Source organism: Trueperella sp. LYQ143 (assembly GCF_046599595.1).
Taxonomy (GTDB): Bacteria; Actinomycetota; Actinomycetes; order Actinomycetales; family Actinomycetaceae; genus Trueperella.
In genome coordinates this window covers 57672-115342 of record NZ_JBKIWR010000005.1, presented here as the reverse complement: position 1 = coordinate 115342, position 57671 = coordinate 57672, and the positions used below count along the sequence as shown (strand labels likewise).

At 54.9% G+C, this 57671-nt stretch carries 50 protein-coding genes (2 of these 50 cut by a window edge); 31 read left to right on the top strand and 19 right to left on the bottom strand.

The window, feature by feature from the left end; genetic code table 11:
• Positions 1-814, bottom strand: the 5' portion of a protein-coding gene (locus ACLHIL_RS03330; RefSeq protein WP_411296531.1) for a GntP family permease. It extends 554 nt beyond the left edge of the window; the window shows 814 of its 1368 coding nt (coding positions 1-814); its start codon is at positions 812-814; its stop codon lies off the left edge, out of view.
• Between the two features lie 65 nt (positions 815-879).
• Positions 880-1647, bottom strand: coding sequence for an SDR family NAD(P)-dependent oxidoreductase (locus ACLHIL_RS03325; RefSeq protein WP_411296530.1), 768 nt, complete (start codon positions 1645-1647; stop codon positions 880-882).
• Between the two features lie 417 nt (positions 1648-2064).
• Here ACLHIL_RS03325 and ACLHIL_RS03320 point away from each other — a divergent pair, with 417 nt between their 5' ends.
• A complete protein-coding gene (locus ACLHIL_RS03320; protein ID WP_411296529.1) occupies positions 2065-2994 on the top strand; it encodes a sugar phosphate isomerase/epimerase family protein in 930 nt (309 codons plus the stop codon).
• A gap of 583 nt (positions 2995-3577) precedes the next feature.
• Here the strand turns inward: ACLHIL_RS03320 and ACLHIL_RS03315 are convergent.
• The 3 genes from ACLHIL_RS03315 to ACLHIL_RS03305 all read right to left on the bottom strand — a co-directional run bounded on the left by ACLHIL_RS03315 (position 3578) and on the right by ACLHIL_RS03305 (position 7162).
• A complete protein-coding gene (locus ACLHIL_RS03315; protein ID WP_411296528.1) occupies positions 3578-4279 on the bottom strand; it encodes a GntR family transcriptional regulator in 702 nt (233 codons plus the stop codon).
• 536 nt (positions 4280-4815) lie between these two features.
• A complete protein-coding gene (locus tag ACLHIL_RS03310; RefSeq protein ID WP_411296527.1) occupies positions 4816-5607 on the bottom strand; it encodes a FadR/GntR family transcriptional regulator in 792 nt (263 codons plus the stop codon).
• Between the two features lie 130 nt (positions 5608-5737).
• Complete coding sequence (locus tag ACLHIL_RS03305; protein ID WP_411296526.1) at positions 5738-7162, bottom strand: gluconate:H+ symporter; 1425 nt, start codon at positions 7160-7162, stop codon at positions 5738-5740.
• Between the two features lie 349 nt (positions 7163-7511).
• On the opposite strand from ACLHIL_RS03305, the gene ACLHIL_RS03300 reads away from it, so the two are divergent.
• From ACLHIL_RS03300 to ACLHIL_RS03270, 7 genes are all read left to right on the top strand, one after another.
• A complete protein-coding gene (locus ACLHIL_RS03300; protein WP_411296525.1) occupies positions 7512-8339 on the top strand; it encodes a sugar phosphate isomerase/epimerase family protein in 828 nt (275 codons plus the stop codon).
• A 123-nt stretch (positions 8340-8462) separates the two neighbouring features.
• Positions 8463-9320 (top strand): phosphogluconate dehydrogenase C-terminal domain-containing protein, encoded by an 858-nt coding sequence (locus ACLHIL_RS03295; protein ID WP_411296524.1) that lies wholly within the window; start codon positions 8463-8465, stop codon positions 9318-9320.
• A gap of 347 nt (positions 9321-9667) precedes the next feature.
• On the top strand, positions 9668-11380 hold the full coding sequence (locus tag ACLHIL_RS03290) for a dihydroxyacetone kinase family protein (protein WP_411296523.1): 1713 nt from the start codon (positions 9668-9670) through the stop codon (positions 11378-11380).
• Positions 11381-11482: 102 nt separating this feature from the next.
• Positions 11483-11938 (top strand): ribose-5-phosphate isomerase, encoded by a 456-nt coding sequence (locus ACLHIL_RS03285; RefSeq protein ID WP_411296522.1) that lies wholly within the window; start codon positions 11483-11485, stop codon positions 11936-11938.
• Positions 11939-11940: 2 nt separating this feature from the next.
• On the top strand, positions 11941-12681 hold the full coding sequence (locus tag ACLHIL_RS03280; protein WP_411296521.1) for a triose-phosphate isomerase: 741 nt from the start codon (positions 11941-11943) through the stop codon (positions 12679-12681).
• A 240-nt stretch (positions 12682-12921) separates the two neighbouring features.
• Positions 12922-15657, top strand: coding sequence for a pyruvate, phosphate dikinase (gene ppdK / locus ACLHIL_RS03275; RefSeq protein WP_411296520.1), 2736 nt, complete (start codon positions 12922-12924; stop codon positions 15655-15657).
• A gap of 386 nt (positions 15658-16043) precedes the next feature.
• Positions 16044-17966: a hypothetical protein gene (locus tag ACLHIL_RS03270; protein ID WP_411296519.1), complete on the top strand. Its 1923-nt coding sequence runs from the start codon at positions 16044-16046 to the stop codon at positions 17964-17966.
• 244 nt (positions 17967-18210) lie between these two features.
• Here ACLHIL_RS03270 and ACLHIL_RS03265 read toward each other — a convergent pair whose 3' ends face one another.
• Positions 18211-19497: a homoserine O-acetyltransferase gene (locus ACLHIL_RS03265; protein ID WP_411296518.1), complete on the bottom strand. Its 1287-nt coding sequence runs from the start codon at positions 19495-19497 to the stop codon at positions 18211-18213.
• A gap of 687 nt (positions 19498-20184) precedes the next feature.
• Between ACLHIL_RS03265 and ACLHIL_RS03260 the strand changes: the two genes are divergently transcribed.
• Positions 20185-21828 carry an NlpC/P60 family protein gene (locus ACLHIL_RS03260; RefSeq protein WP_411296517.1) on the top strand — a complete coding sequence of 548 codons (1644 nt, stop codon included), beginning with the start codon at positions 20185-20187 and terminating at the stop codon, positions 21826-21828.
• A 506-nt stretch (positions 21829-22334) separates the two neighbouring features.
• On the opposite strand, the gene ACLHIL_RS03255 is transcribed toward ACLHIL_RS03260, so the two are convergent.
• Positions 22335-22850 carry an inorganic diphosphatase gene (locus ACLHIL_RS03255; protein ID WP_411296516.1) on the bottom strand — a complete coding sequence of 172 codons (516 nt, stop codon included), beginning with the start codon at positions 22848-22850 and terminating at the stop codon, positions 22335-22337.
• Positions 22851-23020: 170 nt separating this feature from the next.
• Between ACLHIL_RS03255 and dacB the strand changes: the two genes are divergently transcribed.
• The 11 genes from dacB (at position 23021) to ACLHIL_RS03200 (ending at position 34316) form a co-directional block, all read left to right on the top strand.
• Positions 23021-24376 carry a D-alanyl-D-alanine carboxypeptidase/D-alanyl-D-alanine-endopeptidase gene (dacB, locus tag ACLHIL_RS03250; RefSeq protein ID WP_411296515.1) on the top strand — a complete coding sequence of 452 codons (1356 nt, stop codon included), beginning with the start codon at positions 23021-23023 and terminating at the stop codon, positions 24374-24376.
• 14 nt (positions 24377-24390) lie between these two features.
• Positions 24391-25257: a zinc-dependent metalloprotease gene (locus ACLHIL_RS03245; protein WP_411296514.1), complete on the top strand. Its 867-nt coding sequence runs from the start codon at positions 24391-24393 to the stop codon at positions 25255-25257.
• The gene (gene tilS, locus ACLHIL_RS03240; protein ID WP_411296513.1) at positions 25257-26327 is read left to right on the top strand and encodes a tRNA lysidine(34) synthetase TilS; all 1071 of its coding nucleotides are present in this window, start codon (positions 25257-25259) and stop codon (positions 26325-26327) included. The genes ACLHIL_RS03245 and tilS overlap by 1 nt, the downstream gene beginning before the upstream one ends.
• Complete coding sequence (gene hpt, locus ACLHIL_RS03235) at positions 26317-26871, top strand: hypoxanthine phosphoribosyltransferase (protein WP_411296512.1); 555 nt, start codon at positions 26317-26319, stop codon at positions 26869-26871. The genes tilS and hpt overlap by 11 nt, the downstream gene beginning before the upstream one ends.
• Before the next feature lie 6 nt (positions 26872-26877).
• Entirely contained in the window at positions 26878-28998 is a 2121-nt protein-coding gene (ftsH, locus tag ACLHIL_RS03230) for an ATP-dependent zinc metalloprotease FtsH (RefSeq protein WP_411296511.1), read from the top strand.
• Entirely contained in the window at positions 28995-29573 is a 579-nt protein-coding gene (gene folE, locus ACLHIL_RS03225) for a GTP cyclohydrolase I FolE (protein ID WP_411296510.1), read from the top strand. Before ftsH ends, folE begins: the two co-directional genes overlap by 4 nt.
• A complete protein-coding gene (gene folP, locus ACLHIL_RS03220) occupies positions 29570-30340 on the top strand; it encodes a dihydropteroate synthase (protein WP_411296509.1) in 771 nt (256 codons plus the stop codon). Before folE ends, folP begins: the two co-directional genes overlap by 4 nt.
• Positions 30337-31227: a dihydroneopterin aldolase gene (gene folB, locus ACLHIL_RS03215; RefSeq protein WP_411296508.1), complete on the top strand. Its 891-nt coding sequence runs from the start codon at positions 30337-30339 to the stop codon at positions 31225-31227. The genes folP and folB overlap by 4 nt, the downstream gene beginning before the upstream one ends.
• Positions 31220-31696 carry a DUF3180 domain-containing protein gene (locus ACLHIL_RS03210; RefSeq protein ID WP_411296507.1) on the top strand — a complete coding sequence of 159 codons (477 nt, stop codon included), beginning with the start codon at positions 31220-31222 and terminating at the stop codon, positions 31694-31696. Before folB ends, ACLHIL_RS03210 begins: the two co-directional genes overlap by 8 nt.
• A gap of 449 nt (positions 31697-32145) precedes the next feature.
• Positions 32146-32643, top strand: coding sequence for a PH domain-containing protein (locus ACLHIL_RS03205; RefSeq protein ID WP_411296506.1), 498 nt, complete (start codon positions 32146-32148; stop codon positions 32641-32643).
• A gap of 2 nt (positions 32644-32645) precedes the next feature.
• The gene (locus tag ACLHIL_RS03200; protein ID WP_411296505.1) at positions 32646-34316 is read left to right on the top strand and encodes a PH domain-containing protein; all 1671 of its coding nucleotides are present in this window, start codon (positions 32646-32648) and stop codon (positions 34314-34316) included.
• Between the two features lie 70 nt (positions 34317-34386).
• Here ACLHIL_RS03200 and ACLHIL_RS03195 read toward each other — a convergent pair whose 3' ends face one another.
• From ACLHIL_RS03195 to dhaK, 6 genes are all read right to left on the bottom strand, one after another.
• Entirely contained in the window at positions 34387-34941 is a 555-nt protein-coding gene (locus ACLHIL_RS03195; protein WP_411296504.1) for a DUF6892 domain-containing protein, read from the bottom strand.
• Positions 34942-35173: 232 nt separating this feature from the next.
• Entirely contained in the window at positions 35174-35992 is an 819-nt protein-coding gene (locus ACLHIL_RS03190) for a ribonuclease E inhibitor RraB (RefSeq protein WP_411296503.1), read from the bottom strand.
• Positions 35993-36610: 618 nt separating this feature from the next.
• The gene (locus tag ACLHIL_RS03185; RefSeq protein ID WP_411296502.1) at positions 36611-37618 is read right to left on the bottom strand and encodes a hypothetical protein; all 1008 of its coding nucleotides are present in this window, start codon (positions 37616-37618) and stop codon (positions 36611-36613) included.
• Positions 37619-40069, bottom strand: a complete 2451-nt coding sequence (gene dhaM, locus ACLHIL_RS03180; RefSeq protein ID WP_411296501.1) for a dihydroxyacetone kinase phosphoryl donor subunit DhaM — start codon at positions 40067-40069, stop codon at positions 37619-37621. It lies immediately after the preceding gene.
• Positions 40062-40673, bottom strand: a complete 612-nt coding sequence (gene dhaL / locus ACLHIL_RS03175; protein ID WP_411296500.1) for a dihydroxyacetone kinase subunit DhaL — start codon at positions 40671-40673, stop codon at positions 40062-40064. Before dhaL ends, dhaM begins: the two co-directional genes overlap by 8 nt.
• Positions 40674-41672 carry a dihydroxyacetone kinase subunit DhaK gene (dhaK, locus tag ACLHIL_RS03170; RefSeq protein WP_411296499.1) on the bottom strand — a complete coding sequence of 333 codons (999 nt, stop codon included), beginning with the start codon at positions 41670-41672 and terminating at the stop codon, positions 40674-40676. It lies immediately after the preceding gene.
• A 111-nt stretch (positions 41673-41783) separates the two neighbouring features.
• Between dhaK and ACLHIL_RS03165 the strand changes: the two genes are divergently transcribed.
• The 7 genes from ACLHIL_RS03165 (at position 41784) to ACLHIL_RS03135 (ending at position 47364) form a co-directional block, all read left to right on the top strand.
• Positions 41784-42554 carry a Rossmann-like and DUF2520 domain-containing protein gene (locus ACLHIL_RS03165; RefSeq protein WP_411296498.1) on the top strand — a complete coding sequence of 257 codons (771 nt, stop codon included), beginning with the start codon at positions 41784-41786 and terminating at the stop codon, positions 42552-42554.
• Between the two features lie 155 nt (positions 42555-42709).
• Positions 42710-42898, top strand: coding sequence for a hypothetical protein (locus tag ACLHIL_RS03160; protein ID WP_411296497.1), 189 nt, complete (start codon positions 42710-42712; stop codon positions 42896-42898).
• A 9-nt stretch (positions 42899-42907) separates the two neighbouring features.
• Positions 42908-43744: a pantoate--beta-alanine ligase gene (gene panC, locus ACLHIL_RS03155; protein WP_411296496.1), complete on the top strand. Its 837-nt coding sequence runs from the start codon at positions 42908-42910 to the stop codon at positions 43742-43744.
• Positions 43745-43749: 5 nt separating this feature from the next.
• On the top strand, positions 43750-44181 hold the full coding sequence (panD, locus tag ACLHIL_RS03150) for an aspartate 1-decarboxylase (RefSeq protein ID WP_411296585.1): 432 nt from the start codon (positions 43750-43752) through the stop codon (positions 44179-44181).
• A 1-nt stretch (position 44182) separates the two neighbouring features.
• Positions 44183-45211, top strand: a complete 1029-nt coding sequence (locus tag ACLHIL_RS03145; protein ID WP_411296495.1) for an HAD hydrolase-like protein — start codon at positions 44183-44185, stop codon at positions 45209-45211.
• A gap of 2 nt (positions 45212-45213) precedes the next feature.
• Positions 45214-46773 carry a lysine--tRNA ligase gene (gene lysS, locus ACLHIL_RS03140; protein ID WP_411296494.1) on the top strand — a complete coding sequence of 520 codons (1560 nt, stop codon included), beginning with the start codon at positions 45214-45216 and terminating at the stop codon, positions 46771-46773.
• 261 nt (positions 46774-47034) lie between these two features.
• Positions 47035-47364, top strand: a complete 330-nt coding sequence (locus tag ACLHIL_RS03135; RefSeq protein WP_411296493.1) for a hypothetical protein — start codon at positions 47035-47037, stop codon at positions 47362-47364.
• Between the two features lie 61 nt (positions 47365-47425).
• Here ACLHIL_RS03135 and ACLHIL_RS03130 read toward each other — a convergent pair whose 3' ends face one another.
• Positions 47426-48109, bottom strand: a complete 684-nt coding sequence (locus tag ACLHIL_RS03130) for a uridine kinase (RefSeq protein ID WP_411296492.1) — start codon at positions 48107-48109, stop codon at positions 47426-47428.
• A gap of 295 nt (positions 48110-48404) precedes the next feature.
• On the opposite strand from ACLHIL_RS03130, the gene ACLHIL_RS03125 reads away from it, so the two are divergent.
• Together ACLHIL_RS03125 and ACLHIL_RS03120 are read left to right on the top strand one after the other, a co-directional pair.
• Positions 48405-49541: a sugar-binding transcriptional regulator gene (locus ACLHIL_RS03125; protein WP_411296491.1), complete on the top strand. Its 1137-nt coding sequence runs from the start codon at positions 48405-48407 to the stop codon at positions 49539-49541.
• On the top strand, positions 49538-50050 hold the full coding sequence (locus tag ACLHIL_RS03120) for an amino-acid N-acetyltransferase (protein WP_411296490.1): 513 nt from the start codon (positions 49538-49540) through the stop codon (positions 50048-50050). Before ACLHIL_RS03125 ends, ACLHIL_RS03120 begins: the two co-directional genes overlap by 4 nt.
• Before the next feature lie 374 nt (positions 50051-50424).
• Here ACLHIL_RS03120 and ACLHIL_RS03115 read toward each other — a convergent pair whose 3' ends face one another.
• Positions 50425-50835 (bottom strand): hypothetical protein, encoded by a 411-nt coding sequence (locus tag ACLHIL_RS03115; RefSeq protein WP_411296489.1) that lies wholly within the window; start codon positions 50833-50835, stop codon positions 50425-50427.
• Positions 50836-50842: 7 nt separating this feature from the next.
• Positions 50843-52021: a hypothetical protein gene (locus ACLHIL_RS03110; protein WP_411296488.1), complete on the bottom strand. Its 1179-nt coding sequence runs from the start codon at positions 52019-52021 to the stop codon at positions 50843-50845.
• Between the two features lie 10 nt (positions 52022-52031).
• On the opposite strand from ACLHIL_RS03110, the gene ACLHIL_RS03105 reads away from it, so the two are divergent.
• Positions 52032-53573: a hypothetical protein gene (locus ACLHIL_RS03105; RefSeq protein WP_411296487.1), complete on the top strand. Its 1542-nt coding sequence runs from the start codon at positions 52032-52034 to the stop codon at positions 53571-53573.
• A gap of 246 nt (positions 53574-53819) precedes the next feature.
• On the opposite strand, the gene radA is transcribed toward ACLHIL_RS03105, so the two are convergent.
• The 3 genes from radA to ACLHIL_RS03090 are packed head-to-tail and all read right to left on the bottom strand — an operon-like array spanning position 53820 to position 57267.
• Positions 53820-55196 carry a DNA repair protein RadA gene (radA, locus tag ACLHIL_RS03100; RefSeq protein WP_411296486.1) on the bottom strand — a complete coding sequence of 459 codons (1377 nt, stop codon included), beginning with the start codon at positions 55194-55196 and terminating at the stop codon, positions 53820-53822.
• Between the two features lie 4 nt (positions 55197-55200).
• Positions 55201-55866 carry a potassium channel family protein gene (locus tag ACLHIL_RS03095; protein ID WP_411296485.1) on the bottom strand — a complete coding sequence of 222 codons (666 nt, stop codon included), beginning with the start codon at positions 55864-55866 and terminating at the stop codon, positions 55201-55203.
• 27 nt (positions 55867-55893) lie between these two features.
• Positions 55894-57267 carry a TrkH family potassium uptake protein gene (locus tag ACLHIL_RS03090; RefSeq protein ID WP_411296484.1) on the bottom strand — a complete coding sequence of 458 codons (1374 nt, stop codon included), beginning with the start codon at positions 57265-57267 and terminating at the stop codon, positions 55894-55896.
• Between the two features lie 403 nt (positions 57268-57670).
• Here ACLHIL_RS03090 and ACLHIL_RS03085 point away from each other — a divergent pair, with 403 nt between their 5' ends.
• On the top strand, position 57671 holds a 1-nt sliver of the coding sequence (locus ACLHIL_RS03085) for a helix-turn-helix domain-containing protein (RefSeq protein WP_411296483.1). It continues 215 nt past the right edge of the window; only 1 of the gene's 216 nt is visible here; the start codon is cut by the window's right edge — 1 of its three bases falls inside, at position 57671; its stop codon lies beyond the right edge, outside the window.

The following is a 57671-nucleotide window of genomic DNA, read 5'->3' as shown; positions in this document are numbered from 1 at the left end:
TCGACCATACGGGTTGAGTATCAAACAGGGCTTTGCCCACCGTCCCGACGAGAATACACACGATGGGGACGATGATAGGAACCAGGGCGAGCAGCAGGGATGGGCGCTGCGTTCCCGATTCTAATCCGGCTTCCCGTCGGGCGATCAGCTCAGCTGTGACGTTTGAGGAGTGATTGACGTCTTTCTTCTCGTTCCAGATCTTGAACTTGTCATGGATCCAGATGTAGATGAAATTCGACAAAATCACAGTAATCAACCCGACCACCAGGCCGACACCGAGCATGATTCCGAGATCAAATTTGAATATCTCGGCTGCGGCTAGGGGATTGGGCGTAGGTGGCACGACGCAGTGCGCAGTGGTTGCCCCAATCGTCAGCAGGCCAGTAACGTAGGCCATTTTGACGTTGATTCGGGCTGCGATGGTGATGCCGATGGGAATAAGGATCACGAAAGTGACGTCGAAAAAGACGGGGATTGACAGGATGAAACCCGCCAGCGATACACCCCAGATAGCTCGACGTTCCGGTAGCGCCGCCATAATTTTTTCCGCAATAACGTTTGCGCCGCCCGAATCTGAGAGCAATTGCCCCAATATGATGCCGAATCCGATGGGCAGGCCGATTCCTGCCATCATATTGCCAAATCCTTTACCTACTGCGTCAACGGTTTCCATCAGTGGTAGACCGACGGCGATGCCGAGATAGACGGAGGCAATAACCATAGAGATAGCGGCATTGAGTTTGAGGACGATAATGCCGATCAAAATGATCGCAATTGCCAGTACGAGGTGGACAATCATTAATCCTGGGCTCATCACAGGACCTCCTTATCTGTACTTTCCTGTGGCAATACAGGAAAGCGGTGCAGGTATGAGCTGGATTAGTGCATGTGCTTTCCGCCGTCGGCGTTGATGACGTCGCCGTTAACAAAGGAGGAATCCTCAGAGACGAGGAACGAGCACAGGGCAGCGATTTCTTCGGGCTGGCCAACGCGACCTAGCGGGATATTCGAGGACATAGCGGCTTTGCGCTCGTCGGTGAGCTTTCCGCCCATGATTTCGGTGTCAATTGGCCCAGGGGCGATGACGTTTACCGTCACGCCATGTATGCCAAATTCACGGGCGCCGCCACGGGTGAGGCCGATAATGGCGGCCTTAGCGCCAGCATACGTGGATTTCGAGAAGGTGCCGCCGCCATCGTAAGCGGTGATGGAGGAGAAGTTAACCATTCGCCCTAGGCCGTGTGGCTTCATGAGTTTGTATGCGCCACGCATCATGAGCATGGTGCCGCGGCAATTGACGTTAAAAACGCGATCAAATTCTTCGACGCTGATGTCTTCCATAGCGATGGGGCAGGCGATACCGGCGGGATTGACGAGGGCGACGAGCTGGGGGAGCTCTGCTGCGACTTTTTCGTATGCCTGTGTGACGGATTTTTCGCAGGAGACGTCCAGGTGCAGGCCGATGATTTTCCGCTCGGGGAATTCGGTGCGGATTTCCTCGACGAATGAATCAACGTTATCGAATTGGATGTCGCCCACGGCAACGTCGAATCCGTCTTTCAAAAGCCGACGAGCAATGTGGCGGCCAATTCCTGACGGGGCGCCAACGCCGGTGACAACTGCAGCTTTTTCGGTGGGGTAGGTCATGTCATGCTCCTTGTAACTAGGTCATTGTCTTGTGGCTCTCAGGTAGAGAAGCTCATGGAATGTACGGCAGGTCGTCGGTTATTCATCCAGCTTCTTCGCTTGAGAAGGCGGTTAGCGGGGTAGGGGATCTCGACTTTGAGAGCCTGTAGCCAATCGCCACAGAATAGATCCTATATCATATTTAATAGATGTGGGTTAGAGATTAAAACATTCGTGAAACCGTGCGATTCTCTACCGTAGGCGCTGGATATTTGCCCATGTGTGCCGCTCACGCATCGCAATTGACGAAAATCCTATAGAATGTTTGATGTCGAATGTAGATTCATGACTCGACGAGTGCACGGCGTATGGCGTTGTTCTACTCCTTAGAGCAGGGGAATGTTATCGCGCTGAATTCGAAACTGAAAGGGTACAACGATGTATACCGCTGAGACGTGGCCAATTGCGGCCAAGATGAACTTCCCTGCTCGCGACGCGCAGGGGCGGCACGTTAATGACGCGCCAGTATCCGTATGGGCGGATCAGATTCGCCAGGTGGCAGACATGGGATATAAATACATTGATCCCATTGATGATTGGATCCAGCTTGCCGATATTTCTGATGAGCGCTTCGCAGAGTTTTGTGGGCTGCTGGATGAATTCGACGTGAAAGTGCCGGCTATCTCCTTCGGTCGCCGCTCGCCTATTGATGATAAAAATGGGCAAGCGCATGTGGAATCCATGCATCGGATGTTGGATCGTGGGCGCGAACTGGGTGCGAAGATCGTTAATATCGGCTTTATGCAGGCCTTGACGCCAGAGCAGGAAAAGGCGCTGTGGTTCTGGCATGTTGACGGGCATAAGGATGACCCTGCGAAGCGGGATCTGGCTCTGGAGCGTATCCGTGAGTTGGGCGATCATGCCTTGCGCAACGATATGGAGATTTCCCTGGAAATCTATGAGGATACTTTCTTGGGCAGTGCGCGTGACGCCGTCCAGTTCATTGAGGATTGTGGCCCACAGGGCTTAGGAATCAACCCGGATTTCGGGAATCTGATTCGACTGCATCGGGAGATTGATCCGTGGCAGGAAAGCTTTGATCTGGTTATGCCGTATATCAATTTCTGGCATATTAAGAACTATATGCGGGACTTTGATCCAGCCACGGGAGCCTACTTCTCCTTCCCTGTTCCGCTGGAGGATGGGCTTATTGACTACCGCATGATTATCCGACAAGCAGTTGCTTCCGGCTATCGTGGAGTGTTCCAAACGGAGCATTACGGTGGCGACTGGCTGAGCGTCGGAGCAAAGAATATGGCGTTTATTCGCGGAGTTTTGCGCAATGCGATGTATCTGATTGAGGAGTAGTGAGCAGCTCGACGTCGAGATGTCGGCTATAGCGAATGTGGGGTGTGGGTCGTTGTGTTCCCGCGCCCCACATTGGTATTCGCCATAAATAACGTGCCGCTACCGTAGGTGCATAGGTATGTTCCCGTGCCTCACATGCCTTTCGGTGGCAAGCAGGATGTGCCATAACAGTAAAAGCTGAGGAAAACCGACGGACCTCAGCGTCGGCGAGCGGTCCTGCGCTACCTATCACCTCTTGCACGGCAGTATCTTCTCAATGTTTTGCGGTGGTCAAAGCTAATTCTTTCTGTCATGTATGGTTACTAAGATGTGCTGAGAGCTTGCCGCACTAGAACATAGCCAGGGTTACATTCCGCCCACACATTTTGCCTAATACCCCGAGGTTATGGGTTTAGCTGCGGGTATTACCGCCGCTAGCCTCAGATGGCACGCTTTTAAGAGGGGCGGTGCGTAGCTGTGATGGGGGCTGGGCGCTACTATGCGGCAGGTCGGCGAATACGCCGATGGAACGCAGCTAGGACGCGGCATATTTCTGGATTGCTATCGGCGTTGCTAGATACTGGGCTACTATCGATGCGCGCAATTATTTGCGCGTGCCAGCCTCCGGATGTGCCTTTTCCACGTCAGAAACTGAACGTTCGAGAACTCCGCGTAGGTGGGTGACCAGTGCAGCTTTTGCCTCTTCGAGTGAACCGTTGAGGAAAGCTTCAACGACAGCCTCGTGCTCCCGCACTGCGTCTTCAGCGTCGGTGGTGTTCGTACCGACGGCTTGGCGCATGCGATGCATATTAAATGACAAAGAATTCGTCATATCAGATAGGTATTGATTGTCGCAGTAGTCAAGGAATACCTGATGTAAGCCCCAATCCTCGGCGAAATATGCTTTGTAAGAGGGCAAGGTATCGCCGTCGTGGGCGGCCAGCAGATCTTGGGCGGCGCGCCGGTGCGATTCGAGGGTGGTCAGAAGGCGGTCGCGCATGTCTGCACGGTGTGGGTACGCGCGTTCTAGTGCAGAAACTTCTAGGATGATACGCACATCCACTAACTGACGGATTTGCTCGGCAGTAATGGGCGGTGCGACGCGGTATCCCTTGAGGGCGGCGCGTGTTACTAAGCCGGTGTGTTCTAGCTCGGCCAGAGCTTCTCGGACTGGAGTGGGAGAGACGCCGAAGCGTTTTGCGAGACCCTCAATACTCAGCGAGTCACCTGGACCGAAGTGACCTGAGACGAGGAGATCTAAAATTGCAGAGGAGACGCCGTCGCGTAGGGCTTTGCGTTCTAGCATGTATCCTCCCACCGGATAACCAAATTGAAGATATTGACATTATGCGACTTATCTGTGTGCAGCGCTATGTGCTGCGTGTTAAGTCTATAGAGTTAACACGCACTGTGTGAGCAAACATTCCTGGCAGTATTGCACGTCATACCTGATCTGCTAATGATCGTTGCTCTATATAACTGCCGATCAGAGTCGTTTTCTGTGGATGTTATTCGGGAAAGTGCCGAGGGGTAAAAGCACTTTTCGTAGGTAGGTCAGTTGGAATAGGAAGGGTGAGAACTTAACACTTTGCTTATAGGGTGCTGTGCGGGGGTGGTTAGCTGCTTTGAGGTGGCAATTCGGTTTCGTGGTGATCGGCGGAAATCTGAAGTAGATAAACCGCCCGTATGCTGCTTGGGTGCTGGTGTGTTTGCGTGCGTAATTGAATAATTGAAGCTGCATTGCTCGCGGATGGTCTTGCGGTGTAGCGCTATGGCCGCCAGGAGCAGAGGAGAGCAAGCCAGTATTAGTATCCCAGTATCAGTTCCCAGTATCCGCCGCGGCTAATCTTTGCTGGCGTTTGCGGCAAGGAGACGTTCATTTGCCGAGTTCATATGTTCGCGCATAACCTGTACTGCACTGAGTGGATCAGAAGAACTTAATGCACGGTAGACCCGCAAATGTTCGTCGTATGCCACTTGCATGGCGGCAACGGAATCAACCTGATTTTGAATCCAGATTTGCAGTAGCCGACGCAGGGTGGAAAGTAAATTGTTGAGTGTTGGGTTCTGCGATAGCGTCCCGATTTCAATATGGAATGCGGCGTCGGCGGTGACGAAGTTCGTCATATCCTCGTTGCTCAGGTGTTCCTCTTGCGATTCCAGGCTGTCGCGTAGCCGACGCAAAGAGCGCAAAGGGCGAGGATCCTGTGCGAGGTGCTCGGCTGCCTGTTGGACGGCGAGAATTTCTAGAACGGAGCGAATACGCAGCAGGTTCGGATAGTCGGCGCTGCTGAGGAGTAGCGTCCATTGGAGAGAATCGGAGAACAAGTCGGCGCCACCGGATCGAACGTAGGCGCCAGAGCCTGGCATAATCTCGACGAGGCCAAGAATCTCTAATACGCTCAAGGCTTCGCGCACGTTAGTGCGGCTGGTATGTAGCTCCTCGGCAATGGTTCGCTCGGCAGGGAGGCGATCCCCAGGCAGATACTCCCCGGAGGTGATGCGCACCAAAATGAGCTGCGCGGTTTCTGCTGCCTCTGAGGAAGAGTTCACCGTCAGATTCAACGGGGCAGCAATGCCCTTTTCTCGAGTCAGCCTGCGAATGTAGCCGTTTTCTGCCATGCCATTTAACATAACGCGCTCCGGGCGAATCGGGGGGATTATGTGATGTGAATACCACTACGGCTTTTGGGTTAGATACATAACCGCTGCTCTGCGCGTTGGAATACGCTGGGCAGAGCAGCGGTTATGCTCGTGGATGACGTTAGACGATCAGCCAGAGGATCGAGATGATGATCATGCCGAGCCATCCACCGACGGTGGCGCCCACCGACCAGGTGCGCAATCCGTCGCGAACGGATAGTCCCATGAACTTCGTTGCAATCCAGAAGCCAGAATCGTTGATATGAGATAGTGCAACTGATCCCATACCGATGGCTGCCAGGATGAGGGCAACCTGGATCTGAGAGTATCCGCCTTGAAGAACGGCATCTTGGACTAAGCCAGCCGCCGCCAGGGAGGCCACCGTCCCTGAACCCTGAGCAACCTTAAATACGGTCGCAATCAAGAAGGCGAGGAAGAAAATCGGTAGGCCAGTTGATAGTAGGAGGTCTGATACTGCCTTGCCAACCCCTGATTCAGTGAGAACTTTGGCAAAGACGCCGCCAGCTCCAGTTACCAAGATGACGATAGCAGCCGGCCCAACAGCATCATCCATGAGTTTGGAGATCGTTGCGGTGGAGAATCCGCGTGCTACGCCGAGCAGATAGAACGCCAAAATAGTGGAGAACAGCAAGGCGAATTGCGATGAGCCCAGGAATTGCGTGGTCTTGTAGCCGATGCTGCCTTTGTCGAAGATAAGCGCGCCAATCGTGCCGCAGGTAATCATCGCGATAGGTAGCAAAATAGAGAAGATGACCAGCCCTGCGCTGGGGCGGCGAACGACGGTTCCATCCTCAAGGGTGAGGGTTGCCCGTGGGTGTTCGGGATCGGCCTCAAGGGTTTCTTGATAGCGCAGCTCAACCTCGGGGGTCATGGCGAATTCCTGCTTATTGATCCGCTTAAACAGGAAGTGAACGGCGAAGCCAACCGGAATGCTGAGGATTAATCCCACGATGGTCACCATTCCCAGGCTGCCGTGTAGGAGGGCGGTTGTTCCGACGATGCCAGGGTGTGGCGGAACGCAGTTATGGATAAACACCATAAGGACGGCTACCGGCATGCCGATGATGGCAGGGGAGTGGTATCCGGCTGCTTTAGCGAAGGAGAAGATGATCGGCACCAAAATAATGAAGCCGACGTCGAAGAAGATGGGGATAGCGACGAATGCTGAGGCGACGAGGAGGGCGACACCGATGCGCTCGCGACCAAACTTTCGCGAGAAGGCTTCGGTGATAACCTCAGCGCCACCTGATTTTTCGATAGCGCCGCCTAGCATGGCACCAAGTCCGACGAGAATGGCAACGGAGCCGAGGGTGCCGCCCATGCCGGCAACGGCAGTGCCAATAACTTCTTCGGTGGGGATACCGGCTGCGAGGCCGGTTGCGATGGACACGGCAATCAAGGCAACGAAAGCCGGCCATTTAAATTTCATGACGAGTAATAGCAGTGAGGCGATCGCAATGATGGCTACAGCTATGAGATATGTCGTGCTCAATGTTGTCTCACATTCTTGTTTCGAGCGCTCCATTGCGCTCTACGTGCCGGCTGTGTCGCCCGTGACGTGGCCGGAAGTCCTACGACTTGTGTACCAGTATGACCTGATTACTTAAGTTGGTCAACCGAAATTGAAGAGTTTGTGAAAAAATAGGATATTGGATAAGGCGGAGGGGCGGTAAAATAGCTGAGGGAGAAGTTGTCCTATTCTAAGGCACCCCGCTGTTTTCCCTAGTATTACTAGGATAAATGCGATCTAGAATCGATAGAAAACGCAGCCTTAATGTGATGTGAGTCATATCTGCTAATATTGGTTGACCAATTATTCTGATCGCGCCATACTGGACGAGAACGACGCACAACGATCACCAATGGAGGTGTCAATGCGTATTGGAATTGGAACCTATGCTTTGTTCTGGGAATGTTCTGATCGTGTCCCAAACCCGATCACCTTGCCCGGGATGATTGACCGAACGGCAGAACTCGGCTGCAACGTCTTTCAAATCTGTGACTATCCCGTCATCGAAACCTACACTGCAGAACATTTGGAAGAGCTGCGGGACTACAGTGCTGCTCATGGGGTAGAGCTGGAGTTGGGTACTCGAGGCGCACACCGCGATCACCTCAACACCTATCTCGATATGGCTGCTCAGCTTGACGCGCGGGTATTGCGGTCAATGATCCAAGTCGGGTCAGGGATGCCTACCGCCGATGAAGTTGTTGAGCACGTTCGCTCCGTTCTTCCACGGCTTGAAGAGCTAAAAGTCGATCTAGCGTTTGAAACCTACGAACAACTACCGACGGAGCAACTCGTCGATATTATTCGGCGCATTGACCATCCGCGTGTGGGAATCGCTTTAGATCCGGCGAATTGTGTAGCAGCCTTAGAGCATCCTAAAGATGTGATTGAGCGCTGTGCCCCATACACTCTCAATTTGCACGTCAAAGACTTCGCTTTTTCGCGGCAGGCCGGATGGGTGGGATTCACCTATGCCGGAGCAAAGATGGGCGAAGGATTGCTTGACTATGCGGCTGAATTAGCTGCAGTGCGACCTATTGAGCGTCAGATGAGCCAGATCGTTGAACACTGGCTCGTATGGCAAGGAGATCCCGATACCACGATTGCGCGCGAACGTGAGTGGACGGCTCATGCGGTTGACGTCATTAAGAAACATGCGAAGAACTACGAGGAGTCAAACTGCTCGTCATAACTTTCCACAGGGAAGGTGGATGCGGCGGTAACGAAGATGTTCCCCGCGCTGTTTTCTCTGTGCCGCACGCTACGGTGTGCACCCTTTCCAATTTTACCCATACACATATAAGGAGTAATTAACATGACCACCCAGCTCACAATCGCAGTCATCGGCGCCGGCGGTAAGATGGGCATGCGCGTCTCGCCAAATCTGGCTCGTCATCCGGAATACACGGTCTATTTCTGTGAGGCATCCGAAGCGGCGGCAAAGCGTTCGGAGGAAGCCGGTCGTCCCATCACCCCCACGGAAGAAGCGGTCAAGGATGCTGATGTGGTTGTCTACGCCGTGCCAGATCGCGCGCTAAAGACGATCACTGAGCAGATCGTTCCCCTGCAAAAGCCAGATTCGGTTGTGCTGACGCTTGATCCGGCAGCCGCTTATGCCAATCAGCTCTTCATTCGTGAGGATTTGACGTACATCGTCTGCCATCCGGCGCACCCGTCAGTGTTCTTAGAGCGCAAGACGGACGAAGAGTATGCCGATACCTTCGGTGGTATTGCCGCTCCGCAGCATGTGCTTGCCGCAATGCATACCGAGTCGGAGAAGTGGAAGCCAGTAGGCGAGGAAGTCGTCGCCAATATGTTTGCGCCGGTCATCAAGGTGCATTGGGAGTCAGTTCATGACTTGGCTGTCCTGGAGCCGACGCTGAACGAGACGATTGGTTGCATGATCGGTCAGTTCCTCAAGGACGTCATGGATTACACCGTTGAAGTGACGGATATGAAGCCGGAATCGGTGGAGGCGATGTTCTTTGGGCACGTCTACATTGCTTTGACGAACGCGCTGCGTGGCTCTAATCCGTTCTCTGATGCTTGCTTGTTGGCTATGGAGTATGGCCGCGAGCGAATCATTAAAGAGAATTGGCGCGAAGTCTTTAATGACGACGATCTTGATGTGGTTTTAGCCAAGATGTTGGAGATTGACAAGATCGAACGATAGTAACGATTACTCGTCACCGAAGAGCGAGGCGTGTTGCTGTGCTGCAATGTTTCTCGTGTGGCCATGCGGCAGCACGGCAATGGGCGAGTGCGTGAGTGAAGTGGCTAATGAAGAGCCGCAAGCACAGTTTGATCGCCGCGTGCTTAATCTTTGGTGATTGGGTAGTAAAAGGCGTCTCTAAACGTGTGTCGGGTGGCGAATGGGGAAGATCTATTCGCCACCCGGAGCGTTGCAGATCAGCTCCGGCGAACTACCCAAAGAGCCTAGAACGCGAGTCCTATATGTTATAGGATCTTCTATAGAGTGAGCTGCCGCCATTCTGAATCATGAGCTGCAATGGAGCAACGATGACGTATTTAGTGAATAATCCTGAAGAATTTGCGGCCGATAGCCTGCGAGGCTTTGTGGCTGCATTTCCCGAGTATGTTCAGCCGGTCCACGGCGGAGTGGTGCGAGCTAGCGCAAGCCCACACGGCGAAGTATCCGTCGTAGTTGGCGGAGGCTCGGGCCATTATCCGGCCTTCGCTGGCTGGGTGGGCAGCGGTATTGCCCACGGTTCCGTATGTGGAAATATCTTTGCCTCCCCGTCGGCCTCGCAAGTAACCTCCGTGGTGCGGGCAGCCGATAATGGTGGGGGAACGCTGCTGTTATTCGGCAACTACGCTGGCGATGTTCTGCACTTTGGCAATGGTGCCCAGCAGCTTCGCGCGGAGGGAATGGACGTTCGTATCGTCCCAATCTCCGACGATATTGCCTCGAATACTCCAGATAAGCACGACGATCGTCGAGGTATTGCCGGTGATCTCTTCGTTGTGAAGGTGGCCGGCGCGGCGGCGGCGGCTGGAAAATCCCTTGACGAGGTAGAAGCACTCGCCCGAAAAGCAAATGCCCGGACGCGAACCTTGGGCGTGGCATTCACCGGATGTACCTTGCCGGGTGCGAGTGAACCACTGTTCACGGTGGAATCGGGAACCTTTGGCTTAGGTCTAGGTATTCATGGCGAGCAGGGGATTTCCAGCCATGAGATGGCCTCGGCGCGAGATATTGCCACCATGTTAGTCGATAAGATATTGGCCGAAGAGCCGGCGCGCGACGAGAACTACGCCGGGCGCGTTGGCGTTTTGGTTAACGGTTTGGGCGCGACGAAGTACGAGGAGCTCTTCGTCCTGTACGGCACGGTGGCACAGCTCCTGGAAGAACGCGGTCTGACGCCGGTTGGCCCAATTGTGGATGAACAAGTGACCAGTTTGGATATGGCTGGAGTCTCCTTGACGCTGTGCTTCCTTGATGAGGAGCTAGAAGAATTGTGGCTTGCCGGTTGCGATACTCCGGCCTTGCGCCGTGGGGTCGTTGAGCACAGCCAACAAAAGCGAGTCGTTCGCGCTGAAGAAGACGAAGAAATCCCCGCTGGATCAGCAGATTCCGCAGCTTTTGCGGAGAAGATTGCCGAAATCCTCGATGCCTTTGAACGCAGCGCCCGCGAGGCTGAGCCGATGTTAGGCAAGATCGATGCAATTGCTGGCGATGGTGACCACGGTCAGGGTATGACCTTAGGAACGACGGCAGCGGCCAAAGCAGCTCGCGAATGTGTGGCGGCTAGCGCCGGTGCGCGCACTCTGCTCGCACGAGCCGGAGCAGCATGGTCAGAAGGGGCGGGCGGCACCTCTGGAGCTCTGTGGGGCGGCGCATTAGGCCGGATTGCTTTTGGGCTGAGCGATCAAGAGACTCCGAGCCGAGAAGAGATTATTGCTGCGGTGGTTGCTGGCGCGCGCGCTATTCAGGAGATGGGTGGAGCGCAGATCGGGGATAAGACCATGATTGACGCAGTTATTCCGTTCGCTCAAGGGCTAGAAGAACGTGCTAATTCGAGCGCGTCCTTGGCTGATATTTGGCGTGCCGCAGCCCAAGAAGCCACCGATGCGGCTGAGGCGACCGCTGAGATTTTGGCTCGTAAAGGTCGGGCCCGCACTCATGGAGAAGCATCAATCGGCACTCCAGATCCCGGGGCAATCTCCTTTGCCTTGTTGATGTCAGCAGTACCGGATCTTATTGCGGAATAAATCAGCAGATTACGCGCTAGCAAGCACGTCGCCGCCTATCGCGAGTCACTCCCTCGCGCAGAAGAATGTAGTCGCCTGCGGGCGATAGAAAGGAAAAGAATAATGGGATTTCGAGTAGTCGTCGCCAGCGACAACGCTGGATCAGGATACCGCGCAGCGATCAAAGCAGATCTGGAGGCAGATCCACGCATTGATGAAGTGATTGACGTGGGCGTAGACGCCACCGATCCAGAGGCATACCCGCACGTATCGGTGCGCGGTGCACGGTTGATTGCTGAAGGCAAAGCCGATCGTGGCGTATTCGTCTGTGGTACTGGCATGGGCGTGGCCATGGCTGCGAATAAGGTCAAAGGTATTCGCGCGTCAGTGGCACATGATTCTTTCTCAGTAGAGCGTCTTGTGCTGTCCAATAACGCTCAAGTGCTGTGCCTGGGCGAACGGGTGATCGGCAAAGAACTAGCACGTCGCCTGGCCAAGGAGTTCTTCAACTACGAATTCGATGAGTCCTCCGCCTCGGCTGAAAAAGTTCAGGCCATGTGCTCCTACGAGGAGGATTAAGCATGTACTGGGTGGGTACGTCGTGGAAGATGAACGGCACATTGGCTTTCGCTCGCCAATATGCGCAGGCATTGCGCGATGCCCAGTTAGATTTGCCGAACATTCAGCCTTTCATCATCCCGTCGTTTACCGCAATTAACGCCGTGCACGAGATCCTTGGCGAAGATAGTGCGATCCAGTTAGGAGCGCAGAACGCCCATTGGGAGGACGCTGGCGCCTGGACGGGTGAAGTCTCCATGCTCCAAGCCAAGGATGCCGGTGCTCAGCTCATCGAAATGGGCCATTCAGAGCGGCGCGAATTCTTCGGGGAAACCGATAAGACGGTGAATCTGAAAGTCAAAGCTGCATTGGCGCACGGTCTGCGACCGCTGGTGTGCTTTGGAGAGCCGCTGGAGGTGTTCCAGGGCGGAGGGTCGATTGAGTTCATCACTGCGCAGATCGATGCGGCTCTAGACGGGGTTGCTGATACCTCCCAGATTCTGTTGGCTTACGAGCCAATTTGGGCGATTGGTGAGCATGGCCGCGAGCCAGAACCAGAGGATTTAGCAGCCGCCTTTGCTGCTCTCGACGCGCGTTATGGTCAGCGCGTTGCGGCGATCCTGTATGGCGGTTCGGTAAATCATGCGAATAACCAGTGGCTATTGCAGATTGACGGGGTAGGTGGCTTGTTTATCGGTCGATCTGCGTGGAGCGCCGAGGGCTATCTGAAGAATCTGCAACTGGCTGACGAAGTCCTCAATTAATCATCAACATCGGGCACCAACCCTTTCCGTTAAGGGCTGGTGCTGGGCGATGATGTACTACCTCTGGTGCGAACAGAAACCCCTGTTCGCACCAGAGGTATTTTTTAGTGACATTTCGGGTCTATTTTGCCGTGATGGCGTGCTGGGTCTAAGTGCCTAATGTGGTAGGTTAGGAGACAGTCCTAGCATGGAAAAGATGCTGGAAAGACTATTCCTATCAACGATCCCAACGGAGGGAAGATGACGAAGTACGTATATGACTTCACCGAGGGAAATAAGGACCAAAAGGACCTCCTCGGTGGCAAGGGCGCGAACCTGGCAGAGATGACGAATCTCGGGCTGCCAGTTCCTCCCGGATTCACTATCACCACAGAAGCCTGCCGAGTCTATCTCAATGAGGGTGCTAGCCCCGATGAGCTTGGCGTTCAGGTGACGGCTGCAATCCGCGGTGTGGAAGCCAAGATGGGCAAGCGTCTAGGCGATGCGAAGGATCCGCTGTTGATGTCTGTGCGTTCCGGCGCTAAGTTCTCCATGCCAGGCATGATGGAGACTGTTTTGAACATCGGTCTGAATGACAAGTCCGTCGTGGGCTTGGGCGAGCAGTCCGGTGATGAGCGCTTCGCCTGGGATTCGTACCGTCGTCTGATTCAAATGTTCGGCAAGACGGTCATGGATATTGAAGGTGATCTGTTCTCCGATAAGCTCCACAAGCTCCAGGAAGAGAAGGGATACTCCGGCGATCTGGATATGACGACGGAGGATCTGAAGTACCTCGTTGACGAATTCAAGAAGGTCGTCAAGGAAGAGACGGGTCAGGACTTCCCGCAGGATCCGCGCCAGCAGCTCGATATGGCTGTTGAAGCCGTGTTCAACTCCTGGAACACTGACCGCGCGCGCATCTACCGTCGTCGTGAGCACATCCCGAATGATTTGGGCACGGGAGTCAACGTACAGACGATGGTCTTTGGCAATATGGGTGCTGGTTCTGGTACGGGCGTGTGCTTCACCCGCGATCCCTCCACCGGCCGTTCTGGCGTGTACGGTGATTACCTGGAGAACGCCCAAGGTGAGGACGTTGTCGCCGGTATCCGTAATACTTTGCCGCTGTCAGCGCTAGAAGAACTCGATAAGAAGTCGTATGACGAACTGACGGGCATTATGGATCGTTTGGAAACCCATTACCGCGATCTGTGCGATATTGAATTCACGGTTGAACGCGGCAAGTTGTGGATGTTGCAGACCCGTGTGGGTAAGCGTACTGCAGCGGCTGCATTCCGTATCGCCGACCAGCTAGTCAATGAGCGCTTGATTACCCATGACGAGGCAGTCACTCGCGTGACGGGCGATCAGCTAACCTCGCTGCTGTTCCCGCAGTTCGATCCTAAGGCCGATAAGGTGAAAGTTTCCCGCGGTATGCCGGCGTCGCCGGGCGCTGCGGTCGGTGAGATCGTGATGGATAACGAGACGGCTGTGGCGCGTACCCGTGAAGGTCGCAAGGTGATCCTGGTTCGTCGCGAAACCAATCCGGATGATCTGCAGGGCATGGTGGTAGCTGAGGGTATTCTTACCGCTCGCGGCGGCAAGACCTCCCACGCTGCTGTGGTTGCTCGCGGTATGGGGCGTTGCTGCGTAGTCGGTGCTGACGATTTAGTGATTGACGATGTTGCCGGCACGATGAAAGTCAAGTCCACCGGCAAGGAATATGCCGTCGGTGATGTGATCGCTATTGATGGTACGACGGGCGAAATCTTTGAAGGCGATGTTCCGGTGACGGATTCGCCGGTGACGACTTTCCTCGCTGAGGGTCTGGAGGCAGGCTTAGCTGCCGCTGACTCCGATGATGCTCGCGAGCTGGTCAACGCGGTTAACAACATCATGAAGCACGCAGATGAGAAGCGTCGGATGCGGGTGCGGGCAAATGCGGATAATCCAGAGGATGCCGAGCTGGCACGTAAATTCGATGCGGAAGGCATTGGCTTGTGCCGCACCGAGCACATGTTCTTGGGCGATCGCCGCAAGCTCATCGAAGCGATGATTTTGGCTAAGGATGAGGCTGCTCAGGCTCAGGCACTTGACGCGCTACTGCCGCTGCAGCGGGATGATTTCGTCGGCATCTTTGGCGCAATGGATGGTTTGCCAGTTACCGTTCGACTGATTGATCCGCCGTTGCACGAGTTCTTGCCGGATCTGACGAAGCTGTCCGTGGAATTGGCTCGTAAGGAAGCTGCTGGCGAGGAGATCAGCGAGTCCGAGCGGGAGATTCTTGCCGCTGTGTTGTCGCATCACGAGCAGAACCCGATGTTGGGTCTGCGTGGCGTGCGCCTCGGTTTGAAGATCCCAGGCTTGATTAAGCTGCAGGTTCGAGCGATTGCGGAAGCCTGCGTATTGCTGAAGAAGGAAGGCAAGGATCCGCGTCCGGAGATTATGGTTCCGCTTATCGGTGGCGTGCGTGAAATGCAGATCGTTCGCGATTTGGCCTTGGACGTCATCAAGGAGGTTTCCGAGGAATCTGGTATCAGCTTGGATCTGCCCATTGGCAATATGATCGAGCTTCCGCGTGCGGCTATCTCGGCCGATACGATTGCTGCGGAGTCTGACTTCTTCTCCTTCGGCACGAATGATTTGACCCAGACGACCTGGGGATTCTCGCGTGACGATGTGGAAGGGACGTTCTTCAACGAGTACTTCGATTACGGCGTCTTTGGTATCTCCCCCTTTGAGTCAATTGACGTTGGTGGCGTTGGTGCGTTGGTGGATATGGGCGTACAGCGTGGTCGCTACACGAAGCCTGATCTGAAGATGGGCGTATGTGGAGAGCACGGTGGCGATCCGGCGTCGATCCATTTCTTTGAAAAGATTGGCTTGAACTACGTTTCCTGTTCGCCGTTCCGCGTTCCGGTTGCTCGATTGGAAGCTGGTCGTGCTGCGATTGAAAACGAGACAACCTACGAGCGTAAGTTTGAAACGAAGCTCTAAGGCGTCAACTGCGAAGCGATAACTAGCTATCGGCTGGTATCCCCTTAGGGTATATACGCCCTAGTGGATACCGGAATGGCTAGGTAGAGCACTCACGTACCTCAGGTGCGCACAATAAAACGAGATGTGCGCACCTGAGGTACGTACATTTTTGGCTATTCGCATTTCCTGATTTCTGGCGTGTATCTGTGACTCGCCTGGGAGCAGGGGAAATAGTTGTCACGCTATTGGCGTACAACGGATATTTGCGGTGGGCGACACCCGCTGATCTGGCTCGTTATGCGCCATAGCGCCCACAGATACAACTGCGGGATGAAAAGAGCGCCGTAGAGCTGAGGACGCCCTTATAAGATGTCAGGTAACCTAGGAGACGGAAGGGAGAGAACGTGGGGGTCTTCGCATTGAAGAACGGGCGGCTGGTTGCTGCTCCGGTTGCTGCTGCACATGAAGTGAGCGACGATGTGTTGCGCGCGGTTCGTGCCCAAGCGCTTGACTTTTTAGAGCGTCCCTTATTCCCTGTGACGTGGGAAAACGATGCCTCCCAGTCTCTTATCGCGATTGATCCGACGGGAAATGTGGTCACTGTCGAAGTCATGCGGATCTTGACAGCGGATTCTTTCGTCAGTGCGTTAGCCCGAGCAGGGCGTCATGCCGAATTAACTCGCGGAGCGTTGGCTCGCATGTATCCGGCCGGCGAGGAGAGCTTTTCTACCGATTACGCTACGTTCATTGATAGTGCGCCACCGCAAACGCGTCGAGGTCCACGGTTAATTGTTTTTGCTGTGGAGGCTGAGCCAAGTGTTCATCGGCCATTAATTGCCCTGCGTGGAGTCGGAGTTGACGCCTGGCGCATCGTTATCCATGACGGAATCGACGGTTTACTCGTCGAGATCTCTGAGAATTTTGATACTCGGGGAATGTTGGCTGCTCCGAGCCATCGTCACGTCATTGAATCTGCTGAGTCTGAGGAGGCGACGATGAAAGAACGTCGTTTCGGTATGCGCCGCCGTCGCAGCGTAGCTCGCCAAGCAGATACTGTTGATTCGCAAAGTTCTGGGTATTCGCATCAGGTGGCAGCGCACGCCCCGATTAGTGCTACTGATGATCCGCCAGCGGTACCGGAGTCAGCAAAGGCGGCGGCCACTGTCACTGCGGATGTCACCCCAGAAAGCGTGAGGTCTGGCTCCACGCCGCCACCAGCTCCAAGCCGTGAAAGGCTGCTGGAGGAGCAGGCGCACATATACGCTCAGCCGGCGGGTAATGTTTCAGGACGTGACTCAGCTCGGCGATATGAGACGCAGCCGGAGTCAGAATCGGGTGCTACTTCGTCGGTATCGCGTAGCGTTAATGAGGGCACCGCACAAGATGAACGCGTTGCACACAGAAGCGCTACGCCTTTAGCTTCGCGGCATGATCGCGTCTCGGTGGAAACTCCGAGAGCACAGAGCCACCAGGAGGCAGCGGAATCTCAGGCTTGGAATATTACCGGATGGGCTCATCCTCGAACTGCGTATCATCCGGTACAGCCCAATAACAGTCGGGAAGAGTCCGAGGATTCCCAGGTTATTTCGCGCTCGGGAGCGGATATTCTCTCTGGGGAAGAGATACCTGCGCGTGATATTGGGCCGACGCTGTACGATCGGCTCGCGGCGGAAGCGCGCCGAGTAGAGCAGCGGCTATGGGATATGAGTGCGCCGCCAGCACATGATGAAGCGCTGATTTATTCGGAACGCTCTTCCTCCGATGCGTCGAGTCAAGCGGTTGCGGATGCGGCTTTGCGTTCCGATAGGTGGCGCCCCGATCTGTATCACCGCTCAGGGCAGCAAAACGATGCTCGCGCAATGAAACAGGGGGCTTCCAGAACTGAGTCGCATACAGGTGTCTCCCCGATTCCGCTGGGTGTATCGGATCGTGGGGTGCAAGCGGATGTGGCTTCGGTTTCGCACAATGCGGCAACCTCTGCCAGCACTCCTGAAGCGCGTGGTGCCGATAGTTCCCCGTCAGCTACTAAAACAATAGGCGCGATGCCACCGCCCGCTGGTCAACGCGGTGCTAACACCCCTGTATCTGCTGATCCTCGATTGGTTCGGATTGCTCGAGAGATGGGAGTAGTCAATATTTCGTGGCGTTCTCGGCGTAAACGTTCTCGACTCAATGCCACCCTGCGTGCTGATGGTCTGATTGAGATTGCTGGGGTGGGGATTTTCGCTGATCCTACCCAGGCTGCGCGGCAGGCCTCGGGGTGTGAGACTGCAGATGGGTGGCGGTTGTGGCATCTGCCAGATGGTCGATGCTTAGGAGAGGCGTAACCCGCGTTCTGCTGGAATGTATTGTGTAGCAGATCGCACTGCCGATGTGAATGGCATTGGCCGTCGGCATAACTGGCACTACGGCATGGCTGCTGGTGCGTGGTGGCTCCTCCGGTGCGTTATGGATCGCGTTGTAGTACGCCGGCGAGCAGGGCGCGCCTTGCCTATATCGGCTAGTTTGGCTTATTGTTTCGTTCCTTTGGGCATGTCACATTGCTATAGCCAATGCCTCAGGTGATATGTTCTATTTTTCGCTATCCTCGGCAGATTGTTCGAGCTGAGCGGAGTCGGCGATCTGGTTATCCAGAAACTCACGCAAAATATTCCCCACTTGGTCGTTTTCGATCAGGAATCCGTCGTGCCCGTATTGAGATCTGACTGTGGCAAAAGTCGTTGGGCCGGAAAGGGAACGTGCGAGAGCGGCGACGTCTCGCGGATAAAAGAGCCGATCTGTATCTACAGCGACAACTAATGCCGGCATAGCCAATGAGTTTAAGACGGCGCGAGTGCCCCCACGTCCCCGCCCAATATCGTGTGTTATCCAGGCTTGGGTGATAGCGATATAAGAATTGGCGTCGAAACGTCGGGCAAGTTTATCCCCGTGATGTTCCAAATATGATACGACGCTGTAGCGCCCGCCATTGAGCGGATCTTCGTTCCCTTGGGGGATCCGACCGAAGCGGTGCTCCAATTCGGTATCGCAACGGTAGGTGATATGGGCGAGTTCGCGAGCAAGCCCTAATCCGCGGTGGGGTCCATATCCGTCAGGAGCGGTGTAGTAGTTACCTGAATGGAAGTGCGGGTCAAGTTGGATTGCGGCAATCTGGCTGTGCCCGTAGGCGATCTGTTCTGCGCTGGTGGCAGCGGCAGAGACGAGAACCGCGATAGCGCGAAGGCGATTTGGATATGACGCGGCCCATTCCATGACGCGATTTCCACCGAAAGAGGCGCCGGCAACGAGCGCCCACTGTGTAATGCCTAATGCGTCGGCAAGGCGTGCTTCTGCCGCACACATATCACGAATAGTTAACTCAGGAAATCGTGATCCCCAGGGTTTTCCGTCTGGCGCGGCAGAGGAGGGCCCGGTTGATCCCTGGCAACCGCCTAATACGTTGGGGCATACCACGAACCAGCGGTTAGTATCGAGGGCTTTTCCTGGGCCGACGATATCCGCCCACCAGCCGCTACTACCGTTACGAGATGTGGCATGGGAATCGCCGGTGAGGGCGTGGCAGAGCAGGATTGCATTGGATCCGTCGGGGGCAAGCGTCCCCCAGGTTTCGTAGGCGAGTTGGATCTGTGGCAGGACCCCGCCGCGCTCTAACGGGAGATCACCGAGGGATTGAAACTGCCGCTCGCCAGGGGGATCGCCCGTGCGCCATGCGCCTGTTGCTGGTATTGGGGCAGTGGAATCCGCAGGTCGATAGCCGACGTCGTAATCGGCAACGGGTGCGGCGTCAGTAACTGGAGTGAGTGGCGGATAGCCGACGAGGTAGGGCGGATGTGGGTATGGAGTATGTGGGGAAGTCATGCTGTTCTCTCAGGTTGTTCGTATTTGATGCGATGTGGTTGGCACGGGCGGCATCGTTAGGCGGATGCGCGCCCGCACAGCATTCGTTCCCCGTATCGCGTCATGCGTATGAGCATAGAGAGTGTGTGCGGAAAAAGTAAAGGGGGATCAGGTGGTGGACGTTGTGGGCGGGAGGGTGCGCTGGGTGCGATGAGCTGGGAAAGTGAATGAGCGGGAAAGTGAGTAGGTGGGAGAGTGAGATAGCCGCGAAAGGTGGCGGGTGTGAACAAGGGCAGGGTTTTCGGGGTGTGACGGCGAAATGCGGGATTGGGAAGGTGTAGCGGGGTAAGGGCATAGGGTGCTGGTGCGTTTGCCGCGTGAACAGTGGAAGGCGTGTTCGGGCGGGGAAGGAATCTGTGCGCAGTTAAGTCAGCTTCCTTGTTGTGTGTTCTCCTATGCATAAACGCAGTCAACGGTGTGCTGTGTGGTGATACCTGGATGAAACTAGAGGATTTGTCGGGATATTGCGGCAGAATCATCTATGCGGCGCGTGAATGATGTTACAGATGTGAAGATTGTTTCGGTTGGTTCCAAAGAAAATGCTGTGAATTTTGTTTCAGGTGTTTCTTTTTGTAACAATCTGTTATACGGTCTGTAGAGGAAGAAAGTCGTCTGTCAAGGCGACACGCCAATCCCTGGGAGGTATCTGTGACTTGGATTCGTAAGTCACTGACGGTGTTAAGCGTCGCCGCATTGAGTGCTACTGCATTTGCGCCGGCGTATGCAGCCCCAGTTTCCGATGATGACATTAACTCCGCGTACCAGCAGCAAGAAGCAACGTCGCATACGCTTGCCGGTCTGGAACTTGAAGTGACGCAGCTTGCCACAAAATCCAACGAATTAGCCGCAAAAGCAGCCGATGCGCAAAAAGCGGCACTGAATGCGCAAGCCGCAATGGAAGTCTCGATCAACTCCGCGATTGTCGCCCAGGAGAAGGCGAATAAAGCTGACGCCGACCTGCAAGTGGTACGCCGTCAGCTTGGCTCTGTCTCCCAGGTGATGTATCAACAGTCTGCGGGTGAGATCACCCAGTCCTACTATCTCTTCGGTGCAGATTCTGTCGAAGAAGCCAATAAGCGTTCGAAAGCCTATGGAACGGTGGCCACCCAGGTCGATTCCAAAGTCCAGCGGTTCAAAGCCCTGGAAGAAGTTGCTCGTGTCATGCATAACGAAGCCGATGCGGCCGCACAAGCGCAAGCTAAGGCGGCAGCGGCAGTGCAAAGTGCAGCAGATGCTGCCCAGAAAGCTGTGGACGAACAACAGGCACAGATCGCGGCGGCAAACAAACGCCGTGAGGAGATTGCAGCAGAACTTGCTACCCAACGCGGAACGACGGTTGAGCTTGAACGTCAGCGCTTAGCTGATTTGGAGACGACTCGTAAAGCCAAAGCCGATTCTGCGGCGGCGCTCGTCCTCGCACAAGCAAATTTGGCGAACCAGCAGCGGGTCGTGGGAGATGTGGATAGCGCCCTAGCAAAAGCGAAAGCTGATCTTGCGGCAGCCACTGCGGCGTATAACGTCGCCTTGGAGGATGCCAATCGGCTAGCTGGTGTTGCAGCAAATGCCTCCGGCCCAACGAAGAACGTCAAAGACCGTGCGGCGGCAGAAGCCTCCCAATACGCGCAACAGTTGGCTGCTCAAGTTCAGTCATACACGGCACAGGTCGCTGATCTAGAGAATCAGAAGCGGATTGCAGATGAGCGTGCGGAAGCTCAACGGATCGCCACGGAGCGTGCGGAAGCAGAACGTCGCGCCCAAGAAGCAGCAAATCAGGTAGCTCGCGAACAGGCACAGCGGGAAGCCGCAGAGCGGGCGCAGGCTGAAGCCGCGGCGCAGGCCCGTGCTGAGGAAGCGGCACGCGAGGCAGCGAACCAGAATATTCCTGCAGCTCCAGCTCCAGCCCCTGCTCCGAGCCCCAATCCGGTTGCTCCGGCCCCTGCTAACCCCAATGGAAACGCCATTATTTCGTATGCTCGTCAATTCATTGGCTCGCCCTACGTGTGGGGCGGCGTGAGCCCGAACGGCTGGGACTGCGTAGGTTTCGTGTGGTTCGTATATCAGCACTTCGGTATCACTACGCCGCGGGCTACCGGCCAAAGCGTCTGGACGTATTGGGGAGATTATCGTCAGGTATCCCCGGCGGAGGCGCGACCAGGCGATGTGTTGTGGTGGCCTGGGCACGTCGGGCTCTATACCGGCAATGGTATGCATGTAGCTGCCTGGAATCCCTCAATGGGCACTCAAGAACGCGCAGTGTGGGGATCGCCCATTTACCTACGAATTGAAGGCTAAAGTCAGTACATCATATACCGATATGGTGGTCTTGCTCCGGTTTGGGGTGAGGCCACCATATTGGTTTATCTAGATGAAACAAGACGATACGGCCGGCAAATGTGCAGTTTTCCGAAGCTGCCTGGTGGGAGGGAAAAAGAGAAACGGCGTTACTTGGAGAAGATGGGTGATCGGTGTTATTCCAGAAATCGGCGCAGAAAGAGCCTAAGCATCGGTGCCGCTTGAGGAGCGGGATCCTAAGAATCATTGCCACCTAGAGGTGGTGCGGAGGCGTTTCCAAGGAGTTTCGGCCGATATACATAGGGCAGAGCACGGCGGATCCGTCGCGATCAATGTAGTAAATGAATGTAGTAAACAGAATGGGCAGGCGGCAGAAACGACGGAAAATGGAAAATGCGGTAGAAAACAAGAGTGATTCGGCAAAACAAGAGTAACTCGGCAAAACAAGAGGGGCACGAGATCATCCGCGCCCCTCATCTCACGTTCATGTGTAGCCGTTATTAGTGCTACGCAAGTCCGTGTGGATTTTCTTCGTAGTATCCCGATTCGTGTGCCCGCTGGAAAGACTTACTAATTTCTTTCTCGGCTTCCTCGCGGCCAGCCCAGTAGGCGCCTTCAACAGACTTACCGGGTTCAAGATCCTTATACACCTCGAAGAAATGCTGGATTTCGAGACGGTGAAACTCAGAAATATCTTCCAGCTCGGTACGCCACGAGGCGCGCTGATCGCCCACCGGAACGCATACGACCTTATCGTCACCGCCAGCTTCATCCTTCATGCGGAACATTCCCAAAGCACGGCAACGAATGACGCAGCCAGGGAAAGTCGGCTCGTCAAGCAAGACGAGAGCGTCAAGCGGATCGCCGTCCTCGCCGAGAGTCCCGTCAATGAAACCATAATCATCGGGATAACGCGTCGAGGTAAAAAGCATACGATCCAAGCGGATACGACCCGTTTTGTGGTCTACTTCGTACTTATTGCGATTACCCTTGGGAATCTCGATTGTGACGTCGAATTCCATCTATATCTCCTCACGCGCAGATCAATCTGCCCTCATTGTATCGACGTTTAGCCCCGCATGTGCGCTGAGCACCCCGCAGAACAGAAATTATCGGATTGGCAGCGGAAAGACGGAGCAATTTTTCTGGTACGCACTGATCGGATCAGGCATTAGCCGGATATGATGAGAACGTGTGGAAGAAAATCGTAACTGTCATCCTGGTATTGCTCGCCGGAGGATATATCTTCGCCGATGCGTGGGATCTTGTGCCAGGTTTTCTGACCACCGCTGCGGAAAAGGATGCTCCGCTGCCTCCGCCTACCTCCAGATATATTGGCGCCGCTCCCGAGATAACACCTATTACTGGTCATCTGCCCAACAGTGCGTGCGTCAATCAGCAGATCACGAAACTCGCTACGGATCCCCGCAATACCGGAACAACCTCAGTTATCATCTTTGATCCCGATACGGGTGAGGTGATCGGGCAACGCGATCCGCAGCGGGCAGCTATTCCAGCTTCCAATATGAAACTTTTAACAGCGGCAGCGGCACTGACGGCGCTTGGGCCACAGACGAGGCTTTCCACAACCACCCTCGTCGATGGCAATACGCTGTATCTGCGCGGTGGCGGGGATGTGCTGCTCGGTGCGGGAGAAAATGCGGAAACGGCAATCCGCGGTCGAGCTGGATTAGCTACCTTGGCACGTGAGACAGCCACGCAGTTACGATCCAGCAAGATAGCGGTGAGCCATATAGCGGTTGATTCTTCTCTATTTGCTGAACCGACGTATCATCCCGACGTTATCGGAACGGACCGAGAATACATTATGGAGCTGCGCCCGATCGCTATTGATCGTGGAAGCGGGCAGACGGGTTTTATGCCGAATCCGGATGTGACAGCCGCACAGACCTTCCGTGACTTATTGGCCGCACAGGGCATACCTCTCGATGAGCCACAACGTGCGATCACCCCGCCGTCGGCTCGGGAATTAGCGCACGTGCAATCCGCTCCGATTCGCGATTTAGTTGATGTGATGTTAGTCGAATCGGATAATTCGATTGCCGAGGTATTGGGTCATCTCCTCGCCCATCACGTAGGAGAACCTGCGACCTTTGCTGGTGGCGCAGCCGCTGTTCGCACGATTCTCACGGGCATTGGAATCAATATGGCGAATGTGGAGCTCTCCGATGCCTCTGGTCTATCTATATCGAATCGGGTAACAGCTACGGCAATTGCCGATGTTTTGCGTCAGACCTGGGAATGTGATTCCTGCCCGCTAGCGGCTATTCCTGCAGGTTTGCCGGTAGCTGCTTTAGACGGCACGCTCTGGAATCGGTTTGATAATTCGGCATTACGTGGAATACTGCGGGCCAAAACCGGCACCCTGATTCAGGCGATTTCGCTCTCCGGATATTTGCGCAACGCGAGTGACGCACCCCTGGGATTCGTTATTTTGATTGATAATCTGCAGGAAGGAACCGCTCCAGATACGCGAGTTTTGCAAGATGAGTTCTTGGACGGTATTGCCGCCTGTCCGGCTTCGTGAACTACGCTAGATTCATGGCCCTCAATCCGACACGTATTGCCCGCGTTGTACGGGCTGCGGTTCCAGCAGGAGCGCGGATCCCAAGCTCTCAGGCTCGCGCAGTAGTTAACGATATTCGCCGGCAGGCGGGAGCTGCTGTGGATATTGTGGGCGAGATAACCCAGCTCGGGCAGGTTCCGTCGGTACACAACATTCCGGTGTTTATCGTTGATCGCGCTAACTGGGCCAAACTAGCTAGCGAATCTGTGGCCAATATGTTGACCACAGCGCGTATATCGAATACCGAACTAGCGATAGCTTTCGCGGTCATGGCCCCGCGGTTACTTGGGCAGTACGATCCCTATACCGACGCTGGGCGATTAATCTTCGTCGCTCCCAATATTGAGCGGTTTCAGCGGGCGTTTCAGCTCAATCAATCAGATGTGTGCCTCTGGGCAGCCGTCCATGAAATGACGCACGCCTACCAGTTCGCGGTTGCGCCCTGGCTGGCGCCAATGATTGCACACTACACTCAACAGATCATTGAATCTGCGCATGATGAGCAGATAATTGAGCAGGCCATGACGGCTATGTCGGTCTTAGAGGGGCATGCAGAATATGTGATGAATCGAGTGCCCCATCGGCAATTGCCCAGCCGCGATCGGATTATTCGTGCGATGTCGGCGCGCCGCTCTGCTCGCACTCCGATGCTCTCTCGGGTGATGCGCCTCTTAGGTTTTGAAAATAAAACGCAGCAGTACATTTCCGGGGAGCGTTTTGTGGCGGGGGTTATCCAAAAAGCTGGCATGGATACCTTCAATATGTTGTGGAACAGTGCCGATCACATGCCGACGGCTGCCGAGCTAGCAGATCCGGCTTTGTGGATAGAGCGTATGAGCTGATGTCTTTCCCTCATCCTGCGGTAACTGCGGCCCGCCACGCCATGCGGGCCACACTAGACGATGTGGCACTGGCACACGCTCCGGCTGTGATCGTTGCCGTCTCAGGTGGCTCGGATTCTATGGCTTTAGCGGCAGTGGCACAGTGGGCACTGGCAGATCAACGCGAGGTCATTGGGGTGGTGATTGACCACGGGATTCGCCCAGGTTCAGATCGCGAAGCGCGTGCAGTGGATCAGTTTCTATACCGGAAATTAGGCTCATCTGTGCTAGCACAAGTGGAGATCAGCGGGGCAGACGGGCCAGAGGGAAACGCTCGGCACGCCCGCTACCGGCGGCTAGCGCAGATCGCGCGTGCTGGAGCAGCCATGCTGGAACACTCCCAGCCGTTACCAGTATTTTTAGGGCACACCGCAAACGATCAGGCAGAGAGTGTGCTCCTGGGGTTATCTCAGGGATCAGGGCCACGATCAATGGCAGGAATGCGCCGAATTGGCCCGCTACCCGGGCATCCCGATGTGTTGGCAGTGCGTCCGTTCTTGGATATTGAGCGGGAGAGTTTGCGAACTGTGTGCCGCGAGCTGGATATGCCTTGGATAGATGATCCCTCGAATGAGTTGGATGGGCCGTGGCGCTGTGCGGATGGCTCCCCGCTGCGGCGTAATGCGATTCGTCATCAACTTATGCCGGTATTAGATGAGGTTCTTGGGCCAGGCGTTATTTCTGCCCTGACGCGCTCTGCTCGCATGATGCGCGACGATGATGACGCGTTGACGGAAGCCGCTTGGCATGCGGGGGAGCAATGCGTCACGGAAAGCGATGAAGGAATCGTTGTGGATTGTCACCGCTTGGCGGGGTACCACAGGGCGTTGCGCACTCGGGTATTACGGCAGGCCGCCGTGCGCGGCGGGGTGCGAGCCAGAGAGCTTATTTTTTGGCACGTGGATGCACTTGATAAAGTCATCATGGGGCATGACAACAAGCTCCGCATCGATCTTCCAGGTAGCTATGCCTGGCGGGAGAATAACCAGCTATATTTTGGACACCATCCGCGGAGGAACCATGAAATATGAAGATTGCGCTGACGATCTCGTCCGAGTAGTCCTTGAGGAAGAGCAAATCAAAGCCCGTCTCGTTGAGATGGGACAACAGATCAGTGATGACTACCGGGGCGAGCCGCTGTTGCTCGTTGGTGTGCTGCGCGGTGCGGCGATGGTTATGGCTGATTTATCGCGGGAGATTTCGATTCCGCTGCACATGGATTGGATGGCAGTATCGTCTTACGGTGCGTCCACTAAATCCTCAGGTGTGGTGCGGATTTTGAAGGATCTGGATACCGAGATCGCTGGTCTTAACGTCTTGATCGTCGAAGATATTATTGATTCCGGCTTGACCTTGGATTGGTTGAAGCAGAACTTGGAGAGTCGGGGGCCAAAGTCGGTGCGCATTGCAACCCTGTTGCGCAAGCCGGATGCGGCTAAGGTCGATGTCAAGGTTGATTACGTCGGCTTTGATATTCCGAATGAATTTGTTGTGGGATACGGTCTGGATTATGCGGAAGATTATCGGCATTTGCCTTTCGTAGCGACCCTCGCCCCGCATGTATATGGAGGCTAATTCTCAATGAGTGACCAGAAACGGCGCATCCTGGAGGAATTTAACCGGAAAGGGCGGCGGAATCACCGCAAGAATCAAGGTGATCGAATGAAGCCGGATACGCAGCAGCGTCCAGATCAAAAGGATTCGGAGCTGTGGGGTGTCACGCGCCGTGACGCACAATCAGAGCGAAAACTCGGTGGGGGCGATTCCGATTCGACGCCACCGAAAAAGCTGCGCGTGAAAATCGGGTATCTTCTGGCGCTTGCTGTTGCGGTGGCAGTAGGGGTATTCCTGTTTTTGCGTCCGGAGGGTTTTACCGACGTAAAGACCTCTGAGGGTTTTACTATTTTGCAAAAGCAAGCCATTGAGCATATTGAAGTTACCGATGGCTCGCAGATTGTGCGAATCTGGTTGGAAAAGGATTATCGGCCGACCTCGCTAGAGGGTGACGAACTAGATCCGACCGATCAGGTCCAGTTCCAGTACCTCGATTCTCAGGCGGATTACGTCGCTAAGTTAGTATCGCAGGCAAAGACGAAAGACGGCTATAACTCGATCGTTCCGCAGGAATCCATCGTGTGGTCCGTCATGTCGCTGCTGCTTCCGATTATTTTGATCGTGGCAGCTTTCTTGTGGTTACTTCCGCGAATTCAAGACTCCATGAGTCAATTCGGCAAAATTAAGCGCAATGGGTTTGAATCGGCGGTATCTCACGTCACGTTTGACGATGTTGCGGGTGCTGATGAAGCCGTTGAAGAGCTGCGAGAAATTAAAGAGTTCATCGAGAACCCGAAGAAGTTTTACGCGATGGGCGCCAAGATTCCCAAGGGTGTTTTGCTGTATGGCCCGCCGGGAACAGGCAAGACCTTGCTTGCCCGCGCGGTTGCTGGGGAAGCCGGTGTGCCGTTCTTCCATATCTCGGCCTCAGAGTTCGTTGAGATGTTCGTCGGTGTGGGTGCCTCGCGGGTGCGTGATTTGTTTGCGAAAGCGAAGAAGGTTGCTCCGGCGATTATCTTCGTCGATGAGATTGACGCGGTTGGGCGCAATCGCGGTATCGGTATCGGCGGCGGAAATGACGAGCGGGAACAGACGCTTAACCAGTTGCTCGTCGAGATGGACGGCTTTGATGAACACTCAAATGTGATCGTTATTGCGGCAACGAACCGTCCAGATGTTCTCGATTCGGCACTGTTGCGCCCTGGGCGTTTTGACCGTCAGATTGGTGTGGATGCGCCAGATCTGACGGGGCGGGAACGCATTTTGCAGGTTCACGCTGACGGCAAACCGTTGGCGGAGGAAGTATCGCTGTCGAGTATCGCACGTCGTACCCCGGGATTCTCCGGTGCGGATCTGGCGAATCTGCTCAATGAGGCTGCTTTATTGGCAGCTCGTCGGGGGCATCCGGCGATTGGGGAAACTGATGTCGATGAGGCGATCGATCGACTCATTGCTGGCCCACAGCGGCGCACCCGCGTCATGAACGCGAAAGAGAAGCAAATGACGGCCTATCATGAGGCCGGGCATGCCGTAGCTGCCGCAGCTCTCAACCACACTGATCCGGTAACTAAGGTGACGATTTTGCCGCGCGGTCGCGCTTTGGGATACACGATGGTTATGCCGACGGAAGATCGCTACTCTACCTCCCGCAATCAGTTGCTTGACCAGCTCGTCTACGCGATGGGTGGGCGAACCGCTGAGGAGATCGTATTCCATGATCCATCGACTGGCGCAGCTAACGATATTCAAAAGGCAACGAATATCGCCCGCAAGATGGTTACCGAGTACGGCATGTCAGATCGAGTTGGTCCGGTTCGACTGACTCCTGATGAGGCCGATCCGATGAGTGGAATGGGCGGCGGCGGTGCGCGGGACCACTCTGATTCTTTGGCCTGCACCGTCGATGAGGAAGTCCGTCAATTAATGGATGTCGCCGCACAAGAGGCCTGGCAAATCATGATGGATAACCGCCATGTACTTGACCGATTGACCTCCGAACTACTGGAACACGAAACCGTGTTGGAAGATCGGTTGCGCGAGATCTTTTCCGATATTGTGAAAGCTCCTTCAAGGGAACTGTGGTTGAGTTCGCCCAACCGCCCAGTTTCCACTGATCCGCCGGTGCCTTTCCCGCAGGAACAACAATGACCTACGATGCGGCGGGCGTTGCCCAAGCTATTCGCGATTTGTTGCGCGCTATTGGTGAAGATCCGCAGCGTGAGGGCTTGCGAGAAACGCCGGAGCGGATCGCCCGTTCCTATGCGGAGATCTTTGCGGGATTGCAGGATGATCCCCGCCAGCACATGCGCCGCACGTTCGACGTCGGGCATCAAGAGTTGGTACTCGTGCGAGATATTGCGCTGTATTCCATGTGTGAACACCATCTGTTGCCATTCCACGGATATGCCCATGTGGGCTATATTCCTGGGGCGGATGGGCGTGTGGTGGGTCTGTCGAAGTTGGCGCGGTTGGTTGAGGGATATGCGCGTCGTCCACAGGTGCAAGAGCGGCTGACGGGGCAGATTGCCGATGCCTTATCTGAGGAACTCGACGCGGCGGGCGTGATAGTGGTGGTATGTGCGGAGCATTTATGCATGTCAATGCGTGGTGTGCGCAAACCAGGAGCGAGCACATTGACCTCAGCAGTACGTGGAGTTTTGAATGATCCGGCTGCGCGAGCACAAGCAATGCAGCTCATTATGCCAGCAGGAGGCCCGCGATGAAGATTATGGGCATTGTGAACGTCACGCCGGATTCATTTTCTGACGGCGGGAAATTCGCCAGCGTTGACGCAGCTATCGCTCATGCCCAAGAGCTACTGGCCGCAGGTGCGCATGTGATTGATATTGGCGGTGAATCTACCCGCCCTGGGGCGCAGCCGGTTGATCCGGTGGAAGAGTGGCGGCGCATTGGTCCAGTTGTGCAGGCATTGGCGGGGCACTGCCAGGTTTCTGTAGATACGTATCATTCCCAGACGGCGTATGCGGCGATCCAGGCCGGAGCGGCGATCATTAATGACGTTACCGGCGGGCTGGGAGATGAGCGCATGTTTGATGTGGTGGCAGATAGCGAATGTGATTACATCTTGCAGCACACCCGCTCTGACTCTCGCACGATGGCGCAATATGCTCATTATGGTGACGTTGTTGCTGAGGTTCGCAGCGAGCTGGCACGTCAGCGCGATTATGCGGTGGAATCAGGAATTGCCCCCGAACGAATTATCCTCGATCCAGGCTTGGGTTTTGCCAAAGACAGCGCACAGACCTGGGAGGTTATGCGCAAAGTGGCAGATTTCGTCGGTCAGGGGCATCGCGTGCTTATTGGGCAGTCGCGCAAACGTTTCCTTGCCGATGTAACCGTCGGTGACGAACGCGATGTGGCAACTGCGGTGTTGTCGATTGTCTGTGCTCAGCGTGGGGTATGGGCAGTGCGAGTGCATAACGTGGCGGCGACGGTGACAGCTCTGCAAAGCTGGAAGGAAAGCCAATGAATTTGTCGTCTTTCGATTTCGGGGCACAAGACGTCATAACCTTGCGGGGGTTGCGGGCTACGGGGCGCCACGGGGTTTTTCCGGAGGAACATCAGCACGAGCAAGAATTCGTTGTTGATTTAGAGATGCGCGTAGATACCCGACGGGCGGGTCATACGGATGACCTGGCTGACACCATATCGTATGCGGATATTGCGCAGGCATGTGTGGAGGTCATTAGCGGGGAACATTGCGATCTTATTGAGACGATTGCCGAGCGCATTGCGGCGCGCGTATTTGAATTTCCGGTTCGCAGTGTGCGCGTGAGTGTTCACAAGCCGCAGGCTCCTATCCCGCATGAATTCTCCGATGTTTTTGTGACGATTTCTCGAACGAATCCCATGTGGGAACGTGGCGGGCGAATCGCAGTGATTTCTTTAGGCTCTAATCTGGGGCAGAGCGCCTGGGAATTAGATACTGCGGTGACCGAGCTAGGGGAGATTGGCGATGTCTTAGCCTATTCGCCAATCTATCGCAGTGCGCCGGTATTGGCGCCAGGGCAGGATCCGCAGCCGGATTATCTCAATGCGATTGTGCTGTTGCGTACTGAACTATCTCCAGCGGAAGTGCTGCATGCGCTATTGGAGATAGAGGCGGAGCATGGTCGTGTTCGCACGGGAAAGTGGCAGCCGAGAACTCTTGATCTGGATATGATCTCGATGGGAGAGCTGCGGATTTCCACAGCGGAGCTCACTTTGCCCCATCCGCGAGCTAGCCAGCGGCGTTTTGTACTGCAGCCGTGGCTGGATGTTGACCCTGACGCACATCTGGATGGAGTGCGGGTGGCGGATTTGTTGGAGGCAGTGAGCGATCAGCCGCTTGCGCGCTGGATGGATTCAGATGCGTAAGCAGCTCGCGCCTACCTCTATCCTCATGCTCATTGCTGTGGGAGTAGTGAGTGCGGTGAGCGTGGCGGTGCTCGTCCATCTGTTTGTTAGCCGAGGGAACACGGTGTATGCCATTCCCGTCTATGCAGTTGGCATACCGTTGTGTATCGCTGTTGTGACCTTGTGGCAGGCGTGGTTGGTTCGTGGCTATGTTGCCGGGAAACGGAACATTAATCCGCTCCATGCAGCCCGTATTTGGATTTTGACGCAGGCGGTATCCCGAGTGGGAAGTATTCTCGCTGGCGGTTCGCTGGGGGTTGCCGTCGGATACTTCTTATCTGGGCCGACGTCCTTTCTTCGAGTAAATGCGCGGCATGCTGTGATTGCTGGTATCGGGGCATTTGTGATGGCGGTAGCTGGGGTAGTGGCTGAGCGTTGGTGTATATCTGACGATTCTGCCGGGCTATCTTCGCCGGGGGAGGTGAGCTAGTCCCCTTCCTCATAGATGGGGTGGCCTCTGCGCCGGGGTGCATGGCGTGATAGCTTCAGCGGCACATGGCCTATCCCGTTTTGGGCGCTGAGAGTTCTCGTCACAGGATAGAGCGAATTTGCTGTGTATTCCTGCGTACAAGTGGCGGTTCACCTCTGCCAATATTATCTGGCTGATATATCGTCGGGATTATAGCTACTGATACGATAGCTGCCCCTAGGTAGCTGCGCAGAGAAAATCCTGTGTTGGCAAGCGTAACAGAGCGTGCGAGAAGGGTTTAGGGAGCAATATTATCTATTTGCTATTAGCCTTAGACTCCGCCATTTGCCCATAACAGTGCGTAAAACCAGAAGTAGTGCAACACCCCTAGGGGCCAAGCTGTGTCGAATCCAACTAGGGGGGGGGTAAAAGCCCTATGACCTAACCAGTAACTATTTTAGACTTGAGCTATGAGAACTCCGTTAGCACAAAACGTTTCTTTTACCTCGCTTCCTCGCAGTTATGCCACCGTGTGTTTAGTTCGTGGTTTATTGAGCTATGGCGTCCTAAGCATTATTGCTGCGATTAGCGCGGGGTTAATGGCTCCGAATATGACCCTGGGATGGCTGTTATGGGTGGGCGTGCTCATCCTTGTGGTGGCTGGGGTATGGGATACCTATATCGACGTGCGACGGGCGCATATTTTTGGCTATGCCGAATTAGACGCAGAATTGTTGATTCGTTCTGGGGTAATGTTCCATCGGGTATCGGTGGTGCCATACGGGCGAATGCAAAAAGTCGATGTGCATACTGGCCCGTTATTGAAAATATTTGGATTGGCTAACGTGCATTTGTTAACGGCGGCGACGACTACCGAAGCAAAAATTTACGGTGTCACGGTAGCTGAGGCAGAACGGCTACGGGTGAAGCTGACCCACCTGGGTCAGGCGCACATGGAAGGTCTGTGAGCATGACGCAGAACGCTTCTCCGATATACCCCGATATGCAGTGGCATTCACTGCATAAGGTGACTCCATTTTCTCGGATCGGGACCTTATGGGTTGCGCTGGTAGTGGTGGCATACAACATAATGGTGGATGCCTTGCGCGATGATGGTCTTTCCTTGAGTGAGATCATTCATGAGATCAGCTTCGTCCATATTGCTATTTTCCTGGCTATCTTGCTGGGGATCTCACTGCTGGTTTCCCTTTACGGGATTATCTCCTGGAAAAAGATGGCATACGCTATCCACACATCTGGTATCCATGTCAAACGCGGTATTTTCATTAAATATCACGGTCACATGCGCTGGGATCGGGTGCAAAGCGTGGAGATCCAGCAAAAGATCTTTGGTCGAATTTTTGGTTTTGGATCCGTGCGCATTGAATCTGGTGGGCGGCAGGACGCTACTGAAATTGGGCTATTGCGGATGTCTGACTGCGCCCAGCTGCGCCGCGAAATCCTCCGCGGTCTAACTAATGTTCGCGCTGGACGCCCGTACAACGTCAATGAATATGACGTAGCCCAACAGGCTGGTGAAGGGATAAGGGCTAGTAGTGAGGCCCAGCCGCATGAGTATGCCCCACATGCGCAGCCTGCATATATGGCACCACAGCCTGTGCCAGGTGCTCCGGTTGATATGACGGGATCAGCAGGTGGTAGCGGTGGTTACGCAACCGGGCCTGTAGGAGCGATCCCGATTTTCGATCCTGACGATATTGAAAACGATATTCTCATCTACGAGGCAGTTACCTGGCGTTTAGTGGTATCGCATATCCTCCAGGTTCACCGGATTGTCGCTGTCGCACTGGCGATATTTTCCGTTGTATTAACCTGGTTTTTGTCAAAAGAACCGGCGGTTATTTTTATTATCTTCACCGTGATTATTCCGGTGTTCTATGCGATAGTGCGCATGATTTCCTATGATTACGGGCAGAAGATATATCTATCAGAAAACGGGATACGGATTCGATCCGGTATGTTCACCTTGCGCACCGTCTCTCTGCCGCCTCAGCGAATTCATGCGGTTCAGCTTCGGCAGCGTTGGCTGTGGCGCAAGTTTGACTGGTGGACGATAACGGTCACGGTTGCCGGAACAGATGACGCAGATATTAAGCTCAATACATCAACGATCCTGGCTGTTGGTTCGCGCGCTGAGGCCTTGCGAGTGTTGTGGACGCTGTTGCCTAGCACTGGAATGGATAACGATCAGGCGTTAATGAACGAAGCATTGAACGGTAAACGCACCGGAAAGTATTTCTTGGGTGCGCCGCCGAGTGCTCGGTGGGTGGATCCGTGGATCTGGCAGCATAACGGTATTTGCCTGACACCCAATGTTGCTATCTTCCGTCGGGGACGATTCACGAAAACCATCTCGGTTCTCTGGCAAGATCACACGCAATCTCTGCGGATTTCCCAAGGGCCAATTCAAGCGAAGCTAGGTTTGGCGTCTTTGTCATGCGATCTCGTCCCTGGAGTGGTTGAGTGTCGGGCCAAGAATTTCCCGGTCCAGCAGGTGCAAGAGATGATCTGGGTAGAGAATCGTTTGACGGCGGCAGCTCGCGAACGCGGAGTCAGCGAAACAATCAAGGAATGGATCAGCCGTGTAGGGCTGGGGCAAAATCAAGCGGTTTCCCGATAAGGTGCTGCGTGATTGATATGAGCTACAAAATGGCATAGCTGGCGATACATAAAACAGCCTAAATATGCCATTAGAGTTGCTCTACCTCAATACCCGCAGCAGTGAAAACTGCTTTCACACTCTGGTAGTTGCTGCTCATAATGGTTGCTTGAGTCAGATGTGGAAACTGTTTCAGCTCTTCTAAAGTGACGGCGTTGAGATCAAAAGAGTCATCCTCGCCGTCCCATTGCGGAACGATGTTCATGTACGTCTCATTACCGCCATCCATATAGATCGTTTCCACATACGGCGCTAATGAAGCGGGGATTGTGAGGGATTTGAAGAACTCAAGGGCAGGTTGAATGATCTGCGTGCTCTCCGTATCTATCCCTTCGTCGGGGTGGGCATTGGCAAAGTCAAAGATATTAAAGCTCGGCTGGAGTAGCCCTAGGTCATACATCAATACTTCAATGACGGCCAGCTTGAAGTTGAGGTTATCAAAGTGCAAGGTGGCTTCTTCACTACCTAAGGAGTGAGCATTAGTCGCGATATATTGAGAATCACTCGATTTGCCAGGCTTTTGTGCGCCGTCATTCTTCTTTTTCCTAGACCACAGCATGAAGATCTCCGTAAAGGCGTGCCTCACTAGTAATTTGAGGTTCTGGGTTTTGCCACCCTCCTCCCCAAAAAAAATAATATCTGCTTGAACTTAGGATCGTCACTCAAAACCAAGGTATAACCCACAGCAGATTGCGGGCTTAAAAATTTACGTAACCTGATGTGCCGACGGGTTACGTGCAGCTACTGCTGCCCAATGGCATGATCCAAAGCGCCGCAGTTGGAGGCATTATGCGCGATAAAAGATTTCTATATCGACGCTAATCAGTGGCGCACGCCTCCCAGCCGTCGTAGATACCGTGGTAATCGCACGCGAGTTTGCTGAAAAACATTCTATTTTGCGCCACCGTCTCCGAATTTACCGCTGTATCTTCACGATGCACTGCAACGTGCCAATTGAAACCTTCTTGATCTGCCCCGATGTGGTGCGGCTGCTGACCATAGGGCAACCAACCCGATTTGCCAGCAACTTCTAAAGCCTTAGTTGCCGAGTCTTGATGAGTAAAATACAGGAAATGAATCTGATCCCTGGGCTTGGTCACATCAACTCGTTGCGCTAAAACTGCCAGAATCTCCTCATCGTCCTTTTTACCTTGCGGATCATCCCAAACTCGGGCATACAGTGCGTTCATCGAATGATTCACCCATTCAGATGGGCAGCCTTCAGTTTGCCCATACCAGCGCTTTTTCATCGCATTGATTGGAAATAAGATGACCTCACGCAGGCCGCCCGGATGTTGTGGGTGATAGAGCGCGATCTCCTCGCCGTGAGCATCCTTATACCAACGCCAGCATAAGTTCGCGTTTTGGCTAAGGGTATAGCCCGCTCTGATCCCAATCGTCATAATCAAGGCAAATGGGTCACCCCGCTGTGATTCTGGGCTAGCCAGCCATTGGTCTCGCACCTGATAGAAATACTCATCTAGTTCAGCAAGCGAGGTGATCCCGAAATCCTCAGTAGCAGTTTTCAAGGAATGTATAACGGTGCTTTGCTGCGTTTCGTTGAGCGTCGTTACCTCATATTTAGGGGATTCAGGCACGGCTTTAGCCTCATGCCGAAACATATCAAATAACCCCATTGTTCTGCTCCCTCCGGCGTTGTTTAATGCTATCAAATAGCGATATTCGGTAATGGCTTTGCGAAAAGACCGGATCATCTATACATTCCCAGAAACCCTCCAGCAAGGAATTCTGGGCAACCCCGATACCTCAATATCTGCTATGAGTGCCGCCAGCCGTCTTTGGCTTTCACGCAATGAGACGTCCTGATTGCTCCGGTATTTTATCCATTGCCTACGTCAGCTATTGAACTTTTCTGCAGCGGGCAATCTCCACGAATTGTGCTTCCTCTTTTTCATCGGAGGGTTTATCGCCGAGGTACTGATATATGAAGAAGTAAGCCGAGATCGGGGCAAACTCAGAATCTACCCAGAGTGGGTAATCAAAGCTCAGATCCATCTTTTCCAGCAATCAAACGAATCACGGCGCATTACAGAGTGCTAGTCATGTGCCGTAAAATGTGCCAGAGTTCCCGACCCGGATTAAATTGTTCGTCAAATTGCCAGACGCTAATCGTTCGGGTACGCCAGATTCTTCTGGAATATCCGCAGTATAGTGGTAGCTTTCCTCGTCTTTACCATGAAAAAGAAGCAGACAGCTATGCTCTTAACGCCCGCTCGTATGCTCGGAGATAATCGTCAGGACTCAGCAAGAGAAATAAGCTGAATATGCTGACGGAGAGTGTGGCTCTCATCGGGAGCAAGCCAGATGGCATTCTCGCGGAAATTCGCCGCTTCCACACAGATGAAATGACGCCATTGTTGCGGCCCAACTCCGCGCGTCTGTGCCCCGAGCTCTGGCCCCGGATTCCATACGATCGTATCTGCGGAGCCTTCTTTCGTGATATGCAGGCGGCGTTCCCACTGCGGGTCGATAAGGTCGATAGGGTCGGATGAATGAAAGACAGAATCGGTATGGTCAGTGATGTGTAGCGGTCCGTGGTGAGTGCGCGGGGTATATGGTGTCGTCGTCGCGTCCAGATAATCTGTGTTATCGCATCCATGCAAGGTAATATGCCGAACATCGCTGACTGCCAGGTACGTATGCAGGGTGGCCTCGTAGCTCATGGGTTGCGAGCCAATATTATGGACGGTGAAAGCCAGAGACAGGGTATCGGAGGTGCATTGGGCGTGGAGCTGAGCTGACCATTGCCCACTTTCCTCGCTACCTACCACGTCATCGGCAGTAATACGGTAACCGATGTGCATGCCCTCAGAATCCGGCTCAGTGCCCAGCCGCCACGGGGCATTACGGACCAGCCCGTGATGAGGGCTGTAATGGTTACCGCGTCCGGCGCCAATCCACGGAAAACAAATTGGTATCCCGCCGCGTTCAGGATAACAAGCGTCATTCGCCGGTGGGGGTGCGGGAGCAACCGCGGGATTCAGGGCGCAGATGGCGGGTGAGCTGGTGGGTGAATCAGAAACCCGCCCGCTTGGGTGCGCAGAATCATCTTCGCCTGGGGAAGCCCCCGCAGGATCGTCAGGGCGATAACACCACAGCAGTGGATGCGGGTGACCGGCTGGTTGCCAACGTGTAATAAGCGCACCACGCGGGAATGATTGCAATATCGCGCCATCTGCAGACGAGCATAGGATCATTGCGTTCGGATCTTCCGGGAGAAAGTCAGACGAGGGAGTATCCATTTAATCCTCCGGTTTTGGTGGTGATGATACGAGATGTTCGCCTGCGTGGCGCACAGCGTTTTTAATATGTGGAACCAGCCCAGGACGGACGGATAACACACGCACCCCAGATGCGAGAAGTTGAGGAATGTATTGAGCATTTGACGCTAAATCTCCGCATACTCCCACCGGGCAAGAAACGCGCGTCGTTATCTGATGGATGAGATCTAATACCAGATCCACACAATCGTGGGCTATCTCGGCGACTGCGCTATTTGCTCGGTCAGCGGCCGCAATATATTGGATCAGATCATTCGTTCCAATTGACATGAAATCAACGGCAGGTGCATATTGCGCGATCTGTAAGGCAACAGCGGGAGTTTCTATCATCATACCGAACTCGGGAATAAGGTGGGAATCCGCCGGATTGACCCCCTCGTCAGCCAAGGCCTGAGTAAATAACTCGCGTGCCCACGCTAGCTCACTAACTGTGGTAACCATCGGGATGATGACATTGACGGGAGCATGGCGTCGGGCGCGGATAATCGCCCGAAATTGCTCGCGTAGTGCCTGCGGATAACGGCGTAACAGACGAATACCGCGTTCGCCGAGGAAAGGATTATCCTCGGGATCTTGCGCAAAATACGGCAAAGGTTTATCGGCGCCGACATCCCAGATCCGGATATTAATTGGCTGTGAAGATCCCACCTGTGAAGCGATACTCTCGAAAGCGGCGCATTGCTCGGCAATACTGGGTAGCGATGTTAGGTGTGCAAAAAGTATTTCGGTGCGCACTAATCCGCATCCGTCTGCTCCATTGTCGTGGGCGACGTGGGCGTCCGATTCAATGCCAATATTTGCTGCGACGATAACCCGATCTCCTTGATAGATAACAGGTTCATGTGCGTGTTGCCGGGCTTCATCATGCAGAGCTTGCTGGGCTTTATAGGCTTTTAGTAACTCGTGAAGTTCAGCGCGCGAAGGATCTATGGTGACCGAACCAGAGGTAGGTTCGAGAGCAATCTCTTGCCCCGAACGCACGTGCCGAGCTTGAGCGTTTCCGGTGAGAATCGGGATTCCGCGGGCGGCGGCGATCAGCGCGCCGTGGCCAGTAGGGCTGCCTAAAGCTGTGAGAATACCGGCAACGCGCCCGGCTTCAATCTCGGAGGCGAGGGCGGGCGTTAATACGTCAAGGACCACGACAGGCGGAGTCGTGCACTGCGCGATAGCTTCAGATAGCCCACCAAGCGGAATACCGCGAACCGCGTTGATGAGCAGCTCCCCGAGTGCGCGAACGTCATCGGCTCGTTCCCGCAGATAATCGGTGGGCAGATCGCGGTAGAGCGCCACAGTTTGCGCTGTTCCGCGCCGAATAGCGATCTCTGTGGGGATACCAATATGGATTTGCTCTTCGATACGTCGGGTAAAAGTAATATCTTCGAGCAGGCCAATTTGCAGGGCCAAGATTGGATCATGCCCAAGTGATTCCAGGTAGTGGCGCACGATAGCGCTCGCTTGGGTGAAACTTACTTCTGCGGCGTTCGGATCAGTGCTGCGCTGCGGGCGCCACACTAATGCTGGGCCGACGACGATTTCCAGCCCGGAACCAGGGGTGCGCTGGTGTGCGGGCAGCGGTGAGGTTGGCAGTGGATTTTCTCCGTCGGTTGCCCATCCCCGACGTGCTAGCTGTTCAACAATGTCAAGTGCGTCCCGAGCTTGCGGCCCGCTCGCTTGAACGAGAATCTCGTCGCCTTTTTGCACGCCGAGTGCGATGATTGCGGTGATAGATCGGGCATCGGATGGACCGCGGGAGGCTGCTTCGTGGCTTATCCGAACCTTTGCTTTTAAGGCACTGACGCCGGCAGCTAAGGCGGCGGCTGGGCGTGCGTGAAGTCCGGCTGGATCGGTGACGGTAAAACGTCGGGAAATCCATTCGGTATCGCCCACGTCCTGATATTCGGGTAACGAGGGATGTGCCAAAGTGGTGGGCGAGGTTGAGGCAGTGACGAGTGGGTCGAAGATTTCGCGCAGTTCCGTCGTGAAAGGGGTGCCGGTATCAATATCTTCTGGGGCGGGGAGTTCAGCTCGTTTGACCTCTAGTGCCCGCATGGCTTCGCGGGCAACCTCCTCGCGAGAAGATCCCATCGCGGCACTGACGGCACCAACCATGAGCCCTTCAACGAGAGGCGCTGGCACGATAAGGGTCCGTTCGGCGAGGGCGGGATCAATAAATTCCAGAGCCATCTCGGTGGACATAACGGCCGAACCTAAATCGAGCAGGACGACGACACCTGCTCCAGTATCGGCTTCTTCAATCGCTTCGGCAATACGCTGTGCATTTGTGCCGAATGCGCTATCGACTCCGCCAGCTAGGGTGATATGCGCATTCGGGCTCATTTCCAGTGCGAGATCTTTAGCGGCTTGGGCTAGCGGGGCTGAATGAGATACGACAACAACGCCGACGTTACTCACCAAGTACCTCCGCGGCGTGCAATAGTAGGACGCTGGAAGCCGAACCGGGATCTTGTACTCCGCATGAGCGCGAGCCAAGGTAGGAGGCGCGTCCTTTGTGGGCGATCATCTGGATTGTGGCTTGCGCACCTCGACATGCGGCAGTGTGCGCGGCGCTAATAGCAGCCGACAGGGATTCGGGATGAGCATGGGCGGCTTCTGCGGCGGGCAGTAGTGCGTCAAGCATGGTTTTATCTCCACGGTTTGCTTTTCCGCGGGTTTGCACACCCATCACGGCGTTTTCTAGGGCGGCAATAAAGCCAGGGGCGTCGAGATCTTTATGGGGGAGTGCTGCGGCCATTTTCATAAAGAATGTTCCGTATAGTGGTCCGGCGGCACCGCCTACGTGGGCTACTAACGTCAGGCCGACTTTCTTCAGGTACTCGGTGGGGTCGGCGAATTCCTCGGTAGATAGCGCCCGCACGGCAGTCATCCCGCGAACCATGTTCACCCCATGATCGCCGTCGCCGATTAGCCGGTCAAGCTCGGTTAGCTCTCCAGCATGTTCGTCCACTAAATCGGCGAATCGTTCCATCCAGGCGATAAACCTTTGGGTGTGAGTCATTTATGCCTCCCAGCGCAGTGCCGTCGTTGCCACAGGGGCGTCCCATAAGTCGATGATGTCGTTATGTGCGCGCAGTAACGACAACGCACATCCTTCCATATCCAGACTAGTCACATAGTTACCGACGAGGTGACGCGCCACGTCGATACCGTATTCATCAGTGAGAACTCGATGGATTTCACCGTACATCAAGTACAGTTCAGAGATTGGGGTAGCCCCCATCCCGCTTAATAAGGCAATAACCGGCCCGCCAGAAAAATCAGCATCCGAGATAATCGGCTCGACGATCTGCGGGGCGAGTTCTCGGGCGCTAGTGAAGGCAGCGCGGCACCGCCCGGGTTCGCCGTGAATACCAATGCCGAGTTCTATTTCTTCTGGGCCCAGATCAAAAGAGGTGGCGGCAGTAGTGGGGACGGTACATGCGTTCAATGCCAGCCCGAAACTGCGGGTGTGATCGGCGGTGTATCGAGCTAGCGCGGCAACTTCCGCTAGCGTATCCCCACGCTCGGCTGCCGCACCGGCAATTTTTTCCACGAATACACTGCCGCCTATGCCGCGTCGCCCAGCGGTGTAGAGCGAATCTTGGACGGCGACGTCATCGGCGATAATGACGGTTTCCACGGCGATCCCCATATCGGCAGCGCATTCTGCAGCCATCTCGAAATTCATCACATCGCCGGTGTAGTTCTTCACCAGGAAGATAAGGCCGTCTGCGGTATGTACCTGTTCAACTGCGTGAAGTATGTTCTGGGGGACGGGGGAGGTAAAGACTTCTCCGCAGCAGGCAGCATCGAGCATTCCGCGGCCGACAAAACCGCCATGAAGTGGTTCGTGGCCAAAACCGCCGCCAGAAATCAGGGCTACGCCACGGGTTTTGGGATGGCGCCGATAAATAACTCGCGTATCCAGATCAATACGGAGATCATGCGGATGTGCAACGCGCATACCGGCGAGTGTTTCACTGACCACATCGTTGGGGCAGTTGATGAATTTCTTCATTTCTTCAGTCAATCACATAATGCAAGCAGGTGAAAGAGCAAAATATGGCTGGTCGAACACGTAAAATGCGGCGAGAGTGAGGAGCGCATCGTTGCACGATAGGATGCCCGTGTGAAAGCACAGACGGGACGAATGCGGATTGGGCTTATTGCTGCGGGTCGAGTGGGAACAGCGATGGCCAGCGCGCTGCGCGCGGTCGGGCACACTATTATTGGTGCCTATGCTCCGAGCCCTGAGGCGGTAGATCGGTTAGATGCTATGCTGCCCGGAGTGCCGGCTCGTGAGATTCTCGATATTGTGGCGCAGGCTGATCTTGTTCTTTTGGCAATTGATGACGCGGAAATCGCTCCGACCGTTGCGGGTTTAGCGCAGATGGGGGCGTGGCGGGCAGGGCAAATCCTGGTCCATACGAGCCCACTGTTCGGGGTGAACGTCCTTGAGCCGGCAGCGCAATGTGGGGTAATGACGTTAGCACTCCATCCGGCAATGCGTTTCAGCGGGACCTCACTAGATGTCGCCCGATTATCTGGATGTTTCTTTGCGGTAACTGCATCTCCTGCAATTCAGCCAATTGGTCTTGCGCTGGCTGCCGAGATGGGCGCAGAAGCGGTGATTATCCCTGAGCAGTCTCGTCCGGCCTATGGGCGTGCTTTGGGGCGGATGTGCGATGAGATTGAGGTATGCGTCGGTCAGGCGGTGCGTCAGCTTGCGGAATGTGATGTGCTAGATCCCGCCGCGCTGGCCTATGCTCTTGCGCATGATGCCTTGGAGACGGCGCTGCGAACAGGGCCATACGCGATGGGGCAGGATCTTTCTCGGTGGACGAGTGATTCACCCGTCACCTCGGATTGTGATTCAGCCGATCTATCCGATGATGAATAGGTAAAGGAAGTAGCGGGAGATTCATTCGGTGATTCAGCCGATGCGCCCAGCTAACTGAGTGCTCTAATGTGGGGTTCGACGACGCCATTTGTAATGACGGCACATAGGTTTACGGCAGCGGAATCGCGCAGATACAACACGGGAATTTTTCGCTAATGATGCTGACGGAACTCGCCGATAATGCCGACGGAACTTCAATACGTCTACCAAAGGTGGGAAAAGGAGTGGCTGAGGATAAGTCAGCTCAGGATACGGATCCCACATCTCATGCTATGGATATGCTGACGGAGAATGAGTTAAACGCCATGACTTGTGGCTTCTGGCGTATGCGGGCGGAACGATAGACTACCGTTGTGGAGATTTGTACAACCCGAGGAGAACTTGCTCAGGCTTTAGCAAGCCATCATGGCACGCGCGCCTTGGTGATGACGATGGGCGCTCTGCATGAGGGTCATGCCTCGCTCATGCGTCAGGCCCGCCAGGCTGCCGAGGTGTTGATAGTTTCGATCTACGTCAACCCCCTGCAATTTGGGCCGCATGAGGATTTTTCTGCCTACCCACGCCCTCGGGAAGCAGATCTGGCAGTATGTGAAGCGGAAAACGTAGATATCGTCTTTATGCCCACGGACGAGCAGATGTACCCACATCCGCCACTCGTTCGTATTGATCCTGGCCCGATGGCAACGGTATTGGAAGGGGCAACTCGCCCTGGGCATTTTGCGGGCGTGCTCCAGATTGTTCACAAGGTATTCCAGCTAACAGCTCCAGACGTCGCGTTTTTCGGGCAAAAAGACGCTCAGCAACTAGCGCTGATCCGCACTATGGTTGACGATCTCAATATGCCGGTGGAGATTCGAGCCGTGCCGATTGCTCGTGATGATGACGGCTTAGCCCTTTCTTCGCGCAATACCTATCTTTCTGCGGCGCAACGCGAACAGGCGTTGGCGATCTCGGCGGCCTTACGGGCCGGTGTTGTTGCTGGGCAGCGTGAGGGCACGGCCGGTGCGGCTCGAACGGCAGCGCGCAAGTATTTGGCACACGCGCCAGGGGTGCGGGTCGATTACGTCCATGCTGTTGATCCGCAAACCTTTGCTCAGCGCGATCCGGAATCCACCGAACCGACGCTGCTGGTTGCGGCGGCTTGGGTTGGCGAAACACGTTTGATCGACAATATGGAGGTTGATCTGTGAGCCGCATGCGAACCATGGTGACGGGTAAAATTCATCGAGCAACTGTCACTGGCGCTGACGTCAACTACGTCGGCTCGATCACAGTAGACGAACAGCTTCTCAGTGCTGCAGATATTCTGCCTGGTGAGCAGGTGGATGTTGTAAATGTGACCAACGGTAATCGGTTGACCACCTACACTATCGCAGGCGCAGCGGGCAGTGGGCAGATAATGATTAACGGAGCTGCTGCTCGGCTAGTATCCCCAGGCGATCTCGTCATTATCATGTGCTACGGGATAATGGATGACGAGCAGGCGCGCCACTTCCGCCCCCGCGTCGTCTTTGTTGATGAGCACAATCAGATCTGTGATTGCGGGAGCGATCCAGGTCGAGTGCCAGCGAATAACCCGTACAACTTACATTCATCCGCTTTGCCCGTTGATTCTGAACAGGAGTGACATGCCTCGTTTTCAGTTGCCGCGCGTTCTCAAGGTCCACCCGAAAGTCCTGTTGGGGGATATGAAAGATCGAAAAGATCGGCGAGATACCGCTTTTTCGCACGTCAACCCCGCCGGCGTGGAGGAGACGGAACAAGTCTCTGGTCCGGCTGGAGATAGCGCCCTTGCCGAGGAAATTTCACAGAAGATTGCGGATCTCGACGTGATGGTCGAAGGTGCGCCACAGCGAGTCTTTGGGGCATATTTGCTCAATATCGACGCATCGCTATTTGCGCAAAGCCAGCAGATGTCTCATATCAAAACAGTGATTGAGGCATTGCACATGCTACGCCGCCCGGTGCGTTTCTTATCGGTGACGTCCTCGGTATCCTCGCAGAAATTTATTGCGGCGATGGCGCGTGAAGGTATTGAGATTGAGCCGAGCCAGATCGTCACGCCAGGAAAATTAGCCTCTGCGTATTTTGCCCGCTCCTATCCCGGGGCTCAGGTCTACCTCATTGGGGATGAAGCCTTACAGCACGAGATGCAGGAAGCTGGTATTGCTATCACGGCAGATCCACGTCAGGCCAATGTGGTGTTTGTGGCTATGGATCGCGAGTTTTCGTATGCGAAACTCAATGATGCGTTCATTGCGGTGACGGAAAATGGGGCAGACGTGGTGACGTCTTCATTGCGCCGACTGTGCCGAAATGCTGATGGGACGTCAGCTCCCGGCGTGCTGCCTTTGGTGACGGCTATTGAAATTGCCACGCGCTCGCGAGTGACGAAGAATCTTGGATCGCCGGCAACCGATCTACTAGATCTGATCTTTGAAGATCTGCCAGCTAAACCCGAACATTCGCTGTTGGTCACGGATTCCCTCGGTGCAGATATTCGGATGGCAAAACGTTTTGGTATCCCGAGTGCGCTGGTTGTTACCAGCGAGGAAATGCGCGATAAAGCGCGGGAGCGGAAGCGTAAAGACCAACCCAATTACGTATTGAACAGTATCGCGGATATTATTCCCACCTACATTAAGGACCAGATTTAACCATGGCACACACTGAATATGACGACACGTCCGACCAGCTTGCCGTCCGTAAGGAAAAGCGCGCCCGTCTTTTAGCAAGTGGCCGTGATCCGTATCCGCCGCAGTTGGATATTACGGCGACGATTGAGGAAATTCGGGCCCAGTATCATGTGGTGGCAGAAGATAGCCAGACGGGGGATGATCCGCGAGTGGTTGTTCGCCCAGGGGAGGAACTGACGGATACTCAGTTCTCTGTAGCTGGGCGAGTGATGCTGTTCCGTCCCTCGGGGAAGATTGCTTTCGTTTCGATTCAGTCTGGTTCGGGTGAGCGGATGCAGGTGATTTTCTCGCTGGCAAACGTCGGTCAAGAATCCCTGGATAATCTTAAAGTCGATATTGATTTAGGCGATCATCTCTACGTGACGGGATATGTTGGAGCTTCGAAGCGGGGGGAGCTATCCCTGTTTGCGACCTCGTGGGAGCTGGCGGCAAAGGCAATTCGTCCCCTGCCTAAGACGTACACCGCAGAAGATGGCACACAAATGGCACTCAATGAGGAGACGCGGGTGCGGTTGCGCCATCTCGATCTCATCACGCGCTCTCGTGCTCGCGAGATCGTGCGGGTACGCAGCGAGATGATGAAGTCGATCCGGCATACCTTTGATGCGCGCGGGTATTTAGAGGTTGAGACGCCGATTCTGCAGACCTTACATGGCGGCGCGGCGGCGCGTCCCTTTGAAACACATATCAATGCCTACGATCAAGATTTGTACCTGCGCATCGCCACGGAACTACATCTGAAGCGGGCTGTGGTTGGCGGTTTAGAGCGGGTGTATGAGATCGGTAAGATCTTCCGCAATGAGGGCGCGGATTCCTCGCACTCCCCGGAGTTCACTGCGATGGAGGCGTATCAGGCCTATGCCACCTACGATACGATGGCCGAGCTGACCCAGGATCTTATTCAGAATGCTGCTCGGGATATTTTCGGTTCTACGACGGTCACGCTCGCTGATGGTACTGAGTATGATGTGGGTGGTCAGTGGGCGCAGCTCGATTTGTACACCTCTTTATCGGAGGCAGTGGGGGAGGAAGTGACGGTTTCTACCCCACGTGAGCGGCTGGTACAGATTGCGAATGCGCATGATATTGCTGTGAAGGAATATGCCGTAGCGGGCAAGGTTGCTGAGGATATTTGGGAAGAGCTGGTTGGTTCGAAGTTGTGGGCGCCCACCTTTGTTCGCGACTTCCCAGAGGATACCTCTCCGCTGACCCGTAACCATCGCAGCAAGCCAGGGCTGACGGAGAAGTGGGATCTGTATGTGCGCGGTATTGAAACGGCGACGGCGTACACCGAGTTGGCTGATCCGGTTATTCAGCGTGAACGTTTGACTCAGCAGTCCCTTGAAGCGGCAGCAGGCGATCCTGAAGCTATGCAGCTTGATGAGGAATTCTTAGAGGCGATGGAGCAAGGCTTCCCGCCCTCAGGTGGCATGGGTATGGGGATTGATCGAATGCTTATGGCTCTGACGGGTCTGGGGATTCGCGAGACGATTCTCTTCCCCTTCGTCAAGCCGCGTGCATAGTGCGCCTGGGAGGTAGCGATCCCGTTGTAGTACGTCAGTATTTCTGACGTGAGATAGCCTCATATTCTTCGGAATGTGAGGCTATTTTCTATATAACCTTTACGCGATGGATCGCCGTGGAATATGATAGCCGTCACATACGTATTACGTGTGTGAAAATGGAGAATAGCGATAACGCGAGCTGGGATCTGTGGATATAGCGCTGCTAGCTACTTTATCTCCACCCATTCAGTCTGTAGATAATCGCAGAAGGAGGAGGAAATGACTCAGAACTACGAGCGGGTGAACACGCCTAAAAAGATCGGTCGTGTCGTGGGATTAACCCTTGTTTTTACCCTTCTTTACGCGATCATTGAAGGGCTCATCGGGGTCAGCCAAGGAGCTGGATTCTTCGACACGATTTCCGCCAACTGGTATCTCGTTTTTAGTTGGCTGCTGTTGTCGATATTTATGGCGTATATGATCGTCAGCGGGCGCATGGGGCTATTTAGCTCTCGGGGATTTACTACTCGGCAGCGAAGCATAGCGCTGGGATGTGCCCTAACGTGCGCTGTGATCCTTATTGTTATCGCGTTCCTTGTGACGTCGTAAATCTGTGTGGGTCGCGCAAATATATCGAATCGCTATGTTATAGAACAGATGGAAGATCTGCTCAGTCTTTGCCTGGTGTGGGCTGAGCGGAGGACTTCCACCGCAGAGCTGCCAGCATTTGAGTGAGCGTCTCGTGCGCCTCTGTATAGGAAACCGAGCGCGCCCCTTTGGATTCAAGTTCGGCATACATCTTGGGTTCGTTCAGATAGTGCGAGATACCCCGTCGGACCAAATTAAAGAACGGTTTGCGTGCCTCATCCAGATCGCGCATCAGGCGAAACCAGAAGGTCTGTAAGCGCGGGCGGCGAATACACAGCGCGTCGGCAAGGATACCTTCGGCACGCAGATCGTCAATAATTTCTGCGGCGAAAATACCTTCTGCTAGGAGAATCCGGCGCCCATCCATTGAAACGACCCGTTCGCCGACGCGAGAGTTAGAGGGAATATCGTAAACCGGCAGCACGGCTTCGCCCACTGTGCACAGTTCAACGAGTTTGTTCACCGCTCCTTGCCGATCCCAGGTTTCCGGGGAATCCCAATCAATGATCCCGTGACGCTGCGGCATATTAGGGCGATCACCGTCGTAATAGAAATCATCAAGAGAAACGACAGGGAGGCCAGTGCGCGAGGTGAAGCGCGTTTTCCCGCATCCGGAAGCGCCGGTGACGAGGAGAACCTTGGCGTTCGGCTCTCGTGCGGAGTCGGGAAGGTCAAATAATCCGTCGTCAGAAAGGGGCGTTGACATGGTGCAAGTCTAGCGAAAAGACGCTGTCAACGCCCGCGGAGTGTCGCGATGGGCAGACCGCACAAACAACAGCTCGCCATAGTATTTCCGCTGTTCAGAGTCGTATAAAAGTGGCGCGGTGTGGCAGAGTGAGGGCATTTTTGGGATTTAGCCCGATACACTGAGACTAGGTTCAAAGATAACTATCGCTGTTGGGTGGCGGTAGGCGGATGACGAGCGGGGAGCATGAGGATTTTGGGCAATATCCTGCCCAGAACCGGAACGCACCCGCTATCTACGCGAACGGGAGGCACGTATGGGCGAGGATAGGTCGGCAGCGGCTTACGAAGCGGCGGTCATGCACTTCGTCCACGGGGAAACGATGGAGACTATTGCTCGGCGGCTACGGGTATCGCGCTCAACAGTGTCTCGGTTGATTGCCCAGGCGCGTAGCGAAGGCATGGTACATATTGTGGTCCAGCAGCCTCACGACCAGCTAGGGGTTTTGCCCCGCTGGCTCGCGCAGAATTTTGGCGTGCGTGCTCATATTGTTCCCGTTCCGGTGCAGGCCTCCTATGCGCGGCGGTTGACTGCGGTGGCGCGAGAAACCGGAAAAATGATTTCACATCTCATGGAGCCGCATACGGTTATCGCAGTGACCTGGGGCAATACGATGGCGGCGGTGATAGACCATCTCAATGCCCGCCCAGTTCGCGGATCTGTGGTGGTGCAACTCAACGGGGCAGCCAATGCCTCAACGGCGAGTGTGCCCTTTGCCGGATCGCTGATGGAGGCTTTCGGGCGTGCATTCGGTTCAACGGTACTTCATTTTTCTGTGCCAGCCTTTTTTGATGATGCGCATACCCGACGGGCACTGTGGCGGGAACGCTCTATTCAAGCGGTTCGAGCAGTGGCGCTTAACGCAGATATTGCTGTTTTTGGGATTGGCGCACTGACGTTAGAGCACCCGTCATTGCTGTATTCCGGCGGGTATTTATTGGATGAGGAGATTGCCCAGTTGAAAGCGAATGGGGTGGTCGGCGATGTGTGTACTGTGCTGTTGCGTCGTGACGGCACCTGGGACGATCTTGAGATGAATGATCGGGCTTCTGGCCCACGCCCGGATGAGTTACAAGCTATCGCGCGCCGTATTGGTGTGGTTTGTGGGGTGGAGAAAGCTGAGGCGACGCTTGCGGCCTTACGTAGTGGGGTTATGACGGATCTAGTGCTTGATGAGGATCTGGCGCAGCGGATATATGAACTGGTATGTGGCGTACACGGTGGCGTACATAGTGGAGTGCATACCGCCATCCCTATTGGGGCACGTGCCGACGCGGAAGCTCGAGCACATGCTGGTGGCGGATATGTGGGAATGCGTGCCGATGTAGCAGCTAGAACGCATACGGGCGGATATGCGGGAAGGGATACCGGCGCGCAGAAGGGAAAACCATGATTATTCGGCAGGCAACAGCTCGCGATGTGCGGGCGATTGCAGATCTTGTGCGGCCGTATGCGAGCCGACGAATCCTCATCGCGAAAGAACTTATCGACTATTTTGAGGACGTCCAGGAGTTCTCGGTTGCAGAGTGTGACGGGGAGATTATTGGTTGCGGAGCAGTGCATGTTTTTTGGGAAGATATTGCGGAAATCCGTACCTTGGCAATCCGCCCGCAATACTTAGGGAAAGGTATTGGGCGGGCGCTGGTGCGTCATTTAGAGCAGCGGGCCAGGGAGCTAGGTGTGCGTCGGCTCTTCTGTTTAACATTCGAGGTGGATTTCTTCGAGCGTGCCGGATTCCATCAGATTTCTGGAACTCCAGTGGGGGTAGACGTCTATCAGGAGATGCTGCGCTCGCATGACGATGGAACTGCAGAATTTTTGGAGCTGGCTCGAGTTAAGCCCAATACCTTAGGGAATTATCGGATGTTAAAAGAACTGGATGTGCCTGATCCGGCACTGTGATGGCGCCGGCAGTATGATGGCACGTCGGCATGCAGTATTCGCCAGAAGATTCCTCTCAGGGGTAGTGTGCTGTGTCTGTTTTGGTTATTGCGCTAATAGAGAGTGCGACGCATAGTGCCGCTAGCAGAAGCAAATGGCTGGTAGCAAACTCAATACCGGCGTCAAAAGGAGCTGTAGAAAATCAGCGGATATGTGAAGCAATATCTACGATCTAGGCGGTGAGAGACGGGAGAGCAGTAAATAGCGGAGAAACGAAATATTAGCTCCCTTTCAATGCGGCATCGGATATATGTAGGGCTAGCTGGGTGCCTCTAACGTCGGTATCCGAACAGGGAACACATGCCCGCCCATTAATGGCAGCGATAGGCATACGGCTATCGCAGACGCGGCATGTCGCGTAATAGCTCGCGGCCCAGGAGCTGCGTGACGATGATATTTTGCGCGGCAAGAAGCCCAATGACGAGGACCGTCACGTCCAAACGTATCGCGACAGCGCCGATAATCCCTCCGGCCACGCACAGCGTAATGCCTACCGGAGCCCACCAGCGCAATACTGAGATTGCGGTTGGCCAGGTGCGTTGCACGTCGTTACGTCGAGATAAAGCTATCAGTGTTCCGGCGCTCACCAGGATGATCAGTGAGATAGCAGTTAATACGGAGGCGATCAGAATCTGCAGGGGTACATAGGGCTGGCTGATCGTCATAAAGCTACCGATTACAGCGGTTAGTGCGGCACAGATCGTTAATATCAAGCCAAAATGAGCAAGTTTTACGGGAGCGACCATGCCCTCATTATACGGTGAGGCCGGGGAGGTGATAGATCTCCCCACTTTGGGCGGCTAACCCATCAGCGAGGAGCTGAGCTAATGCCCGTTCGATACGCGATTCCTCAATATTGCAGTGGTCGAGGAGCTGTTGGTACGTGCCGCTATGTTCGCGTAGATACGCCATGATTACCCCGCGTGCTTGCCGGTTTGTGCCTTCCCATGCGGCAGAACGTTGAGGGCTATCGTGTGGGGCGTCAGGAAATCCCGAGCGCGCCCAATCGCAGGTGGAACGCACTGGGCAATGATCGCATAGCGGGTTGCGAGCGGTACATATCAGTGCCCCAAATTCCATAATCGCGGCATTCCATTCCCAGGCGGTGATCCCGCACTCGGTATCAGTGCTGATTGTTTCGCTGTTAGTATTGGCGGTCTGTGAAGGCGTGTTGGCACTGGGTGCTGGGTGGTCGTCGTCGGTGATCGTGTGGCGGATGCCGCCGGAGATCGCCTGCTGGCTCTCATTGGCGGGGAGCTGGTTGTGAGTGCCGGTAGTCGTGAGGCACGCGCTATCGGGGTGAATATGGCACGCAATATCGGTGCTCGCCTGATAAGTGCCCGCAGGGTAAACCTGGTAAGTAGTGTCGGAGTGCCTTTGGCGCATATCTCCAGCAGGGGATGGATAGGTATCCTCAGCAGGGACGTACCGGCTGGCATATTCGGTTTCGATGCGCCCTGTGCGCGTCGGGGAGGCCATGCCGTGCCAGCGGGCGAGAACTCGTCGGATATTGGTATCAACGACGATGGAGTGTTCGTGGAAAGCAAAGGCGCGAATAGCTGCGGCGGTATAAGGCCCAATGCCCGGAAGCGCTAATAGCGCGGCTTCTTCTGAGGGGACTCTCCCGTCGTGCTCCTGGCAAATACGGATAGCGCAGGCATGGAGTTGTAATGCCCGACGTGGATAGCCCATTCGATCCCACACCCGCAAAATATCTGCTGGTGAAGCCTGGGCAAGATCGGCGGGTTGCGGCCAGCGTTCTAACCATACGCGCCAGGTCGGCTCAACCCTGCGTACTGGTGTTTGTTGGCTCATGACTTCACAAACCAAAATCGCCCACGGGTCGCGAGTATGACGCCACGGGAGATCGCGTGCGTTATCGCGATACCACTGTTTCAATAGCGGATAGACCTGATTGGGATGTGGAGGCACAGCCGCCACTATGCCACACAAAATTGTGCTCTGCCTATTTGTGATGGGAAAGATCGCCGCAAGAAAACTCAGGTTGCGGCGTGGGTTGTCCTGTTTTGAGGAAAATCTCGATACGGTTAAAGGCGTGAAAGACAGATCTCAACCTCCGCGCTCAGCTCGTGAGACGGATGCTCGGGCGCGGCGAGTGCGTGCCCGTCGGCTTGGTGATGCGGGAGAAGCATCCGCGACGTCGCCCATGTTGGGATCTGCTTCGCGCGCAAGCGGTCAACGGCATAAGAAAAATCGTGGGCTGAACCCAGGCCAGCGCGCAGGAGATTCGTCCGGCGTTCCGGTGCGTCGTAGCGCGTCATCACGTGGGCAGTCGCGGCGTGAGGAGGCAGGAAGCCAATCCCGCCGTCAGGCACAATCCGGTGCGCAATCGGCGTCCTCGCCGCGTGGTGCTGCGAAAAGCAACCGCTCCAAGCGGGCGCGCATTGAACCGATTGTTATGCAGGAGAGCGCGCCGCGCCGCAAGACGCGCCGCAAGAATGATGCCGCGCAGCCGCACGGCAGCTCTGGCGGAAGATCCGCCGCGGTACGCCGAGACGGAAATCCGCGCCCTTCGCGCACAGCCTCCGCGCGAACGGTTGAGAACGGGCGCTCAGGGCGTTCAACAGTGCCGCACCCAGTCCGTCGTTCTGGGGCGGGGCGTGGGATGCCAGGCGGCGGTACTCGGCACCCGCGGCGGTACTCGGCAAAGGCAGCAGCCCCCGCACGCCCTCGGTTTACCTGGTGGCGTCGGTTCCGCAAAGTTATTTTGTCGGCTGCGGTAGCTATTATTAGCCTCTTGCTCGTCATGTTTTATGCCATGCATAAGATTGACCGCCACACTCAGCCGATTAGTGAGGTTGCAAAATACGAAGCTATTGTGTGTACTCCGCACTCCCTGAACGTATCGGTAGACCGTTCAACAACAGGTGCGGGCCATCCAGTCCAGTTCGCAGTGACCTTGGCAAATAATGGGATGCAGCCGTGTTACTTCAATGCTAGCCACCTTTCTCTGCAGATCACTTCGGGTGGTCAATTAGTTTATGACAGTGTTCAATGTTCAGCCGCGCTTGCGGATAAGACCTTACTTCTCGATACGCAACTGGCTACGACGCAGACTTTAACCTGGGATGGGCGCGCATCGGGCGCTGGCTGTGCCGGTACAGCAATGGCACAACCGGGTATGTATGTGGCCACGGTAGCTTTATCGGGTGAGTCGGTGTTATCCCAGCCAGATATTTTTGAGCTGACGGCAACTGGAGCTAACGGGGTTTCTAACGGTCAGACCGCACCAGAAGCAGCCAGCGGGCAAAACGGCAACCAGGCGGGAAATGGTCAGTCGGAGGGAAGTCAGCCTAATAGCCAGCAAAATGAGGCTAACCAGCCGGCACATGCGCCGTCCACCGATGGGCAGTCAACACCTACTTCGCCAGAAAATGGGCAGCCGGCAGGTGAACAATCAGGAAATGGTCAACCGGCAACTGTGCCGCCGGTCAGCGATCCGAACGCTCAGCCGTCTGGATAAATTTTAGAACTAAAGATTCCACGTAATCCAGATAGAAAAATCTGATCAGCGAATTGGCACAGAATGTTTGGTTACCTGATAGCAGGTAGTTGATAGCGGGTTGTACGCTTACCTGCTCAGTTCTTCTCAAGCCCGCTCTGTTTTTCAAGGCACGAGAAATGACGGTGCCATCTCATATTGGCGTATTTTGGGCTATCTCTGCCTCCAAAAGAGATAGCGATACCTTTTTTTCTTACCGCTATACCCTTAGTTATCCACGGGGAGTACAGCGCGCACGGCCTGTGCTACATCGCGGGCCGGTATCACCCGTATGCCGGCAGCGTGCTCGTCAATCTCGCAGTGAGCAGGGACGATAGCGGTGGTAAATCCCAGGCGGGCTGCCTCCCCGATACGTCGCGATAAGCCGGTGATGGGGCGAAGCTCTCCCGTCAGTGATACCTCCCCTAATGCGATGACTCCAGGGGCGAGGGGAAGATCAGCGGCAGATGACGCCAAAGCGAGGGCGATAGCCAGATCGGTAGCGGGTTCGCTGGCGCGTGCGCCACCGATTGTGGAGACGAAAATATCCTGACGTTCAACAGCGATTCCGAGGCGAGATTGCAAGACGGCTAACATCATCGCCACACGCGGGCTATCGACGCCTGTGGTGGTGCGACGCGGTGGCCCGGCAGCGCTTACGCACAGGGCTTGCACCTCCACGGGCATAGGGCGGCGCCCTTCGAGGGTAATCGTCACGCATGTGCCCGGAACGCTCAAGTTTCGCTCCGATAGAAATAATCCGGAGGGGTCTGGTAGCCCGTGGATTCCGGAATCGACAAGTTCGAAACAGCCAACTTCGTCGGTTGCCCCATACCGATTTTTTACTGCCCGAACAAGGCGCAATCGGGAATGGCGTTCGCCTTCGAAATGGCATACGACATCGACGAGATGTTCTAGTACCCGAGGCCCGGCGATAGATCCATCTTTGGTGACGTGACCGATGAGAATAATCGGCAGATCAAGGGTTTTTGCGGTGTTGACCAGTGCTGAGGTTACTGCTCGGACTTGAGCGACACCGCCGCTAGCCCCGTCAGTATGCGGATCGAGAATTGTTTGGACGGAATCAACGATTAACAGTGATGGGCGCGACTGGGTGATATGCCCGAGAATTTTTGCCAGATCAGCTTCGGAGGTCAACAGCAGATGTTCGTGCAGGGCATTGATTCGTTCAGCTCGGGAGCGTACCTGTGAGGCGGATTCTTCGCCGCTGACGTAGAGCACGGGAGGTAATCCGGCGCGATGAGCCTGTGCGGCAGCGCGAGCGGCAACGTCTAATACCAGCGTTGATTTTCCAACGCCTGGCTCACCGGCAAGCAAAATGACGACACCCGGGACGATCCCACCGCCGAGAACGCGATCTAGCTCATCAACACCAGTGGGAGTCTTAACGGAGGCTTGGCTGGAGACGTCAGTAATCGGTTGGGCCGGACTGCGGGGAGCCAGGGGTGTCAATCGGGTATCTGCAGGGGTAGATATTTCGTCAATCGTGCCCCAAGCGTGGCACTGCGAGCAGCGACCAACCCATTTTGTCGTAGTCCACCCACAATCGCTGCACAGGTAGCTCGCTTTCGCTGTTTTTGCCATTGAGCTACTTTCGGACGTTTCGGTTCGCGAATTCCTCCAGGAGCGCGGAGTCACCGGAGACGATCAGAGTATCTCCCTGACCGATCTTCGTCTCAGAGTTGGCGTATTCAAAGGGCTGACCAGGGGATTTCACCCCAATAATCGTCACGCCGAAGCGCTCGCGTACTCGGGATTGGGCGATAGTGAAGCCGATAAGATCGCGCGGGGGAATCATCTTGACGATCGTGAATTGATCTTCCATTTCGATGTAGTCAAGCATCCGCCCAGAGAGCATATGCGCCACTCGTTGCCCGGCGTCATATTCGGGATAGATGACGTGGGTAGCCCCGATGCGCTTGAGGATAGTGCCATGTTCGCGAGAGGTGGCTTTTGCCCAAATATCACGGATTCCTAGATCGACGAGGTTTGCAGTAATGAGCACGGAGGCTTCGAGGTTTCCTACTCCGACGACGGCCACATCGAAATCTTCTGCGCCGAGTTGGTGGAGGGCTTCGGCACTGCGAGCGTCGGCTTCCACAACCCGAAAACGATGTGACCACTGTTGGGCACGATCTGCGTTCGCTTCCACCGCGAGAACGTCTTTACCGAGACGGTCTAAGGTGACGGTGATCGCTGAGCCGAATCGTCCTAAGCCGATAACGAGAGCGGCATTAGTGAGGCTGTCAGCCATAACTCCTCCTGATTAAAGCGGGCGTGCTTAGCCGATGATGGGGCGATCTTCCGGAAGGCGGATGACGCGTCGGCGCGAACGCAATGCGAGCGCACCGGCAAAAGTCATCGTACCGACTCGACCAAGGTACATCACGACGATGAGAACAAGTTTGCCAGCAGTGGGCAGGTTTTGCGCTAGCCCTGTGGATAATCCGCACGTTGCGAACGCAGAGACGGTGTCGAATAGGACTTGGCCGAGTGGTTCGCCAGAGATCTGCAAAATCGCCAGTGAGGCGACGCCAACAACGAAAGCGCCGAGGAATGCCGCAGAAATAGCGAGCCGAATGACATCTGGGGGAAGGCGCTTGCCAAAGACTTCAGTATCTCGATCGCCGCGGGCTTCGGCCAAAATTGCTAGGACGAGCACAGCAAAGGTTGAGACTTTGATACCCCCACCCGTCGATGCGGAACCTGAGCCGATGAACATGAGTGCGTCCATCGTCAGCCAAGTCCCTTGGGACATCGAGGCAATATCGACGCTACTGATTCCGGTTGAACGGACGGTTGTGGCGTGGAAGAGCGTTGCCAGGATGTGTTGGTTGAGGGTGAGGTCGCGGAATGCTCCGTTCCATTCTTGAGCGCCAATCATCACTACGGCAGTGATCCACACCAGGGCGTAGGTGGTGACGGTGAGTTTGGTATGGATCGTCCAACGGCGCGGCGAACGAGGATTTTGGGCGATGTTGAGCATGACGGGGAAACCCAAGCCGCCGCAAATTGTGCCCATCATGATAGGCACGCAGATAGCCCAGTTACCTACTGCGAATCCTAAGTTGGGTTCGATAATGAATCCGGCATTGTTGAACGAGGAGATAGAGGTGAAAACGGCGTGGAATAGCCCTTTGAGGAAGGATCCTTCGCGGTCCATAAAAGATGGAAGGAGGGCGAGCGCGATCAGGGTTTCTGCGCTCATAGAGGTAATAATGACGACTTTGAGCAGACCGCCGACTTCTCCGAGGCGTGATCCGGTTTCATTCGCTGCCAAGATGCGTTGTGTCAGCCCGATATGGCGAGATATGGCGAGTCCGATCAGGGAGGCCAGGGTCATCACGCCGAGCCCGCCGATTTGGATACCGACGGCAATGGCTGTCTGCCCGAATGGTGACCAGTATGTTGCGGTGTCAACGATGCTGTGCCCCGTCACGCATACGGCGGATGTTGCCGTGAATAGTGCCTCAACGATATGTGCTGGGGGAGCGTCGGTGGTGGCGATGGGTAGGCAGAGTAGTGAGCTGATGATCAAAATGATGAGGGCAAAGACGATCAGCGCCAATCGGGCCGGATAGTTACGAGCAAAGTGGTCGATCTTGTCGCGTATTCGCGATCCGGTAGGGGCGACGGGCAGTTCACTGGTCATCATTCACCTCCTCAGGTGCCTCAGACGTGCGGCGTGGCAGTAAAATATTCACGTCGTACTGTGACTCATAGATGAGACAAAGCACTGACAAGCGTAGCCCAAAACGAAGAAGAGAGTTAGCGTTGTGGCATATTGGACGTTCTTAGCCGAAGTGAGTAATGCCTGTTTGCGGGCTGAACGACAAGTAATACCCAGTGTGTACGGGCTTACTGCGATGCGGCGCTGTTTATCGCCAAATGGGTATGTGGCTAGCGCGATAGTGACTGAAACAACGAGGGGTATTCGTCAAAAATTCTCTTGTTTCTGATGTTGTTTGTGAGGAAATCGGGTAAGGTGTGATTCGATATCACGCACACGCCGTGTTGCATAGCAGCATGGATACCCCATACGGGAAACGAGGACGAGCA

Excerpts from the sequence above, each read along its gene's own strand:
- ACLHIL_RS03120 (WP_411296490.1), top strand. The coding sequence starts at position 49,538 with ATGATTATTCGGCAGGCAACAGCTCGCGATGTGCGGGCGATTGCAGAT.
- dhaL (WP_411296500.1), bottom strand. The coding sequence starts at position 40,673 with ATGACTCACACCCAAAGGTTTATCGCCTGGATGGAACGATTCGCCGAT.
- ACLHIL_RS03210 (WP_411296507.1), top strand. The coding sequence starts at position 31,220 with ATGCGTAAGCAGCTCGCGCCTACCTCTATCCTCATGCTCATTGCTGTG.
- ACLHIL_RS03185 (WP_411296502.1), bottom strand. The coding sequence starts at position 37,618 with ATGGATACTCCCTCGTCTGACTTTCTCCCGGAAGATCCGAACGCAATG.
- ACLHIL_RS03205 (WP_411296506.1), top strand. The coding sequence starts at position 32,146 with ATGAGAACTCCGTTAGCACAAAACGTTTCTTTTACCTCGCTTCCTCGC.
- ACLHIL_RS03105 (WP_411296487.1), top strand. The coding sequence starts at position 52,032 with ATGCCACACAAAATTGTGCTCTGCCTATTTGTGATGGGAAAGATCGCC.
- tilS (WP_411296513.1), top strand. The coding sequence starts at position 25,257 with ATGTCTTTCCCTCATCCTGCGGTAACTGCGGCCCGCCACGCCATGCGG.
- ACLHIL_RS03315 (WP_411296528.1), bottom strand. The coding sequence starts at position 4,279 with ATGCTAGAACGCAAAGCCCTACGCGACGGCGTCTCCTCTGCAATTTTA.
- ACLHIL_RS03135 (WP_411296493.1), top strand. The coding sequence starts at position 47,035 with ATGACTCAGAACTACGAGCGGGTGAACACGCCTAAAAAGATCGGTCGT.
- ACLHIL_RS03115 (WP_411296489.1), bottom strand. The coding sequence starts at position 50,835 with ATGGTCGCTCCCGTAAAACTTGCTCATTTTGGCTTGATATTAACGATC.
- ACLHIL_RS03285 (WP_411296522.1), top strand. The coding sequence starts at position 11,483 with ATGGGATTTCGAGTAGTCGTCGCCAGCGACAACGCTGGATCAGGATAC.
- ACLHIL_RS03290 (WP_411296523.1), top strand. The coding sequence starts at position 9,668 with ATGACGTATTTAGTGAATAATCCTGAAGAATTTGCGGCCGATAGCCTG.
- dhaK (WP_411296499.1), bottom strand. The coding sequence starts at position 41,672 with ATGAAGAAATTCATCAACTGCCCCAACGATGTGGTCAGTGAAACACTC.
- ACLHIL_RS03125 (WP_411296491.1), top strand. The coding sequence starts at position 48,405 with ATGGGCGAGGATAGGTCGGCAGCGGCTTACGAAGCGGCGGTCATGCAC.
- ACLHIL_RS03300 (WP_411296525.1), top strand. The coding sequence starts at position 7,512 with ATGCGTATTGGAATTGGAACCTATGCTTTGTTCTGGGAATGTTCTGAT.
- hpt (WP_411296512.1), top strand. The coding sequence starts at position 26,317 with ATGAAATATGAAGATTGCGCTGACGATCTCGTCCGAGTAGTCCTTGAG.
- ftsH (WP_411296511.1), top strand. The coding sequence starts at position 26,878 with ATGAGTGACCAGAAACGGCGCATCCTGGAGGAATTTAACCGGAAAGGG.
- folB (WP_411296508.1), top strand. The coding sequence starts at position 30,337 with ATGAATTTGTCGTCTTTCGATTTCGGGGCACAAGACGTCATAACCTTG.
- ACLHIL_RS03145 (WP_411296495.1), top strand. The coding sequence starts at position 44,183 with ATGCCTCGTTTTCAGTTGCCGCGCGTTCTCAAGGTCCACCCGAAAGTC.
- folE (WP_411296510.1), top strand. The coding sequence starts at position 28,995 with ATGACCTACGATGCGGCGGGCGTTGCCCAAGCTATTCGCGATTTGTTG.
- ACLHIL_RS03200 (WP_411296505.1), top strand. The coding sequence starts at position 32,646 with ATGACGCAGAACGCTTCTCCGATATACCCCGATATGCAGTGGCATTCA.
- ACLHIL_RS03320 (WP_411296529.1), top strand. The coding sequence starts at position 2,065 with ATGTATACCGCTGAGACGTGGCCAATTGCGGCCAAGATGAACTTCCCT.
- ACLHIL_RS03265 (WP_411296518.1), bottom strand. The coding sequence starts at position 19,497 with ATGACTTCCCCACATACTCCATACCCACATCCGCCCTACCTCGTCGGC.
- ACLHIL_RS03255 (WP_411296516.1), bottom strand. The coding sequence starts at position 22,850 with ATGGAATTCGACGTCACAATCGAGATTCCCAAGGGTAATCGCAATAAG.
- ACLHIL_RS03190 (WP_411296503.1), bottom strand. The coding sequence starts at position 35,992 with ATGGGGTTATTTGATATGTTTCGGCATGAGGCTAAAGCCGTGCCTGAA.
- ACLHIL_RS03280 (WP_411296521.1), top strand. The coding sequence starts at position 11,941 with ATGTACTGGGTGGGTACGTCGTGGAAGATGAACGGCACATTGGCTTTC.
- ACLHIL_RS03090 (WP_411296484.1), bottom strand. The coding sequence starts at position 57,267 with ATGATGACCAGTGAACTGCCCGTCGCCCCTACCGGATCGCGAATACGC.
- ACLHIL_RS03325 (WP_411296530.1), bottom strand. The coding sequence starts at position 1,647 with ATGACCTACCCCACCGAAAAAGCTGCAGTTGTCACCGGCGTTGGCGCC.
- ppdK (WP_411296520.1), top strand. The coding sequence starts at position 12,922 with ATGACGAAGTACGTATATGACTTCACCGAGGGAAATAAGGACCAAAAG.
- folP (WP_411296509.1), top strand. The coding sequence starts at position 29,570 with ATGAAGATTATGGGCATTGTGAACGTCACGCCGGATTCATTTTCTGAC.
- ACLHIL_RS03130 (WP_411296492.1), bottom strand. The coding sequence starts at position 48,109 with ATGTCAACGCCCCTTTCTGACGACGGATTATTTGACCTTCCCGACTCC.
- ACLHIL_RS03305 (WP_411296526.1), bottom strand. The coding sequence starts at position 7,162 with ATGGAGCGCTCGAAACAAGAATGTGAGACAACATTGAGCACGACATAT.
- ACLHIL_RS03245 (WP_411296514.1), top strand. The coding sequence starts at position 24,391 with ATGGCCCTCAATCCGACACGTATTGCCCGCGTTGTACGGGCTGCGGTT.
- ACLHIL_RS03310 (WP_411296527.1), bottom strand. The coding sequence starts at position 5,607 with ATGTTAAATGGCATGGCAGAAAACGGCTACATTCGCAGGCTGACTCGA.
- lysS (WP_411296494.1), top strand. The coding sequence starts at position 45,214 with ATGGCACACACTGAATATGACGACACGTCCGACCAGCTTGCCGTCCGT.
- panD (WP_411296585.1), top strand. The coding sequence starts at position 43,750 with ATGCGAACCATGGTGACGGGTAAAATTCATCGAGCAACTGTCACTGGC.
- ACLHIL_RS03295 (WP_411296524.1), top strand. The coding sequence starts at position 8,463 with ATGACCACCCAGCTCACAATCGCAGTCATCGGCGCCGGCGGTAAGATG.
- radA (WP_411296486.1), bottom strand. The coding sequence starts at position 55,196 with ATGGCAAAAACAGCGAAAGCGAGCTACCTGTGCAGCGATTGTGGGTGG.
- ACLHIL_RS03095 (WP_411296485.1), bottom strand. The coding sequence starts at position 55,866 with ATGGCTGACAGCCTCACTAATGCCGCTCTCGTTATCGGCTTAGGACGA.
- ACLHIL_RS03160 (WP_411296497.1), top strand. The coding sequence starts at position 42,710 with ATGATGCTGACGGAACTCGCCGATAATGCCGACGGAACTTCAATACGT.